Origin of the sequence: Beduini sp. (assembly GCF_047239305.1) — a bacterium.
Taxonomy (GTDB): Bacteria; Bacillota_I; Bacilli_A; order Erysipelotrichales; family Coprobacillaceae; genus Beduini.
In genome coordinates, this window is the sequence record NZ_JBKTEM010000003.1 from 346,110 (window position 1) to 391,264 (window position 45,155).

General features: G+C 34.6%; 42 protein-coding genes, 1 tRNA gene and 1 other annotated feature (1 of these 44 only partly in view). Of the genes, 41 read left to right on the plus strand and 2 right to left on the minus strand.

Annotated elements, in window-relative coordinates:
* From ACLRVU_RS08080 to ACLRVU_RS08215, 28 genes are all read left to right on the plus strand, one after another.
* A protein-coding gene (locus ACLRVU_RS08080; RefSeq protein WP_412891463.1) for a dihydroorotase crosses the window boundary here: on the plus strand, window positions 1-121 show its end. It extends 1,151 nt beyond the left edge of the window; only the last 121 of its 1,272 coding nucleotides appear in the window; the start codon falls outside the window, past its left edge; the stop codon is at window positions 119-121.
* 10 nt (window positions 122-131) lie between these two features.
* Complete coding sequence (locus ACLRVU_RS08085; RefSeq protein WP_412891464.1) at window positions 132-887, plus strand: dihydroorotate dehydrogenase electron transfer subunit; 756 nt, start codon at window positions 132-134, stop codon at window positions 885-887.
* Complete coding sequence (locus ACLRVU_RS08090; RefSeq protein WP_412891465.1) at window positions 880-1,800, plus strand: dihydroorotate dehydrogenase; 921 nt, start codon at window positions 880-882, stop codon at window positions 1,798-1,800. The genes ACLRVU_RS08085 and ACLRVU_RS08090 overlap by 8 nt, the downstream gene beginning before the upstream one ends.
* Entirely contained in the window at window positions 1,793-2,503 is a 711-nt protein-coding gene (gene pyrF / locus ACLRVU_RS08095; protein WP_412891466.1) for an orotidine-5'-phosphate decarboxylase, read from the plus strand. The genes ACLRVU_RS08090 and pyrF overlap by 8 nt, the downstream gene beginning before the upstream one ends.
* Before the next feature lie 2 nt (window positions 2,504-2,505).
* Entirely contained in the window at window positions 2,506-3,366 is an 861-nt protein-coding gene (locus ACLRVU_RS08100; RefSeq protein ID WP_412891467.1) for a hypothetical protein, read from the plus strand.
* On the plus strand, window positions 3,363-3,995 hold the full coding sequence (gene pyrE, locus ACLRVU_RS08105; RefSeq protein ID WP_147553404.1) for an orotate phosphoribosyltransferase: 633 nt from the start codon (window positions 3,363-3,365) through the stop codon (window positions 3,993-3,995). The genes ACLRVU_RS08100 and pyrE overlap by 4 nt, the downstream gene beginning before the upstream one ends.
* Window positions 3,996-4,571: 576 nt before the next feature.
* Entirely contained in the window at window positions 4,572-5,630 is a 1,059-nt protein-coding gene (locus ACLRVU_RS08110; RefSeq protein ID WP_412891468.1) for a pyridoxal-phosphate-dependent aminotransferase family protein, read from the plus strand.
* A gap of 1 nt (window position 5,631) precedes the next feature.
* Window positions 5,632-6,339 carry an NTP transferase domain-containing protein gene (locus ACLRVU_RS08115; protein WP_412891469.1) on the plus strand — a complete coding sequence of 236 codons (708 nt, stop codon included), beginning with the start codon at window positions 5,632-5,634 and terminating at the stop codon, window positions 6,337-6,339.
* 248 nt (window positions 6,340-6,587) lie between these two features.
* Window positions 6,588-7,442: a LicD family protein gene (locus ACLRVU_RS08120; RefSeq protein WP_412891470.1), complete on the plus strand. Its 855-nt coding sequence runs from the start codon at window positions 6,588-6,590 to the stop codon at window positions 7,440-7,442.
* Window positions 7,435-8,700 (plus strand): lipopolysaccharide biosynthesis protein, encoded by a 1,266-nt coding sequence (locus ACLRVU_RS08125; RefSeq protein ID WP_412891471.1) that lies wholly within the window; start codon window positions 7,435-7,437, stop codon window positions 8,698-8,700. The genes ACLRVU_RS08120 and ACLRVU_RS08125 overlap by 8 nt, the downstream gene beginning before the upstream one ends.
* A gap of 373 nt (window positions 8,701-9,073) precedes the next feature.
* Window positions 9,074-10,516 (plus strand): ABC transporter permease, encoded by a 1,443-nt coding sequence (locus ACLRVU_RS08130; protein WP_412891472.1) that lies wholly within the window; start codon window positions 9,074-9,076, stop codon window positions 10,514-10,516.
* Between the two features lie 12 nt (window positions 10,517-10,528).
* Window positions 10,529-12,490: an ATP-binding cassette domain-containing protein gene (locus ACLRVU_RS08135; protein ID WP_412891473.1), complete on the plus strand. Its 1,962-nt coding sequence runs from the start codon at window positions 10,529-10,531 to the stop codon at window positions 12,488-12,490.
* A gap of 13 nt (window positions 12,491-12,503) precedes the next feature.
* Complete coding sequence (locus tag ACLRVU_RS08140; protein ID WP_412891474.1) at window positions 12,504-14,777, plus strand: glycosyltransferase; 2,274 nt, start codon at window positions 12,504-12,506, stop codon at window positions 14,775-14,777.
* 58 nt (window positions 14,778-14,835) lie between these two features.
* A complete protein-coding gene (locus ACLRVU_RS08145; protein ID WP_412891475.1) occupies window positions 14,836-16,272 on the plus strand; it encodes a glycosyltransferase in 1,437 nt (478 codons plus the stop codon).
* Between the two features lie 90 nt (window positions 16,273-16,362).
* Window positions 16,363-17,160, plus strand: coding sequence for a glycosyltransferase (locus tag ACLRVU_RS08150; protein ID WP_412891476.1), 798 nt, complete (start codon window positions 16,363-16,365; stop codon window positions 17,158-17,160).
* 8 nt (window positions 17,161-17,168) lie between these two features.
* Window positions 17,169-17,858, plus strand: a complete 690-nt coding sequence (locus tag ACLRVU_RS08155; protein WP_412891477.1) for a glycosyltransferase family 2 protein — start codon at window positions 17,169-17,171, stop codon at window positions 17,856-17,858.
* Between the two features lie 13 nt (window positions 17,859-17,871).
* Entirely contained in the window at window positions 17,872-18,219 is a 348-nt protein-coding gene (locus tag ACLRVU_RS08160) for a DUF2304 domain-containing protein (protein ID WP_412891478.1), read from the plus strand.
* Between the two features lie 72 nt (window positions 18,220-18,291).
* Entirely contained in the window at window positions 18,292-19,170 is an 879-nt protein-coding gene (rfbA, locus tag ACLRVU_RS08165) for a glucose-1-phosphate thymidylyltransferase RfbA (protein WP_412891479.1), read from the plus strand.
* 10 nt (window positions 19,171-19,180) lie between these two features.
* Window positions 19,181-19,756: a dTDP-4-dehydrorhamnose 3,5-epimerase gene (rfbC, locus tag ACLRVU_RS08170; protein ID WP_412891480.1), complete on the plus strand. Its 576-nt coding sequence runs from the start codon at window positions 19,181-19,183 to the stop codon at window positions 19,754-19,756.
* A 3-nt stretch (window positions 19,757-19,759) separates the two neighbouring features.
* Window positions 19,760-20,779 carry a dTDP-glucose 4,6-dehydratase gene (gene rfbB, locus ACLRVU_RS08175; RefSeq protein WP_412891481.1) on the plus strand — a complete coding sequence of 340 codons (1,020 nt, stop codon included), beginning with the start codon at window positions 19,760-19,762 and terminating at the stop codon, window positions 20,777-20,779.
* Between the two features lie 43 nt (window positions 20,780-20,822).
* Window positions 20,823-21,680, plus strand: coding sequence for a dTDP-4-dehydrorhamnose reductase (gene rfbD, locus ACLRVU_RS08180; protein ID WP_412891482.1), 858 nt, complete (start codon window positions 20,823-20,825; stop codon window positions 21,678-21,680).
* Window positions 21,670-23,082, plus strand: coding sequence for a DUF2142 domain-containing protein (locus tag ACLRVU_RS08185; protein ID WP_412891483.1), 1,413 nt, complete (start codon window positions 21,670-21,672; stop codon window positions 23,080-23,082). The genes rfbD and ACLRVU_RS08185 overlap by 11 nt, the downstream gene beginning before the upstream one ends.
* Before the next feature lie 124 nt (window positions 23,083-23,206).
* Window positions 23,207-24,367 (plus strand): beta 1-4 rhamnosyltransferase Cps2T, encoded by a 1,161-nt coding sequence (gene cps2T, locus ACLRVU_RS08190; protein WP_412891484.1) that lies wholly within the window; start codon window positions 23,207-23,209, stop codon window positions 24,365-24,367.
* 2 nt (window positions 24,368-24,369) lie between these two features.
* Window positions 24,370-25,455, plus strand: a complete 1,086-nt coding sequence (locus ACLRVU_RS08195; RefSeq protein WP_412891485.1) for a glycosyltransferase family 4 protein — start codon at window positions 24,370-24,372, stop codon at window positions 25,453-25,455.
* A gap of 13 nt (window positions 25,456-25,468) precedes the next feature.
* On the plus strand, window positions 25,469-26,377 hold the full coding sequence (galU, locus tag ACLRVU_RS08200; RefSeq protein ID WP_412891486.1) for a UTP--glucose-1-phosphate uridylyltransferase GalU: 909 nt from the start codon (window positions 25,469-25,471) through the stop codon (window positions 26,375-26,377).
* Window positions 26,378-26,392: 15 nt separating this feature from the next.
* A complete protein-coding gene (locus ACLRVU_RS08205; protein ID WP_412891487.1) occupies window positions 26,393-27,967 on the plus strand; it encodes a glycosyltransferase family 2 protein in 1,575 nt (524 codons plus the stop codon).
* A 9-nt stretch (window positions 27,968-27,976) separates the two neighbouring features.
* On the plus strand, window positions 27,977-28,705 hold the full coding sequence (locus ACLRVU_RS08210; protein ID WP_412891488.1) for a glycosyltransferase: 729 nt from the start codon (window positions 27,977-27,979) through the stop codon (window positions 28,703-28,705).
* Entirely contained in the window at window positions 28,698-29,561 is an 864-nt protein-coding gene (locus tag ACLRVU_RS08215) for a glycosyltransferase family 2 protein (protein ID WP_412891489.1), read from the plus strand. Before ACLRVU_RS08210 ends, ACLRVU_RS08215 begins: the two co-directional genes overlap by 8 nt.
* A gap of 66 nt (window positions 29,562-29,627) precedes the next feature.
* On the opposite strand, the gene ACLRVU_RS08220 is transcribed toward ACLRVU_RS08215, so the two are convergent.
* Both ACLRVU_RS08220 and ACLRVU_RS08225 read right to left on the minus strand, forming a co-directional pair.
* Window positions 29,628-30,881, minus strand: coding sequence for a M28 family metallopeptidase (locus ACLRVU_RS08220; RefSeq protein ID WP_412891490.1), 1,254 nt, complete (start codon window positions 30,879-30,881; stop codon window positions 29,628-29,630).
* The gene (locus ACLRVU_RS08225) at window positions 30,878-32,056 is read right to left on the minus strand and encodes a trans-sulfuration enzyme family protein (RefSeq protein ID WP_412891491.1); all 1,179 of its coding nucleotides are present in this window, start codon (window positions 32,054-32,056) and stop codon (window positions 30,878-30,880) included. Before ACLRVU_RS08225 ends, ACLRVU_RS08220 begins: the two co-directional genes overlap by 4 nt.
* A 96-nt stretch (window positions 32,057-32,152) precedes the next feature.
* On the opposite strand from ACLRVU_RS08225, the gene ACLRVU_RS08230 reads away from it, so the two are divergent.
* The 13 genes from ACLRVU_RS08230 to ACLRVU_RS08290 all read left to right on the plus strand — a co-directional run bounded on the left by ACLRVU_RS08230 (window position 32,153) and on the right by ACLRVU_RS08290 (window position 45,092).
* Entirely contained in the window at window positions 32,153-32,419 is a 267-nt protein-coding gene (locus ACLRVU_RS08230) for a LysM peptidoglycan-binding domain-containing protein (protein ID WP_041138594.1), read from the plus strand.
* A gap of 86 nt (window positions 32,420-32,505) precedes the next feature.
* Complete coding sequence (locus ACLRVU_RS08235; RefSeq protein WP_147553380.1) at window positions 32,506-32,943, plus strand: FMN-binding protein; 438 nt, start codon at window positions 32,506-32,508, stop codon at window positions 32,941-32,943.
* A 141-nt stretch (window positions 32,944-33,084) separates the two neighbouring features.
* Window positions 33,085-33,720: a cysteine hydrolase family protein gene (locus ACLRVU_RS08240; protein WP_412891492.1), complete on the plus strand. Its 636-nt coding sequence runs from the start codon at window positions 33,085-33,087 to the stop codon at window positions 33,718-33,720.
* Entirely contained in the window at window positions 33,720-35,198 is a 1,479-nt protein-coding gene (locus ACLRVU_RS08245; RefSeq protein ID WP_412891493.1) for a nicotinate phosphoribosyltransferase, read from the plus strand. Before ACLRVU_RS08240 ends, ACLRVU_RS08245 begins: the two co-directional genes overlap by 1 nt.
* Window positions 35,198-35,596 (plus strand): hypothetical protein, encoded by a 399-nt coding sequence (locus ACLRVU_RS08250; RefSeq protein ID WP_412891494.1) that lies wholly within the window; start codon window positions 35,198-35,200, stop codon window positions 35,594-35,596. The genes ACLRVU_RS08245 and ACLRVU_RS08250 overlap by 1 nt, the downstream gene beginning before the upstream one ends.
* Before the next feature lie 20 nt (window positions 35,597-35,616).
* Window positions 35,617-37,365 (plus strand): ABC transporter ATP-binding protein, encoded by a 1,749-nt coding sequence (locus tag ACLRVU_RS08255; protein ID WP_412097125.1) that lies wholly within the window; start codon window positions 35,617-35,619, stop codon window positions 37,363-37,365.
* The gene (locus ACLRVU_RS08260) at window positions 37,365-39,383 is read left to right on the plus strand and encodes an ABC transporter ATP-binding protein (protein ID WP_412891495.1); all 2,019 of its coding nucleotides are present in this window, start codon (window positions 37,365-37,367) and stop codon (window positions 39,381-39,383) included. Before ACLRVU_RS08255 ends, ACLRVU_RS08260 begins: the two co-directional genes overlap by 1 nt.
* A gap of 33 nt (window positions 39,384-39,416) precedes the next feature.
* Window positions 39,417-39,643, plus strand: a binding site (T-box leader).
* Between the two features lie 35 nt (window positions 39,644-39,678).
* On the plus strand, window positions 39,679-40,518 hold the full coding sequence (locus tag ACLRVU_RS08265; protein ID WP_412891496.1) for a prephenate dehydrogenase: 840 nt from the start codon (window positions 39,679-39,681) through the stop codon (window positions 40,516-40,518).
* A gap of 134 nt (window positions 40,519-40,652) precedes the next feature.
* A complete protein-coding gene (locus tag ACLRVU_RS08270) occupies window positions 40,653-41,186 on the plus strand; it encodes a cupin domain-containing protein (protein ID WP_412891497.1) in 534 nt (177 codons plus the stop codon).
* Window positions 41,187-41,195: 9 nt separating this feature from the next.
* Window positions 41,196-42,239 carry a spermidine/putrescine ABC transporter ATP-binding protein gene (gene potA, locus ACLRVU_RS08275; RefSeq protein WP_412891498.1) on the plus strand — a complete coding sequence of 348 codons (1,044 nt, stop codon included), beginning with the start codon at window positions 41,196-41,198 and terminating at the stop codon, window positions 42,237-42,239.
* Entirely contained in the window at window positions 42,239-43,111 is an 873-nt protein-coding gene (locus ACLRVU_RS08280) for an ABC transporter permease (protein ID WP_147553371.1), read from the plus strand. Before potA ends, ACLRVU_RS08280 begins: the two co-directional genes overlap by 1 nt.
* Window positions 43,083-44,927 (plus strand): extracellular solute-binding protein, encoded by a 1,845-nt coding sequence (locus ACLRVU_RS08285; protein WP_412891499.1) that lies wholly within the window; start codon window positions 43,083-43,085, stop codon window positions 44,925-44,927. Before ACLRVU_RS08280 ends, ACLRVU_RS08285 begins: the two co-directional genes overlap by 29 nt.
* A 90-nt stretch (window positions 44,928-45,017) precedes the next feature.
* A tRNA-Cys gene (locus tag ACLRVU_RS08290) sits at window positions 45,018-45,092 on the plus strand.
* Window positions 45,093-45,155: the final 63 nt, after the last annotated feature.

A 45,155-nucleotide genomic window follows, 5' to 3' on the forward strand; every position in this document is an offset into this window, starting at 1 on the left:
AAAATTTATTATTAAAAAAGAAGATATTGTATCAAAAGCAAGCAATACCCCATTTATCGGATATCCATGTTATGGTAAAATAAAATATAATATGATCGAAGGAAAACTAACAGAATTTTAGGAGGAAGAAAATGGAAAAGCAAGGACTGATGACGATCGTTTCCAATACGCCACTTGCAAAAGATGTGTATGAAATGGTTCTTGAAGGTGACGTGGCTAAAAGCATTAGCGCGCCGGGACAATTCATCAACATCAAATTGGATGATGGACAAACGACATATTTAAGAAGACCGATGTCAATTCATGACTACGATGAAACTCATATTACACTGGCTTATAAAGTCGTCGGTGTAGGAACGACAAAAATGAAAGCGATGCAGCCAGGGGAACAGTTAGATGTTTTAGTAGGACTGGGAAATGGCTTTACTTTAGAACCAATTAAAAAAGCCTTGATTATAGGGGGCGGGGTAGGGGTTCCGCCGATGTATAACCTAGCTAAAAAGCTTGCTGCGCAAGGAACTGAAGTGACAACAGTACTCGGATTCAACAGTGCCTGCGATGTTTTTTATGAAGATAAATTCAAGGCTTTGGGAACAACCTATGTTGCTACGATGGATGGAAGCTATGGTGCTTTGGGAAATGTTGTGGATGTGATCAAAAAAGAAGGATTAACCTATGACCGCTACTATGCGTGTGGACCTGAAAAAATGTTGGATGCGCTTGTTTTATTTGATGATGTTAACGGGTATCTGTCATTTGAAGCCCGCATGGGATGTGGCTTTGGAGCGTGCATGGGATGCTCTTGTAAAGTCAAAACAGCGCCTTACAAACGTATTTGTGTAGAAGGACCTGTCTTAAAATCAAGTGAGGTGATGATCAATGAATAGATTAGCAATTCAATTACCGGGATTAAATCTTGAAAATCCAATTATTCCGGCTAGCGGAACGTATGGCTTTGGCTACGAATTCTCTCAGTTCTATGATATTAACTGTTTAGGGAGTATCATGATCAAGGGGACAACGATCGAACCTCGCTTCGGCAACCCATTGCCGCGAATTGCAGAAGGACGTGCAGGGATGCTGAATGCGATCGGACTGCAAAATCCCGGGGTTGACAAGGTAATGAGTGAAGAATTAGAAAAACTGCGTTTAGTGTATCATCATAAGGTGATTGCCAATGTTGCCGGCAGCAGCATGGAAGATTATGTTGCCTGTGCTGCAAAGATTTCAACACATGATATGGTGGGGGCATTGGAATTGAATATCTCTTGTCCGAATGTCAAAGCCGGCGGAATCCAGTTTGGGACAGATCCGCAAATGGCAGCTGATCTCACTAAAGCAGTCAAAGCCGTGTCAAAAGTGCCGGTTTATGTTAAGCTGTCACCCAATGTAACGGATATCGTCGCCATGGCAAAAGCGGTCGAAGCGGCTGGAGCTGATGGGATTACAATGATCAATACATTGATTGGAATGCGCTTTGATTTAAGAACCGGAAAGCCAATCATCGCTAACAAAACAGGTGGCTATTCCGGACCGGCGATCTTCCCTGTTGCATTGAAAATGATTTATCAGGTCTATCAGGCAGTGAAAATTCCTATTATTGGAATGGGCGGTGTCAGTGAGGCATGTGATGTGATTGAAATGATGAGTGCAGGAGCAAGTGCGGTCGCTGTCGGAAGTGCTAATTTAGTCGATCCATATGCATGTAAGAAAATTATTGATGAATTACCTGCCTTGATGGATGAATTAAATATTAAAGATTTAAAAGATATTATTGGAAGGAGCCATCAATATGACTGATAGCAAAGTAATTATTGCGTTGGATTTTAAAAGCAAACAGGAAGTTATTGATTTCTTGGATCGATTTAAAGATGAAAAACTTTATGTGAAAGTAGGAATGGAGCTGTTTTATGGACAGGGAATCGAAATGATCGAAGAAATAGTAAGACGCGGTCATTCTATCTTTTTAGATTTAAAGCTTCATGATATTCCTAATACAGTGAAAAGTGCGATGCGCCAATTATCAGCATTAGGTGTGGATATGGTCAATGTTCATGCCTCTGGTTCAATAGAGATGATGAAAGCCGCCATTGAAGGACTAAACGAAGGAGCACAAGGAAAAACGAGACCGTTATGCATTGCGGTGACATGCTTAACTTCTTTGGATCAAGCTGTACTGGATAATGAATTGATGATTCATGAGCCATTGGAAAAAGTAGTGCTGAAATGGGCTGAGAATGCAAAAGCGGCAGGATTGGATGGTATCGTTTGTTCACCACTGGAATCAAAAATAGTCCATGAACAATTAGGTGTGGATTTTATCACGGTCACTCCGGGAATTCGTTTGGCAAGTGACAGCGTGGATGATCAAAAACGTGTGACAACACCGAAATTAGCGCGCGAGCTGACTTCAAGCTATATTGTAGTAGGGCGTACGATTACAGGAGCAAGTGATCCTGCAGCGACGTATAAAGAAGTATTGGATCAATTTCAAGGAGCATAGTCATGGCACTGAAATTAAAGCCATTAACACAACATGTTTATTGCCTGAGTGATCCAATGGATCGTAAAAAACCATTATTAGTATGTATTGCCGGAGATGATCAGCTTTTAATGATTGATGGCGGAACTTCCATCGAGCATATGGAAACGATGCTCACAGAAATCGAGCAAAATAAGTCATTGAATGCACTTTCTAAATTAGGTGTCGTAAGTGATTGTCATTGGAATCATGTCTTTGGATTACAAGCTTGTCATTTCCCTTACATTGCTCATAAGCAGGCAAAAGATACATTGGAGAAAATGGCAGCTTGGGATTGGTCTGATGAAATGCTGGAACGCTATACTAAGGAAGAAAAACTGCTTCCTAGTGAAGTGAAAGAGATAAAACGGGAGATGCCGGATCGCAGTGAGCTGCATATTCAGGTTCCCTGCATCATGTATCGACATCAGTTGGAATTGGATTTAGGAAATTTGTCTTGCTTGCTGGAACATATTGAATCGGATCACAGTCCTGACTCTACGGTGGTTTATTTGAAAGAAGATAAGGTGCTAATCGTGGGGGACTGTATGAATTTTGGTATGCATTATACGACGCCTTGTTATTCACGACAGTTGTTTCATGTGATTGATATGCTGTTGGCGTATGATGCTGAATATTTTGTTTTCTCAACAGATAGCAAGGTACTCAATCGGAACGAATTTATTGAATATTGTGAATATTTGAAGTTGTTGGGAGCAACGGTTTCTCAGCATTATGATGATTTTGAAGCTATTGAAAATGAATTAGGAAGTATAAAAAAAGAAGACATCAAATATATTCATGCATTTATCGAAGGGTTAAAGAGAGGAAAAGGAATACTATGAAAAAATTAATTGCAAAAGATCTATTAGACATCAAAGCTGTATTTTTACAGCCCAATGATCCATTTACATGGGCATCGGGAATTAAATCTCCTATTTACTGCGACAACCGTCTAACATTGTCTTATCCAAAAGTAAGAAAAGATATTGAAGAAGGATTGGCAAAATTAGTAAAAGAACATTATCCTGAAGCGGAATGCTTGATGGGAACGGCAACTGCGGGGATTGCCCATGCTGCCTTAACGGCAGAAATTTTAGGTCTGCCTATGGGATATGTCCGCGGCGGGGCAAAAAAACACGGAAGAAACAACCAAATTGAAGGGGTTGTAAAACCGGGAATGAAAGTCGTTGTAGTTGAAGATCTTTTATCTACTGGTGGAAGTTCAATCGAATGTGTGGAAGCATTGCGAGCAGCAGGATGTGAAGTCATCGGATTAGTAGCGATCTTTACTTATGGATTACCAGCAGCAATTGAAAACTTTAAAAATGCAGATTGTAAGTTTGTGACATTAACGGATTATGATACATTGATTCCGGTAGCGGTTGAACATCACTATATCAAGGAAGAAGATATGGAAAAATTAAAAGCATGGAAAGTGGATCCAAAAGACGAAAGCTGGATGGAAAAATAATTTTAAATAAAAAGATTGAAGACAAGTGAAATGCCCCCTCTATTAGATGAATCGCTAATAAGGGGGATATGTCTTTATTTTTAAGTAGAATTATGTTGAAATACGAAAAAATGGAAAGTTAGCAGAAGATTATTTTATTTGGATTTCTCTTAGATAATTAATTTTTAAATTATTTTTTCAGAAAGATGATTGATTAAATTTTTGTATAATTTCATTAACTATAAAGTTTTCAAAATAAATAGTGGGGATTGTAATACAATTATCCTGTTACCATTGTATATGTATGTTGCAAAAATCAGATTATTAATCTTAAAATAAGTATAGCTATTGTTTTTTTGCGATTTAGCATTTCTTATTTTTTTTAAAGCTTTGAATAAAGAGTGTTCATGCAAAATTATTTGTATGATTACGATGAAATAGAATAGGAACATTTCTGTGCTTATTTTGAAACGAAACATAATCAAGTGTTTAAATAATGATACTTTTTGGTGAAATAAGCCTCATATTGTTACATATTGTTGAAAATATGTTATGTTTATGTTATAAACTTGTTATATATAAAAAAGGATGGGAAATATGAAACTTTTTACAGTGGGACCAGTAGAAATGTATCCAGAAACATTAGCATTAAGAAATTTACAGATACCTTATTTTAGAACTGATGAATTTTCAAAGTTAATGCTTGAAAATGCAGCAATGTTGAAAGAACTGATAGGAACAAATAATGATAGTAAATGTGCTTTTATTACAGGTAGTGGCAGTGCGGCTATGGAAGCGGTAGTATCCAACTGTTTTGGAAAGAGCGATAAATTGTTAATTATTAATGGTGGTTCTTTTGGTGAACGATTTGTAAAGATATGTCAAATTTATAATATATCTTATGATGAGGTAAGATTGAATTTTGGAGAAACGCTAACAAATGAAAAATTATCTTTGTTTTTTGACAATAAATACACAGCTTTATTGGTAAATATTGATGAAACAAGTACGGGTCAATTATATGATATACATTTATTACAAGATTTTTGTCAAAAGAAAAAGATGAAATTAATTGTAGATGCAATTAGTTCTTTTTTAAGTGATTTTTACGAGATGGATAAAATGAATATTGATTGTAGTATTATATCTTCACAAAAAGCATTGGCTTTAGCCCCGGGATTAAGTATGATTGTGATGAATAATACTTTTTATCATGAAAAGGTAGAAAATAGGGAGCCTGTAAATTTATATTTAAATATTAAAGAACATGTTAAGAACATGGAGCGCGGACAAACGCCTAATACACCAGCAGTTGGAATTTGTTTCGAATTACATCAGCGTTTAATGGAGATTAGAGCAATGGGAGTTGAAAATCATGTAATGATGATTCATCAAAGGGCAGAGTATTTTCGTGAAAAGGCAAGGTTGATCGGACTAAATATCCCAACATATCCACTAAGTAATACGCTAACGCCAATTATATTTGAAGAAGGTAATGCTAAGGAAATCTACAATATATTAGTAAATGAATATAATTTGATGGTTACTCCAAACGGAGGAGCATTAGCAGATACAGTTCTAAGGGTTGGACATATAGGAAACTTAAAGACAGAGGATTTTGATTTGTTATTAGATAAAATGAAGGAGTTGATTTAAAATGAAAGCAATTTTAATGGCGGCTGGAATGGGAACTCGCATTTCATCTGAGACGAATAAGCCAAAAAGTCTACTTCCGTTAGGGGAAGAAAGTCTAATTTATCATACAATTGAAATGCTTCAAAAGTATGATATAGAGGTAGTTATTGTCACAGGATACAAAGAACATCATATAGTTCACGAGATAAGTGGGTTAAATGTAAAAGAATATTATAATCCGTTTTTTAGAGTTACGAATTCTATTGCTTCTTTATGGTTAGCTAGAGAAGAACTGAAAGATGATGATATTATTTTAATGAATGCAGATGTATATTTGAGTGAAGAAATTCTGCAAGCAGTTATTGAGGAAGAGAATGAAGTAACGATGTTTGCGGATTCTAGTAGAGTAGAAGAAGGAGATTATTTCTTTAAAACTCATAATTGCTGTCTTGTTGATTATGGGAAAGAATTGAAAGAATCCGAAAGAGATTGTGAGTATATTGGTGTTGCAAAAATAAAGAAAAGTTTTTTACCAGTATTTAAAGAACAATTATCAAAATTAATTAAAGATGAAGAGTATAATTATTGGTGGGAAAATGTTCTTTATCAATTAAGTGGGAATATAAATATCGTAATAAGAGATACGAACGGCTTTTTTTGGGGCGAGGTTGATACTAGAGAAGATTATCAGCGTATTTTAAAGCATCTAAAACTAGAAAAAGTGGGATGAGAATAGTTCTTATTCCATTTTTTGTATAGCATATAAATAATAATAAGTTCGTCTTAATTGCTGATATAGCTATACAGGTGTTTATAAAAAAATATTTAATGTAAACTAACATTAAATATGGTAATATAGATTACATAAATGTAAAATATAATGTTGTATTTAGATAAAAAAACAATAGGATAAAATATATATTAATAATTATGATACTTAAATATTTTAAATTTGACAATGAAAAGGAGCTATTGATAATGATTGGAGAATATGATGAGGCTACCTTAGAAAAGGTACATAAATTAGAAATGAAAATATTAAAAGATTTCATATCTATATGTGATAAAAATGAATTACGCTATTTTGGCTTGGCTGGGACCGGGATAGGAGCTGTGCGTCATAATGGGTTTATACCTTGGGATGACGATATTGATATTGGATTGCCAAGGGAGGACTTTGATCGTTTCATTGAATTAGTGAAAATAGAATTTCCTGACACCTATGAAGTATTGAATACTTCAGAAAATGAAAATTATCCATTAATGACAACACGTTTAGTTTTGAAGGGAACTACTTTTAAAGAATTTGCATTAAAAGATGTTGATTGTAATTTTGGAATTTTTTTGGATCTATATCCTTTTGATAATGTAAGCGATGATAATAATTTATTAAAAAAACAAGCAAGATCAGCTTGGTTTTGGTCTAAATTATTGATTCTACGCAGTATCCCACATCCTGTATTAGCTTTTTCTGGGATTATAGCTACTGTAGTACAATTTATTTGTGCATTTGTTCATTATACAATGAGAATAATGCATATAAGTAAGAAAATGATTTATAAACGTTGTTTAAGAGCTTGCACATTGTATAATCATCTTCCAACAAAAAGAATTGCATTTCTTTGTGATACGAGTGCTTATACAAATATGTTTGAACTAAGTCATTTATATCCCCTGCAAAAATTACAATTTGAAGATGTACAATTAAACTTTCCAGCGGATTTAGATGGACACTTAAAAGGGCTTTTTGGGGACTATATGAAGCTACCGCCTGTTGAAAAAAGAAAAAATCATTTTCCATTTCAATTAGATTTTGGAGATTTTGATGAATAAGTTTTACAATTGGCTCTGGGCAGAACAAAATAATCTTATAGCAAAATGTTTCTTTTGGAATATGGTGGGAAGTTTTACATTAGCATTAGGAACCATGGTATTAACTATTGGTGTAAATCGGATAGCTGGTGATTATTTGGGTGGAGATTTCGCAATGTCATTAGCAGTTGGTCAATTAATGGCTACAATTGGTTATTTTGAAACAAGAACATATCAAGTCACTGATACACATAAAGTATTTCAATTTTCAGATTATTATATTACTCGTTTTGTAACAGATGTAATAATGATTTTATCTAGTGTTGGTTATATTCTTATTAAAGGGTACACTTTTGAAAAAGCAATTCTAGTATTCTTGTTGTGTATTTATAAAATGATCGATACTTTTGCAGACGTATTTGAAGGAGAATTTCAACAAAATGATCGTTTAGATATCTCAGGAAAATCATTGACACTAAGAACAGCACTTTCAATTATAACTATTTTGTTTTGTCTTTCTATTAGTCATAATTTATTTTTTAGTATGCTGGGTGGTATTATTGTAGCTTTGATTGTTGTATATTTTACAAACTATAGGATTGTAGAACATTTTGTTACGATTAAAATAGAAGTAAGTCTGCAAAGTATTTGGCGCATTATTTTAGAATGCTTGCCACTGTTTGTTAGCTCATTTATGATGACTTATATTTTAAATGCTTCAAGATATGCAGTTGAAAGTTATATGCCCTCTAATATTCAAAGTAAATATACTGCTATTTTCTTACCTGTATCGACTATTAATTTATTAATAGGCTTTATATTTAAGCCTATGTTGACTAACATGGCAAGAAAATGGAATAACGGACGTTATAGAGAATTCTTAATTGTGATTATTTATATTTTTGTAGGAATAGTAGGGGTGACAGTAATAACTCTTATAGGAGCCTACTTTTTAGGAATTCCAGTCCTTTCTTTATTATACAAAACAAGTTTAGACGGCTTTAAATTTTCACTGCTTATCTTACTAGTCGGTGGTGGGATTAATTCCGCAAATGTTATTTTGTACTATGCACTGTCCGTTATGAGAAGGCAGAAAAGCATCTTGTTTGCTTATGGGATAACTTTTATATCCTCATTGTTGATTCCTAATTACCTGACTCAGCATAATGGTGTGCAGGGTGCTGCTTATTCTTTCGTTATTATAATGGCTATATTGCTATTTGTTTCTATCTTTATTTTTACTTATTTCTTTATTAAATCCCACAAAATGAAAATGTAATGGAAAATAGGTGGTATTTTTTATTTTATTTGCTTGTAAATTTTTAAAGTTTGTATGATCCCATTTCTCATGATTAGATATAAGATTGTCAATTCATTAATTCCCACGTTTATGGTATATCATTCAAAACAATTAATAAAAGAATAAAGAAAAATAAATAATGGAATACTTTAAATAACCTTTGGTTACTGAATAGCGTTGTCATAGAATATTCAATTTGAAGATTTCATTTTAAGATTCTAAAATAGAATATAATTAATAGAGATATTGTCCAATAGGGATAAAAATATTGAAATTATACTCCCTAAATGATAGAATCTAGCTGGTACAATTGCGAGTGATTATTTTTATAATCAAAAGAAAGGAAGTTATCATGAAAGAAAATCAAAATAGATTAAGAAAGCATTGTTTATTGGTCTTAATGGTTTATATATTATTTATTGTAAGTTTTTTTGCTACGGGTCAAAAACAGTTAAAATATGATCAAGGTTCGGTAATAAACACAGGAATAAAAAATGAATCTTACCTTGAAGAATTAGAAAATGGGCAAAAAGTAGTTCAAGAAAGTATTGTGGGTGGAAAATATATAGACTATTTTGAAATCACTTTTGGTACTTTTGACAGAACAGACCTCGTAGGTAAGTTAGATATACAGTTAGTTAAAAAAGATTCAAATGAAATCCTTTATGAGACGTCATTAGAGATGAAGGATATAAAAAATGCAGTACCAATGCGTTTTGCGGTGGACAAGGAATTAGAGGTGCAAAACGGTATAGTGTCTTTAGTAATTATGGCAGAAGATACTTTGCCGGGTAAGAGCGTTACAGTAATGACTCAAAACGCCAATGTCAATGATGGAGATAACCTTTACATAAATGAAGGAATAATTAGTAATACTGGACTGTGTGCAAATATTTCGTATTTAAACAGTGCAGTTTATTATCCTGTTCTTTTACCTTTGGGAATATTTAGTATTATAGCATTAGCTATTTATTTATATTGTCTTCAGGATGCTAATTTAAAAGGAAAAAAATGTATTGGTTTAGGATTTATACAGAAAATGTATAAATATCAGTTTTTATTGGAACAGTTAGTACAAAGAGATTTTAAAACTAAATATAAGCGATCAGTTTTGGGTGTATTATGGAGTGTTTTAAATCCATTATTAACCATGGCTGTTCAGTATGCAGTATTTTCACAATTGTTTAGGTATCAAATAGCAAATTATCCAGTTTATTTATTAACTGGGACGGTTATTTTCAATTGTTTTACTGATGCAACAAATCAAGGTATTTATTCTATCATTAATAATGCTTCATTAATCACAAAAGTATATGTTCCTAAGAATATTTATCCGATTTCTAAAGTTTTATCTTCTTTTGTAAACCTATTATTTTCATTTATTCCATTGCTTTTACTGGCTTGGTTTACTGGTTTACTGCCAAGTGCTTCATATTTAATGATTCCTTATGGAATTTTATGTTTAATTATTGGTGCTATCGGTTTGGCATACATACTATCAGCTTTAATGGTTTTCTTTAGGGATGTACAGTTTTTGTGGAGTTTATTTACATTGATGTGGATGTATGCAACCCCTATTTTTTACCCTATTGATATACTACCTAATTTTATGAGAATATTGATGAAGTTTAATCCAATGTATTATTTTGTTGAATTTTTTAGAACTATATTAATTGATCGCATTACACCTGAACCTCTTTCATTTGTGGTTATGGCTGTTTCAGCAGTTTTCTTTTTAATCATAGGAAATGCGGTATTTAAAAAGCTGGAAAATAAATTTGCGTTGTACATTTAAGGAGGATGAAACATGGCATTAAATAAAAAAGAAAATGAAATTACATCCCAAAGTGAAATTGATTTATCAAACAAAAAAATGAAGGATGTTTTATTTATCAATGGATGTACGTTACCTCAAACAACAAGATATCGTATCGAGAATCAACGTGAACAGCTATCTTATGAAAACATTACTTCTGAGGCTGTATTTTTTGACAAATTAAGTCTTGATTTAGTAAAAGGATTTAAAATGTTCATTTTTTATCGCTGTCCGTTTACAGAATCAGTGAGTGGTTTTATTAAAATAGCAAAAAAAATGAATAAAACTGTGCTATATGATATTGATGAATTAGTAATAGATAAAGAATATACAAATTCAATTAAATATTTAAATACAATGAGCGAAGAGGAACGAGCTCTTTATGATGATGGTGTTATAAGAAATATGGAGACGTTAAAGCTTTGCGATGGGGCAATCACAGTAACCGAAACCTTAGCAAAAGAGTTGAAAAAGGTGGTAAATGAAGTATATGTCAATCGAAATGTTGCTTCTGATAAATTAGTAAAACTCTCTAAATTAGAAAATTATTATCAAGATGGATTAATTAAAAGTGATCCTCAATATTTGGCAGATGAACAGAAGGGAATATTAGAAAAGGTAAAGACCGAAATGGCTGAACGAATCGGGAAAATTCGTTTAGGTTATTTTAGTGGAAGCATCACTCATAATGATGATATTCAAATGATTACACCGACACTTATTAGATTAATGAATGAATATGATAATATGGAGTTATATTTTGTTGGAGAAATTACAGTTCCTCAGGAATTTGAAGTATTTAAGGACAGAATTAAAGTATATGAATTTATGGATTGGGAAAAGCTTCCGGCAATGATTGCATCTGTAGATATCAGTCTTGCCCCGCTGGAGGATACTCTTTATAATCAAGCTAAATCGGAGGTCAGATGGATTGAATCTTCATTGGTTAAAGTTCCTGTTATAGCAAGTAATATAGGAGCCTATAAAAGAATGATTGAGGATCATGAAACCGGGATCTTATGCGATAAATTAGAAGATTGGTATGATGCGATTAAAGAATTAGTCGAAAACGATATTTTAAGACAAAAAATTTCTGAAAATGCATGTTTAGCAGTGTCACAAAAATGTGTCACGTATTCAAATTCTAGAAATTTTTGCAAGTATATAAAAGAGAACTATTTAAGTAAATCTTTAAGTCAGGACATTGAAACAATTGAGGATATTAATGCCCAAAAAATTATAGATGTACGTAATGTTGGAATTCGTTTTACTATGTCTAGTGATAAAATTCTAAGCTTAAAAGAATGGGTCACAGCATTGCTTTCAAATAAGGTGAAAATGAATGAGTATTGGGCTTTGAAAGATGTTTCTTTTACGGTAGCTAAAGGAGATGTCTTGGGAATTGTTGGACGTAATGGAGCTGGGAAAAGCACATTGCTTAAAATTATTTCCGGTATTGTTGGTTCTACTAAAGGATCTGTTACAGTTAATGGCAATATTGTACCCATGTTAGAGTTAGGATCAGGATTTGATTTTGATTTGACAGGAAGGGAAAATGTATTTTTAAATGGAGCCATATTAGGTTATTCGAAGAACTTTTTGAAGGAAAGGTTTGATGATATTCATGAATTCTCTGAATTAGGAGATTTTATTGATATGCCTATTCGTAACTATTCATCGGGAATGCTCATGCGTTTAGCTTTTTCAATTGCAACGGTAGTTGAACCAGAAATCTTGATTGTTGATGAGATTTTAGCGGTTGGGGATGAAAATTTTCAAAGAAAAAGTAAAAAACGTATGCTTGAATTGATGAGTGGTGGAACTACAGTATTGTTTGTGTCTCATAGTATGGATCAAATACGTGAAATGTGCAATAAGGTTGTCTGGATTGAAAAGGGTGTTGTTAAAATGTTTGGCGATACTGAAACAGTCTGTGATGCCTATTCTATCTAAGGGGGGGATTCAAGTGATTTTGAGAATACAGAAATTATTTGGCAAAGTAAAACATTCTTTGGCTAAAGATGGGATGTACAAAACGATTAAGCGAAGTCTAAAGTTTTTAAAAAAGAAAATTATTGGAAGTACTGGGGAAGAGTTGCCAAGTCCTGAAATAAGTTACATGGATGTTTTATTTATTAACGGATGTACTTTACCACATCCGACACGTTATCGCGTAACACATCAAAGAGAACAGCTCAAAGCAGGAAATATCCTCTCGAATGAAGTTTTTTATGAGGAATTGACAATAGAATTAGTTAAAAATTATCGTACTTTTATTTTCTATCGTTGTCCATACACTGATTTAATTGGAAGATTTATTCAACAGGCTAAAAAATTAAATAAAACTGTACTATTTGATATAGATGATTTAGTAATCGATACTAAATATACAGATCTTATTAAATATGTGAAAACGATGTCACTTCAAGATCAAGCATTGTATAATGATGGTGTTGAGCGAATGAAAAAAACATTAATGCTTTGTGATGGGGCAATAACGACTACAGAGAGACTGGCAGAAGAATTAAAAAATTATGTGCCAGAGGTATATATTAATAGAAATACAGCTTCTTCAAAGATGATTCAATTATCTCAACTTGAAAATTATTATAAAGAAGATTTTATCCATTCTAAAGTAGAGTCACTCAGTTCTTCTCAAAAGAGAGTTTTAAATAAAGTTAAAAGAGAATTAGCGGAACGTGAAAATAAAGTGCGTTTAGGCTATTTTAGTGGAAGCATTACACATAACGATGATGTTTTAATGATTTTACCTGTTATAGAAAAAATACTAAGAGAGTATCCACAAACTGAACTGCATATTGTGGGCGAATTAGATATTCCCGCTTCTTTAATGGAATTTAAAGATAGAATTAAAGCAAGAGGATTTGTTGATTGGCAGCAGCTGCCCCATTTAATTAGTTCTGTGGATATTAATTTAGCTCCATTGGAGGATACTATTTTTAATGAAGCAAAATCAGAAATTAAATGGATAGAGGCCAGTTTAGTTAAGGTGCCTACTGTAGCTAGTAATATAGGAGCTTTTAAAAAGATGATTAAAGATCAGGTTACTGGCTATCTATGTGGTGATAATGAATCGTGGTATACAGCTTTAAAAGCTTTGATTGAAGATAAACATCTACGATATGCAATCGGGAAAAAAGCCTATGAAGATGTTATTGAAAATTGTACGACAGTTTATAATGGGTATTCATTTGCTAAATATATTATTACTCATCGTAAGCCAAATTTAATGTTTGTTATGCCCTCTGTTCAAATTAGTGGAGGTGTATTGGTAATTTTGAAACATGCAGCGATCTTGCAATCTGCTGGTGTGGATGTTACATTGATTACTCAAGGTCAAGAAACCGGTTATGTGGAAAAAGATGGAGCTGTTTTACCTGTCTTATCAGATAAGAATAATCTTTATTATGGAACGTTTGATAAAGCGGTTGCAACTTTATGGTCAACATTGACTTTTGTTACACAATATGAACATGTAAAAGAAAGATTTTATTTTGTTCAAAATTTTGAAACAGATTTTTATGAGTGGGGACATATTTTTAAAATTCAAGCGAACCAAACCTATAATCCATCAGTAGATGTAAAATTCATTACTATATCGGCATGGTGTAAGGATTGGTTGGAGAAAAAATATGAGCGTCAATCAGCTTTTGCACCTAATGGATTAGATTTAACCTTATTTCAGCCGCACAGACGTAAATTGGACGGAAAAGTAAAGATTTTAATTGAAGGAAACAGCGAAGATTATTATAAAAATGTAGATGAAAGCTTTAAGATTGTTGATTTGTTAAATAAAGAAAAGTATGAAATTTGGTATCTTTCATATCAGGGGACCCCGAAAAAAGGATATTATGTCGATCGCTTTATGCACAAAGTTCCATATGAAGAAGTAGCTAAAATCTATGGGCAATGTGATATCTTGTTGAAAACGAGTATATTGGAAAGCTTTTCTTATCCGCCATTAGAAATGATGGGAACGGGTGGTTTTGTTGTTGTGGCTCCTAATGGTGGAAATATTGAATATTTAATTGATCGTAAGAATTGTTTATTCTATTCTCATGATGATCTGTCGACTGCTGTGGCTGCTATTGAAGAGATTCGAACAGATCCTAAATTGCAGGAACAATTATACAATGGTGGGGTAGAGACAGCAAAAATGCGTGATTGGAATAATATTGAAGAGGATGTTTTAGCATTGTATAATATAAGTAGACATTAAAGTAATCTGGTATATACTATAAATGTATATACAGATTGCTTTTTATTAGGAGAAGATTATGTTAAAAAAAATAATAAAGATTTTTTGGTTTCGTTATCATTCTATTTCTAAAAAAATAACTCAATATTATTATAACAGACAGATGCATCATCATTTTATTCATTCATCTAAAATTAAAGGCCCTATAAAATTTGATATCGTTGTACCGTTATTTAACACAAAAGAAAATTATTTTTGTCAAATGATTGATTCTGTACTGAATCAATCTTATCAAAATTGGAAACTTATCTTAGTGGATGCCAGTGACCATTTTGATTTGAGTAAATTGATAATGAGAAAATACGATGCTGATCCGCGTATTACTTATTTAAAATTAGATAATAATTTAGGTATTGCGGGGAATACCAATGCAGCCTTTTCAAAGGTAACAGGGGATTATTGTGTCTTATTGGATCACGATGATTTTTTAGAATTAACTGCATTAAATGAAGTATATGAATTAATCAAAACGAATAAAACTATTGATTTAATTTACACAGATGAAGATAAGTATGATGACCGGGCAAAAAAGTATTTTGATCCTTATTACAAAAGTGAACCGGATTTATATAAATTAAGAAATAACAACTATGTATGTCATATGTTGGTTATGAGTCAATCTTTATTGAAAATAGTTTCTGGAGAAAATAGTCAATATGATGGAGCACAAGATCATGATTTGATTTTAAGATGTTTTGAAAACGCCAAAAATATTCAGCATATATCTTCTATATTATATCATTGGCGGGTTCATGAGGGCTCAACCTCTGCTCGCCCAGACAGCAAAACATATGCTTATGAGGCTGGAGTAAAAGCAATATCAGATCATCTGGAGCGTTGTCATATATATGCAAGTGTTAACCAAATGTCTTATCCAGGCTATTATGAAGTAATCTATCAACAGCAAGAATGCCCTGATATTCTAATTCATTCAGTTTCTGATAAAAATGATTTCAAATCATTTCAAAGTATAATGAAGAGACAAGCGGGAAATGTTTATTTTATGTATGAAAACGGAGAGATAAGAGATGAAAGGAATGAAGAAATAAACAATAATTCACTTCTTAATGCTGAATTTCTTTGTATTATAAATGCAAAATATCTAAAATTATCCAATTGCTGCATAGAAAAGTTAGTAGGAGCTTGTTCGCAGGAGCAAGTGGCATCTGTAAGTGGACTTGTAGTTGGGAGATTTGGCGTGGTGAAAAGTTTTGGACCAATTAAAACACATTATGATTCAGAAATCTTACCTTTTGGGAATAATATTGTTACACAGGTTGTACTTTTATTAAATTTAAACATGTGTTGTATAAAGACAAAGAGAATAAAGAATATCAATATATTGATTGAAAGTATTAATCGAAAAAAATGGATATTAAATAGGAAAGAATTGAATATTTTATCTGATTTAATTATGTTATGTAATCCATTATGCAAAGGATATTTTAAATATTAGAATTCATCAGTTAAAGAAAACTTGTGTAATAACTTAAAGAATGTTAAAATATACGAGTATTTTATTGAAAATAAATTAGGAGGAGAATGAGTGGGTCGGAAAAAACATACGTTTGCTATATGCGCATATAAAGAAAGTGAATACTTAGAGGAATGTATCTGTTCTTTAATTAATCAGTCTGAAGAGAGCCAAACAATTATTGTAACCTCTACTCCAAATGATTTTATTACTTCTTTGGCAAAGAAATATGATCTCCCTCTGTTTGTTAATAAAGGAAAAAGTGGTATAACTGAAGATTGGAATTTCGCTTATAAATCGGCTACCACTAATTATGTTACTATTGCACATCAAGATGATTTATATTTTTCAAAATATGCTTTTGAGGCAATTCATTACTTAAATAAATATCCGAATACATTGATTTATTTTACAGATTATGCCGAGGTTAGAAATGGAGCATATATTTATAATAATTCGTTATTACGTATTAAAAAACTGATGTTGTCTCCTTTGAAAATTAAATTTTTAGGTAACAGTAAATTTGTTCGTCGCCGTATTTTATCTTTAGGCTGTCCTATTTGTTGTCCTTCTGTCACATTTGTTAAGGCAAATCTCCCAGAAGAGGTTTTTGTTTCTGGATTTAGATCAGATGAAGATTGGGAAGCATGGGAAAAACTATCGCGTCTTTCTGGTCGATTTGGATATAATCCACAACCGCTTATGGGACATAGGATTCATGAAGGATCTGAGACAAGCGCCATCATAAATGATAATGTTCGAAATAAAGAAGATTTACAGATGTTTAGAAAATTTTGGCCAAAGCCAATTGCTCAATTTATAGCTAATTTATATGCTAAGAGTGAAAAGTCAAATGATCTTAATGAGTAGGTGATAGAATGAAAAAATTAATAATAATTCCAGCATATAACGAAAGTGAAAGCATTGTTGAAACGGTAAGAGATATTGTTGAAAATGCAATTGATTTTGATTATGTGATTGTTAATGATTGCTCTACTGACAATACGAGGGCATTATGCGAAGAAAATCATTTTAATGTCATTAATTTGCCGATAAATCTAGGAATTGGCGGAGCAGTGCAGACAGGATATAAATATGCGAAAGAGAATAATTATGATCTTGCTGTTCAAGTGGATGGAGACGGACAGCACGATCCTAAATTTTTGGAACAAATGTCTCAATATTTGATTGATGAAAATCTTGATATGGTAATTGGATCACGGTTTATCAAAAAAGTTGGGTTTCAATCTTCTTTAATGCGCAGAGTAGGAATTAAATATTTTTCTTGGGTTATTCGACTTTTGACTGGGAAAACTATTACCGATCCAACATCTGGTCTGAGGATTATTAATAAAGAAATTATTAATCTTTTTTGTCAGGAGTACCCAAGAGACTATCCGGAGCCGGAAAGTATTGTGGTTTTGCTTAAATTACATAAGAAAATCGGAGAACTGCCTGTTGTTATGCGTGAACGCGCAGGAGGCACATCTTCCATTTCCCCAATTAAATCAATCTATTATATGATAAAAGTATCATTAGCTATTTTTATTGAAGCTATAAGAAAATAGTAGGAGGTCACCTATGAATTTAAAGTTGCAAATCATTATTGCGATCTTGATCTTTCTAATCTTAATTTTTATAATCAATATGATTAGAAAAGGACAGTTAGTTTTAAAATATGCTTTAACTTGGATGTTAGTCGGATTAGGAATATTAATTTTGGATATATTTCCGAATTTAATATCCTATATCGCTGAATTAATGGGAGTTGGACTACCTATTAATATCCTTTTTTTCTTTGGTTTTTGCTTCGCTTTATTATTAATTTTTGTATTGACGGTAACTGTTTCAAAAATGTCTGTTCAAATTAAAGATCTAGCCCAGCAATTAGCATTGCATAAAAAGTCTAATGATGATGAAAGACTATGATTTGAAGATTTTTCAATTTAAAAATAGATGTTGTTTATGATAATATAGTAAGAGAAAAGGAGAATTTATATTATGAAAGGAATTGTTTTAGCAGGAGGTAGCGGAACCCGATTATATCCGCTGACAAAAGTAACCAGTAAACAGTTATTGCCGATATATGATAAGCCTATGATTTATTACCCTCTTTCAGTTTTGATGAATGCTGGTATCAAAGATATTTTAATTATTTCTACACCAGAGGACACACCGAGATTTGAAGCTTTATTAGGAGATGGAAGACAGTATGGCATTAATCTTCAATATAAAGTTCAACCGTCACCAGATGGATTAGCTCAAGCTTTTGTTTTAGGTGAAAGTTTTATTGGAGAAGACAGTGTGGCTATGATTTTAGGAGATAATATTTTTTATGGACATGGTCTAGACAAACGTTTAAAGTCAGTAGCAGCTAGAAGCAGTGGAGCTACAGTATTTGGATATTATGTTGATGATCCAGAAAGATTTGGTGTTGTAGAGTTTGACGATGAAGGAAAGGCTATTTCAATTGAGGAAAAACCAGTTCTTCCAAAATCGAATTATGCTGTAACTGGACTTTATTTTTATGATAATAAAGTTGTAGAATATGCGAAATCTATTCAACCTTCTGCAAGAGGGGAATTGGAAATTACAGATTTGAATAAAATTTATCTTGAAAAAGGTAAGTTGGATGTTATGCTGTTAGGACAAGGGTTTACGTGGTTAGACACAGGAACGCACGAATCTTTAGTAGAGGCAACTAATTTTGTCAAAACAGTTGAAACACATCAAAATCGAAAAATTGCTTGTTTAGAAGAGATTGCCTTTAAAAATGGGTGGATGAGTAAAGATAAATTAGTTGAAGCTTATGAAATGTTTAAAAAGAATCAATATGGTAAATATTTAAAAGATATTATTGATGGAAAGTTCATAGATTAAGAGGTACGATATGAAAGTAGTTGAAACTAAAATACCAGGTGTATTAATTATTGAACCGGATGTTCATGGAGATCATCGTGGTTATTTCATGGAAACTTACAGTAAGCAGAAATATGAGGAAATAGGAATTACTAATGAATTTGTGCAAGATAATATGTCTTTTTCGGCCAATAGAGGGACGTTAAGAGGTCTTCATTTTCAAAATTCGCCTATGGCTCAAGCAAAATTGGTAAGTTGTACAAAAGGGACAGTCATTGATGTGGCTGTTGATATTCGTAAAGGGAGTCCAACTTACAGACAATGGGTGAGTGTGGAGCTAAGTGCTGAAAATAAGAGACAATTCTTTATCCCTCAAGGATTTGCCCACGGTTTTTTAACATTGACGGATGATGTTGAATTTCGATATAAAGTGGATAATTTTTATTCTAAAGAACATGATCGCGGTATTCGATATAATGATCCTTCAGTCAATGTGGATTGGGGAACTTTATTAAATGGAATCAAGCCAATTTTATCTGAAAAAGATGAACAGGGACCGTTGTTAGATGAAAGTGATTGTAATTTTGAATATAAAGGAGATAAATAATCAATGAAAATATTAGTTACTGGTGGAGCTGGATTTATTGGTGGTAATTTTGTACATTATATGGTAAATAAGTATCCCGAGGATAAGATAGTTAATTTAGATTTGTTGACATATGCTGGAAATTTAGAAACATGTAAACCAGTTGAGGGGAAATCTAATTATAAATTTATTAAAGGTGATATTGCAGATCGTGAGTTTATTTTTAAACTGTTTGAAGAAGAGAAGTTTGATATTGTCGTTAATTTTGCTGCGGAAAGTCATGTAGATAGGAGTATCACTAATCCGGATATATTCGTTAAAACAAATGTATTAGGGACTACAACTTTAATGGATGCGGCTAAAAAATTTGGCGTTAAAAGATACCATCAGGTTTCTACCGATGAAGTCTATGGAGATTTGCCTTTAGATCGCCCTGATTTATTCTTCACGGAAGACACCCCTTTACACACATCAAGTCCATACAGTTCTTCTAAGGCAAGTGCAGATTTATTTGTATTGGCATATTACCGTACATTTGGATTACCGATTACGATCAGTAGATGTTCTAATAACTATGGACCTTATCATTTTCCAGAAAAATTAATTCCATTAATGATTTCAAGAGCATTGGCGGATGAGTCGTTACCCGTTTATGGAAATGGTGAAAATGTAAGAGATTGGCTACATGTGGAAGATCATTGTGCAGCAATTGATTTAATTATCAGAAATGGTCGTGTTGGAGAAGTATATAATGTAGGCGGACATAACGAAAGAACTAATTTAGAAGTTGTTCAAACTATTTTAAGAGCATTAAATAAACCAGAGTCTTTGATCGAATATGTAACAGACCGTCCTGGTCACGATAGACGCTATGCAATTGATCCAACAAAGTTGGAAACTGAATTAGGATGGAAACCAAAATATAATTTTGATACTGGAATACAGCAAACAATAGAATGGTACTTAAATAATAAAGAATGGTGGCAAAATATTTTAAGCGGAGAATATCAGCAATATTTTGAAAAACAATACGGAAAAAAATAAGAAATCCCATCGTATGATGGGTTTTCTTTAGAAAGGATATATCATGAAAATACTGGTCACAGGAGTTAATGGTCAATTAGGGTACGATGTTGTAGAAGAATGTAAAAAGAGAGGGGTTCAGGCAATTGGTGTTGATGTTGAAGAAATGGATATTACTAAAGCAGATATTGTAAAGAAAGTAATAACAGAAAGTCAAGTTGATGCTGTAGTTCATTGTGCTGCGTGGACAGCAGTGGATAAGGCAGAAGATGAGATAGAACTTTGTAAAAAAGTAAATGTTGATGGAACTCGTAATATTGCTCAAGTTTGTAAAGATTTGGATATAAAAATGATGTATTTTTCAACCGATTATGTTTTTAATGGAGAGGGAATACGTCCTTGGAAAGAATACGATATAAGACACCCTTTAAATATTTATGGAAAAACAAAATGTGAGGGAGAATTGATTGTTCAAGAATTACTTCAGAATTATTTCATCATTCGAATTGCCTGGGTTTTTGGAACAAATGGAAATAATTTTATTAAAACGATGTTACGTCTCGGAAAAGAAAATGGTGCTGTTAAGGTAGTTGATGATCAAATTGGCTCTCCTACGTATACTTATGATTTAGCAAAATTGGTTGTGGATATGATCCAAACAGATAAATATGGAATTTATCATGCAACAAATGAAGGGTTTTGCAGTTGGTATCAATTTGCATGTGAAATATTTAAACAAGCTGGATTAGAAGTAGAAGTTACACCAGTGTCTTCGCAAGAATTTATCACTAAAGCAAAAAGACCTGCAAATAGCCGCATGGAGAAGAATGAATTAGATAAAAACGGGTTTTATAGATTACCAACGTGGCAAGATGCCTTAAGAAGATATTTAATCCGTATTGGAGAGTATTATGAAAGTTAAAAGCATAAGTCGCCAATTTGTCTTTTTGTCATTAATTTTCGGATTCATCCTGATGGTAGTGATTCCACCGTTTCAATCTCCTGATGAAGATAGCCATTTTAAAAAAGCTTACGTTATTTCTAGAGGTGATTTTTATCCTAGTGTAAACGGAGAGAGTACAGGTTATTATTTACCTGATAAAATGATTAACTATATAAATGAAAAGTTGACTTATATTGGTGATTTAGATAAGAAACAAACTTATGAGGAAGTATTGAATCAAGAACGAGATACATCTGGTTTTTTAAATTATACATTTCAGGGATTTTCAACAGACTCTGTTATTCCGTTAGGACATTTTATTCCAGCAGTGGGTATTTTTGCAGGGAAGACGTTAGGATATGTTTTTGGTCTAGAGCATTTTAGTACGGTTTATATGCTCTACTTTGCTAGATTGGGTTGTTTGATCTTCTATATTACAATCGTTGCCCTTGCTATTCGACTATCACCGGCATTTAAAAAGTCATTTATGTTGATAGGACTTTTACCTATGAGTATGGCTTTAGCGGCCACTGTGTCCTATGATGGATTATTAATATCTTTAGCAATGTTGGCTGTTTCATTGACTTTACGGCTGTTTTTAAAAGAGGATGAGCAGTTGAATTGGAAATATCTTGCTGTTTTTTCAATTATGGGAGTTGTATTTTTAAATATTAAAATGGTTTATAGTTTTGTAATGGTGCCATTAATTTGCTTACCATTAAAAAAATCATTGGATATGAAAAAGAGTGTAAAATTTATTCTATTGATGGCTGGTATTATTCTAGCAGGAACATTTATTATTAAATATCCAGTTCCAAGTGTCAGCAATATAGAAAGTGGACCAAGTCTAACCTCCCAGCAAATAAGTTTTATGCTGAGTAACCCTGGTAAGATGTTAAGTGTTCTTTATAATGAAATGTTTGTTAATCGTTTCTTTTATTTATCAGGAATGATAGGAATATTTGGATTATTAGATACGTATTTACCTGTATTTGCATATATAAGTATATTATTATTAATGTTATTGATGATATTTTTAGATGCAAACAGCTTCACGGGAAAACTTAATATATATTTTAAAGGGATCAATATCTTCTCTTTATGTGTAGGCGTTTTTGGTATTTTTATTGCCTTTTATATTCTATGGACACCAATGATGCCGGGGTACGGAATAGGAGCAGAATCCATTTCTGGAGTGCAAGGACGTTATTTTATTCCATTATTAGTTTTACTGCCTGTTATTTTTCAAAGCAATCGTATAGCCAATAATCAATATATACAAAAATATAAAGATGTTTGTTTAAATAATGCATATTTATTACCAATTATAGCCTTATCTGTTTCTGTTATTACTATTTTCTTAAGATTTTGGACTATATAACTGATAGAGGAGCTACTTATGAGTAGCTTTTTTCTTAGTACTGGGTTCATAGATTTCTAATTTAAACTAATGCATATATAATGGAAAAATGATATAATAAGAAAAAATGTTGAAGGAGACTATCATGAAACATGTTTTTATTATTGGATGCAAAGGATTGCCTGCTCGTTATGGTGGGTTTGAAACGTTCACCGATTGTCTAGTCACAAAGAAGCAATCTGAACAGATAAAATATCATGTTGCCTGCATGGGAGATGACAATGAGGAATTTGATTACCATGGAGCACGTTGTTTTAAAGTGAAGATGCCCTCATTAGGTCCCGCAAAAGTTATTTATTATGACAGAGAAGCAATTCGCCGCACGTTGCAATATATTCGGCAAAATCACATCAGCGATGCGGTTATCTATATGTTGGGGTGTACAGCCGGTCCGTTTTTACATAAAGCATATCGCCAGTTTAAAGAGCTTGGTGTAAAATTCTATATTAATCCAGATGGTCACGAATGGAAGCGAGATAAATGGATCTGGCCCATTAAAAAATATTTGAAATACTCAGAACGTGTATTAATCAAATATTGTGATCGTGTTATCAGTGATTCGATCGGAATTGAAAACTACGTATTAAAAGAATATGCTGCTTATCAGCCTAAATCGACGTTTATCGCCTATGGGGCTGATTTACCAGAAGAAACATATGCGATGGATTATTTGGATCAGCTTTATGACTGGTATAAACAGCATGATATCGTCAATCATCAGTATTATTTGATCGTTGGGCGCTTTGTACCCGAAAACAATTATGAAACAATGATCAGAGAATTTATGAAAAGCCATACTAATAAAAAACTCGTCATTATCACGAACGTAGAGCAAAATAAATTTTATGAGCATCTTAAAAAGAAGACGCATTTTGATCAAGATTCACGAATTGATTTTGTTGGGACCGTTTACGATTCTAAACTTTTATATCTAATAAGAAAAAATGCTTTTGCTTATCTCCATGGCCATGAAGTAGGCGGAACCAATCCATCTTTGCTTGAATCTTTGGCAACTACTGATTTAAATTTATTGTTAGATGTCGATTTTAATAATAGTGTTGGTTTAGACAGCGCTAAATATTTTAATAAGCAGATAGGAAATCTTGCTTCACTGATCGATGAGGTAGAACAAATGAAACCAGATGAATTTGAAGAATTAGGAAAAAAAGCAAAGCAAAGAATTCAGAAAGCTTATAATTGGCCTCGTATTATACAACAGTACGAAGATTTATTTAAAGGAGAGTAAGCATGGCAAGAATATTAGTGCTCACCAATATGTATCCATCTAAAAAATATCCTCATTATGGTGTGTTTGTTTTAAATACAGTCGAGATATTAAAACAAGATGGACATCAAGTCAAAGTTATCAGTAAGCCTAAGAATGACTCTAAAATCATGCGACTGATGAATTACATATTCTTTTATATGCAGGGGATACTAAGCAGTCTGTTTGGTCATTATGATTATGTTTATGGACATTATATTTCGCATATCTCCTACATGGTTAAAATCATTCATCAATTGAAACCTAAGATGAAAATTGTATTGAATGCCCATGGAAATGATGTTGTCATTGAAGAAGATTGGATGTATAAAAACAAACAGCGTTCAGCTATGGTACTGCCTTTAGCGAATAAAATTGTTGTTCCATCAGAGTACTTTAAAAAAGTGATGATCGAGCAATATCAAATAGAAGAAGATAAGATTATACTCTATCCTTCAGGTGGTGTGGATTTATCTGTAATTCATAAAAAAGACCCAGCAGAGGCAAAAAAGGCTTTGAAGCTTGATAGTGACACAAGCTATTTAGGCTATGTAAGTCGTATTGAAGCTCATAAAGGCTGGGAAATATTTGTGAAAATGGCTCAACTATTGAAAGAACAGGGAGATTCAAGAAAGTTTATCATGGTCGGAACGGGAGAGCAGGAAAAAGAATTGACACAGTTAATCACCGCCTGTAACCTAGAAAAAGAGATTATTCGCATCCCTTTTATTTCACAAGCAGAACTTACGAATGTTTATAGTGCATTGGATTATTTTGTTTTTCCAACCTATCGTAAAAGTGAAAGCTTGGGCTTAGTAGGGTTGGAAGCCATGGCTTGTGAAGCTATCGTCATCGCAGCAAATAATTACGGACCGACCAGTTATATTGAGGATGGACAAAATGGATATTTCTTTGAATCAAGAAATGTGTTAGACTTAGTATGTAAGATAAACATGATCGATGCATTGAGTGTTGAAGAAAAACAAAAGATTCAGCAGGCAGCTTTTGCTACCGCGAAGGCTTATGAGACGAATGCTACAGCACCAATCATCAGACAAGTATTTAAATAATAAGGAGACTTCTATGAGTAGAAAAGTAAAAAATGAAAAAATTCGTATTCGTAAAGCTGTTATTCCGGCGGCTGGTTTAGGGACACGTTTCTTGCCGGCAACCAAAGCTTTGCCTAAAGAAATGCTGCCGATCGTTGATATTCCTACTATTCAATACATAGTCGAAGAAGCGGTTGAAAGCGGCATTGAAGAAATTCTGATCATTACCAATAGTACAAAACATGTCATGGAAAATCATTTTGATAAAAACTATGAATTGGAAGAAAGATTAAAGGCCTCTGGGAAAATGAGACAATTGGAACAGATTGATGAGATTGCTCATTTAGCGAATATCTTCTATATCCGCCAGAAAGAACCTAAAGGATTAGGAGATGCGATCTTATGTGCCAAATCATTTATTGGCGATGAACCTTTTGCCGTATTATTAGGAGACGATGTGGTCGTTAATGAAGGTGGGAAACCTGCTTTAAAGCAATTGATCGATCAATATGAAGAAACACGTGCTTCCATTGTTGGGGTACAGACGGTAGATAAAAAAGATGTCAGCAAATATGGGATTGTTGCCCCATCTCAATCTCACCCAGCAACAGGCAGATTAGTGAAGCTATCAGACATGGTAGAAAAACCGGCTACGGATAAAGCACCAAGCCAAATGGCTGTTTTAGGACGCTATGTTTTAAATCCGGAAGTGTTTGAATTACTGGAAACACAAGAAAGAGGAGCCGGTAATGAAATTCAGCTGACCGATGCGATTAAGCGATTAATGGATCGTCAGGCAGTCTATGCCTATGATTTTGAAGGGATTCGCTATGATGTTGGCGATAAATTCGGATTCATCAAGGCAACGATTGATTTTTCATTAAAACGTGAAGATTTAAAAGATAAAGTACAGGAATATATTAATACATTAGTAACAAAATAGTTAAAGGAGATCACCATGGATAAAATGAATAAAGGAATGAAGCTAATCAAAGAACTAAAAATCAAACGATTGCTTCGCAGCCTCAATATTTATCTGTTTGGTGATTTCTTTTTATATCAGGGCTGGCTGAGAAAAAATTTGAATCATCCTGATTACAAGATTGCCTTAACTGATAAAGTGATGATTTATATTTGTGATACCAATCATAAATTATTATCACGTACATTAAATTCAATAAAAAAACAAACCTATTCTCACTATGAAGTAAAGGTGATTCTGCCTTCTGATTTGTCACAGCTTATGATAACAGCGGATTACTGTCTTTTCTTAGAAGCAGGAGACCGTTTGACAAAGAACTGCCTTTGTGAACTGATGCGTAATATCAAAGATCAGGACGCGGTATATAGTGATCATGATCTTTATGGGCGAATAAGTTTTTCCAGACCTAAATTTAAGCCGGATTTCAGTATTGATCTGTTAAGGAGCTATCCTTACATTCATCATGCGATTCTTTTTACTAAAGAAGCAATCAGTAAAGTAGATACAAACTGTTTTAATGCTTTTATGTATGAACAAATGCTGAATCTATTTACAGATAAAAGATTAGTAGGACACATTCCCAATGTTTTATTTCATTTTCGAAGAGAAATGCTGATTACGAAAGCCCTTGGCGATGTATTACTAAAACATTATCAAAAACTAGGGTTAGCAGTAAAAATTGATCAAAGCAGTTTTTATTTTCAGAGTGAATATATTCCCAAGGTTGAGCTGGTCTCTATCATTATTCCTAATAAAGACCATACCGATGATTTAAAAAAATGCATTGATACGATCTTTAAATATACTGATCCTAATTTATTTGAAATTATTATTGTAGAAAATAACAGTGAAACAAAAGAAATCTTTGATTATTATGAAGAGTTGAATAAAATAAAGAATATTCGAGTGGTTCGTTGGGAAAGCATCTTTAATTATTCCGCAATTAATAATTTTGGGGCAACCTTTGCGAATGGCGATTATCTTTTATTTTTAAATAATGATGTTGAGATAATGAATAAAGACTGGCTGTTAAGAATGCTGGGAGTTATTCAGCGAGAAGAAGTTGGAATCGTTGGTGCCAAATTGCTTTATGGCGATCACAAGGTCCAGCATGGTGGGGTTGTGATTGGGACATGGGGATTAGCCGCGCATATGTTCTTAGGACAAGATGAAAACTATCAAGGCTATATGTATCGAGCGGCAGTAAAGCAGGATTTAAGTGCAGTCACTGCAGCATGTTTAATGACAAAAAAAGACTTGTTTTTTGAACTTGGGGGACTCGAAGAGGATCTCAAAGTGGCATTCAATGACATTGATTACTGTTTAAGGGTAAGAACGAAAGATAAGCTTGTTGTTTTTGATCCCGAAGTGGTCTTGATTCATCATGAATCCCTGTCACGGGGAAGTGATGAAGTTTCTATTGAGAAAAAGCAGCGTTTTGATTCAGAGGTTGCCTTTATGAAAGAGAGATGGGAAAGTTTTTTAATAGATGGAGATCCTTATTATAATGTCAATCTGACATTAGACAGAACCGATTATATGATAAAGTAGGTGAAACGTATGATAAGTATTATTTGCATTTGCAACAATCGAAAAGTATATAATGAGTATTTGGCTAAATCTTTATCCAAACAACATTCCTGCAGCTATGAAATATTGAGAATTGATAATCAAGGCAACCGCTATCCCAATGCAGTGAGTGCGTTCAATTCAGTGATCAAGCAAGCAAAAGGCGAGTATTTAATGTTTGTTCATCAGGATATTGCTTTAGAAGATGATTATTTTCTAAATAAAGTAGAATCCTATTTTAAAGACCATCCTCAAACCGGGATAGCGGGGATCGCAGGAGTGAGAGATCGTAAGATTTACAGTAATATCGAACATTCAATACCGCGAGTTCGTGTCAGTGAAGATGTTTTATCGAGCGCGGTGTCTGTCAATAGTTTAGATGAATGCTTATTTATAATCCCTAGAAAATATCTGTTGGAGTATCCTTTTGATGAACAGGTATGTGACCATTGGCATCTGTATACAGTCGAATACTGCTATCGGATGAAAAAGTTAAATAAAGAGGTGGTGGTACTGCCGCTGAAAGCCTATCATTTATCGCAGGGAGATTTCATGAATGAAGGATATTACGAAACTTTATTAAAGGTGGCAAATAAGTATCATAAGGATTTCGATCGGCTTGAAACCACCATTCGTTCATGGTCCACTCATCCGTTCATGCTGAAATTAAATATACACTATTTGCGCTATAAAAAGGCAAGGATGAAAAAACATGGATAAGATTGGGATCATTTTGTTAAACTATAATGCTTATGAGGATACGAAGGAATGCATCGAGAGCTTAAAGGCGATCACTTATCCCGACTATGAAATCTTTGTTGTTGATAATGATTCCCAAGATGACAGTGCAGATCGACTTAAACAGATTAAGGATATTCACTTTATTGAAAGCGGCAGAAACGGCGGCTTTGGGTATGGAAATAATATCGGTATTAAAGCAGCTATAAAACAAGGCTGTCACAAAATTTTATTGCTCAATAATGATACAACTGTAGAACCGGACTTTTTATCAATCTTAAATCAGGATTTAGAAGATTCAAGGATTGGAATGATTGCCCCTAAGATTTTAAATTATTACGATCATAATAAAATCTGGGCATTAGGCGGAGAAATAAACTGGCCGTTGTTTGTGGCCTATAATTCTTTGTGTGATCAAGAGGATCATCATCAAGTAATAAAGAAGAAGGTTGATTTTATCAGTGGCTGCTGTATGCTGATCCGCAGTGAAATATTTGAAGAAATAGGATATCTGCCAGAAGACTATTTTATGTATTTTGAAGATTTAGACTTTTGCCTGCAAGTCAGCAGTAAATATGAGTTATGGGTAGACAGTCAGGCTGTAATCTATCATAAAGTATCTGCTGCCAGCGGGGAGAATTCTCCTTTTCAATTAGAGTGGGTCAATCGCAGTCAGTTTAAGTTTATGAAACGTTATGGTCCTCAAAGACCGAGGTACACTCAATATCGTCGTCAGTTGTATCTTCGTAAATGGACACGAATCGCTTCTTATTTAATGAAGTTCGATTATTCAAGAGCGCATGCAATTTATAAAGGAATAAAAAAATCGAGTAAATGAAAAGGACACTCCTATGCATTCAAACATTCTGTCTGCAAAGAAGTGTCACAAGTTCTTCTCGATTTTTTATTTTTCTTCTGTTTTAATATCTAAATACTGGTGGATATCCTTTACCATGTTCTCAGGCATTTTTCTGACAATCGGATTGATTTTTGCTTTATCAATACGATCGGCAAAAACTAAAACAAACTCGGTTGTGTGTGCTAAGCTGTCACTGCTTAGCCAATCGATTAAATCATAACGGCAGTGAATGAATGCACCACCTTCTGTACCAAAACGGGCAAAGCTGACTGCAGGTACGCCGGCGTTGGCAAATGGTGTAGAATCACTTGAATATACCTGCTGTTTAACGTTCATTGAAAAATTAATTTCTTTCGCTAAATGTTCGATATAATGACATAATGATTCATCAGAAGTCACCATCGCTAAATCTCTTCCCAACACACATCCGGCAACATCGACATTAATCGTTAAAATAGATCGGTCTAAAGTATCGGCATATTTTTGAATATAATATTTTGATCCTTCCAACCCCACTTCTTCACTGCCAAACCATAAGAAATTCATTGTACGTTTCGGTGGATTTTCTTTGAAATGTCTTAATATTTCCATAATGATGACAGATCCTGCTCCATTATCATACACTCCGGTTGAAAATGGTACACTATCATAATGTCCGCAGAAATTAATTTCTTCATCAGGATATTCACTTCCCAAAATACTGACCATTACGTTATGACTGGTCCATTCTTTTTCTGTTTGGATCAGTTTTACTTTTACGTTACCCGCTTTTTTCAAGACCATTTCCTGGGCATCACGAGCTAAAATATTGAACCCCGGAAGACAACCGTATTTTTTAACGCTTTCACGTAACTTTCTTTCTTCAAGATCACTCTCTTCTAAGGAATCTTTAATTGTTCCTTGGAAAGTGACAAAAGCTAATGCTCCTGATTTCACGATTTTTTCAAAATTCTTAATACCCGGACGGGTATTCATTAAAATAACTTTTCCTTTTACATCATGTAAATCAATATCATTTAAATCTTCTACATATTTGAACTCAGCAACAGTTTCTTCTAAATTTCCACTGCAAGTAAACCCAGTCACACGATATCTTTTTTGGTACGGTTCTACGACTTCTAAGACCGCTTCTTCGACGATGTCATTTCTGACAGGAAAGGCATCTAATTTTCCTTCCAGTCCAATTTCCTTAATCTCATCAAGCAAGATTTGTGCGGCTTTTAATTCTTCTGCACTTCCACTGGTACGAATAAAGCCAATCTTTTTTAATAATTCAAATTCTCTGTTTCCGTTAATCATTCTGTTTCCTCCATTTTCTCTAGCGCTTGTTTTAAATCCTCAATTAATAGTTCACTGCCCTCTAATCCACAATGAATACGAATAATGCCTCTGCCACATCCACAGCTTTGGGCTTCTTCTTCAGTTTTCATCAGCATGGGAGTACATACTAGACTTTCAAAACCACCCCAAGAAACCCCGATTTTAAAGAGAGTTAAATGATCGACAAAAGAAACGATCTTTTCTGTTTTCTTCGTCTTTAACTCAAAAGACATCAGACCGGTGCTGCCACTTTGCTGAGATTGAATCAATTCATACTGCGGGTGACTTTTTAATCCCGGATAATATACCTTGGATACAAACGGATGACCTTCCAGGAATTTTGCTACACTTAATGCGGTTTTGGCGTGTGCTTCAACACGGACAGAAAGAGTTCGCATTCCGCGAATCATCAGGTAAGCTGCCTGTGGATCTAGGATACCACCCATTTGTTCTCTTAAAGTATGAATGCTTTTATAAAGTGCTTCATCGTTAGTGACAATCAGTCCGGCAATAATATCACTATGCCCACCTAAGTATTTGCTGGCGGTATGCATTACGATGTCTACGCCCATTTCAAGTGGCTTTTGAAAGAGTGGGGTACAGTAAGAGTTATCAATGTAGGTCGTTATTCCCATTTCTTTTGCAGCCTTTGTGATGGCTCGGATATCCTGTACACTAAAAACCAACGATACCGGACTTTCTAAAATAACGAGATCCGTTTTATCAGTGATTGCCTTTAAAACGTCTTCTGTACAGCTTCCATCAACGTAAGTGACACTCATTTCCATTTTAGGCACTAAATAAGTGTCAATAAAACTCGTCAGTACACTGTATGCATTTTTAACACAGACAATATGACTGTGAGATTTTAAAACAGCCATAATGGCGGTCGTTGCTGCTGCCATGCCGGAAGCAAAAGCTATGCCGTAATTGCCGTTTTCAAGAGCCGCTGCTTTCTTTTCGGCAATGATGGTGGTAGGATTGTCCACGCGTCCATAAAAAAATTGTCCAGGTTTCCTGGTTTCTACTTTGTAGTATTGACTGATGTCGTCAAAAAAGTGAAGCGAACTCATATAGACAGGCGGATTGACCGCATTTAAGTATTCTTCATGATCTTCGCCATAATGACCGGTGATCCAGCGTTCATCCTTCATTTTTAATTCTCCTTTATTCATTTTCTTCATTATAGTACATTTGCCCTGACAAAAACAATCCTTCCAGCATAATTTAAAAGTAGGGAGGCGAAGTAAATGTACAATGATGAAATGTACGATATGTATCAACGTAAAGCAGTGAATAAAGTGGGTGAGATCTATTTGTATGTAGTAGAAAAGGGAGATAACCTTTGGCAGATCGCTAAACAATTGAACTCTACTGTAGAATGGATCAGAGCGATAAATAACTTAGATCAAAACGGAACGATCTACCCACAGCAGCAGTTGTTAGTGCCGGTAATGGATAAACGTCCAAGACCGCCATATCGTGAAATGCCAAATCAATATGATTTATACTTTTAAATACTAAGTTCGCTTAGTATTTTTTTATTTTTTTAGTATAATCTTTTTGTAACGCTACACACTAATTGTAAAAGGAGCGAAGAAAAATGAAAAAATTACTTTTGATATTGCCATTAGTGCTTTTATGCGGATGTAAATCTGTCAAAGAAGGCGCTGATGATATGGCGGATACCATGAATAAATATAATGATGGCATCTATACAACCACTGTACAAGGATACGGCGGGCCATTTGAGATCAGCATGACGTATAAAGATGATAAAATTATGGACGTAACTGTGGGTGAAAATAACGAAACACCATCCATCGGCGGAGTTGCCGCAGAACAGATTTCAAAAAATGTCGTTGAACAAAATACAGTAGAGCTGGATACTATTTCTGGAGCAACTGTGACATCAACAGCAATGTATGACGGCTTAAAAGTAATTGAAAGAAGAGCCAATAAGGAGACTGCTGATGAAGGCGGAAACTTAAATAACGGTCAGTCTTCTAACAGTGAAGGTCAGCCTACTCAACAAGACTAGTAAAAACTAGTTTTGTTTTTTTATGCGGATTTATTCATAAAGGGCTCAAAATCATTAAAAAAACACAAAATGAGTGATATTTTATAGAATTTTCTTATAAAAAAGAATACAATATAAAATGAGTATATTGGGGGTGCTATAATGGCAAGAATACAATCATCCATCTTTGAAGCATTGCCTTGGATGGATCAAGATAATTTAAATCAAACGAGCTCTTTAATTGTGATTGTGGATATGATTAAAGGGTTTATGGAAGCTGGAAATATGGCAGATCCAAAGATCGCAGAGACGATTCCCGCTCATTTGCAATTGTTTAAAGCGTTGCCTTTAGCGGATCATCTTTACTTTGTGGATGCACATTTAAAGGGCTGTCAGGAGTTTCTGTCTTTTCCTGAACATTGTTTAAAAGGCAGTCAGGAGAGCGAAATCGCAGATGAATTAAAAGAGGATAGTCTGCATTCAAAGATTATCTATAAGAATTCTACAAATGGATTTTTAGCTCCGGACTTTATTAATCATTTAGAGGAGTATATGCGTTATGAGCGTTTCATCATTACCGGCTGCTGCAGTGATATTTGTGTGTTGCAGTTTACGCTAAGTCTGCAGACTTATATTCATGAACATGATTTAAATAAGCAGGTTTATGTGGTAATGGATGCCATTGACACTTACCATATTGAAGGTATTCATGATGCCAAAAGATTTAATGAAGTGAGTTATCAGTTACTTAATGCAGCAGGAGTTCGCTTCGTAAAAATGAAAGAAGGAACAAAATAATGAATCAGATACAAGCTTGTGAAAAAAGAAATCTAACATTAGTCATGGATCTTTATGAATTAACCATGGCTTATAATTACTATAAGAATGGATTAAAAGATCGAATTGTTTACTTTGATATGTATTATCGTAAAAATCCGGATGAAGGCGGATATGTCATCTTTGCCGGTCTTGAACAGGTGATTGAATGTATCCAAGATTTACATTTCAGTAAAGGTGATATTGATTATTTAAGAAGCCTTCATTTATTTGATGAAGAATTTCTAAGCTATTTAAATGCTTTACATTTTACCGGAAATCTTTATTCGGTCAAAGAAGGAACACCGGTTTTTCCTAATGAACCGTTGATGACAATTGAAGCCAAGATCATTGAAGCTCAATTGATTGAAACAGTGTTATTGGTAACGGTGAATCACCAGTCTTTAATTGCGACTAAGGCACATCGCATCGTCATGGAGGCAAAGGGAAGACCGATTATGGAATTCGGTGCCCGTCGTGCCCAAGGTTATGACGGTGCCACTTATGGGGCTCGTGCGGCCTATATTGGCGGTGTTGCGGGAACAGCGACGGTTTCTGCCGGAGAAGCGTTTGGAATCCCTGTAGTGGGAACCATGGCACATTCGTTTGTTCAGCTGTTTGATACAGAGTATGAGGCGTTTGCGACTTATGCCAGAACTTATCCGGATAACTGTGTCCTTTTAGTGGATACATACGATGTTTTAAAACTAGGTGTGCCAAATGCGATTAAAGTGGCACAAGAAGTGCTGATTCCAATGGGAAAACGTTTAGCAGGCATTCGCATTGACAGCGGTGATATTGCTTATTTGTCTAAAAAAGCAAGAATGATGCTTGATGTTGCCGGACTGCATGACTGTAAAATTACAGCTTCGAACTCTTTAGATGAATATATTATCCGTTCTCTACTAAATCAAGGAGCGCAGATCGATTCATTTGGGGTAGGTGAAAACCTGATCGTATCTAAAAGTGCGCCGGTGTTTGGCGGAGTGTATAAGCTAGTCGCAACAACCAAAGAAGATGGGGAGATTGTCCCTAAGATCAAGATTTCCGAAAATACAGATAAGATTACCAATCCGGGATATAAGAAAGTTTACCGTTTATTTGATAAAGAAACCAATAAGGCGATTGCAGACTTGATTGCCTCTTATGATGAGATTATCAATCCGCTCGAGGATATTACGATCTATCATCAGTCGAATATATGGAAAAACAAGACAATTGAGGCAGGAACTTATGAGTATGAAGAATTACAGGTGCCTATTTTTAAAGACGGTCAGTTAGTCTATCCATTACCAACCATTAATGAAATTCGTCAGTATGCAGCAATGCAGGCAGAAAAGATGTGGGATGAAATCTTCCGTTTGGAATATCCTCATATCTATTATGTTGATTTAACTAAGAAATTATTAGATCAAAAGATTGAACTGTTAGAAAAAAATAAATATAAAGGAAAGAAATAATGAGTAGATTTAAAAGACAAATGGAACGTGGGGGAATGTCTGATTATGAGAAACAGACAGCCGCTGCAGCTAAAAAGAAAAAAAGTGTAAATATGCAGGAACTAAAAAAATATGCTTCTTTATCTTGGGTGACACTAACCCCAGTGAGTGTATTAAAAATGTTTGCTGCCTATATGATTGTGGCTTTACTGATTGAATCACAGCTAAGTGCTTTATATGGTGCGATGGCAGCTACAATTCTGTCACACGGACTGATCACCAGTCTGCTGGTAGTCCTATTATTAAATGGAAGTGACGGGAAAAAAGCAAATATAAAGGAGTTGTTTGTACGATATATCATCATGGGACTGATCTTCGGATTAGGAACCGCGATTACTTCGACCTTTATATTCAAATAAAATGAATGGGGAGGGGAATTATGTTTAATATATATAAGAAATTAAGTTGGTTTTTTAAAGAAGAGAAGTGGCGCTATGCTGCATTTGCGATATGCAATATTGCCGCTACATTTTTAATGACATTGCCCCCTAAATATTTAGGAAATGCTTTGGATTCCATAGGAACCGGGCAAATCACTGAGAGTTATTTTTATGCCTTGATATTCAAGATGTCAATTGTTGCCATCCTCTTATATGGAGCTTTCAATTTAAGATCACGCTTGATGTTCAATGGGAGTTATAAGCTCCAATACATATTAAGAAATCAGTTGATGGATTATTTGGAGAGAATGGATGCTCATTATTATAACGATCATGAAACCGGAGATCTGATGGCAGTCGCAACACAGGATGTCAACAATATCTGTATGGCAACTTCTCAGATCTTAAACCAGCTGTTAACTTCAGCATTTACGATTCTGTTTGTGGTATCACAGATGATAATTGGAGTTGATTTGAAACTAACAATCGCGGCAATATTGCCTTTGCCATTTGCGATTGTGCTGGTTTATTTCATGTCAAAAAAGATTCGCCGTTTGTTCATTGCTTCACGTGATGCTTATGGGGAGTTCAACAATACCACGTTGGAATCTGTAGCGGGAGTGCAGGTTATCCGAGCTTTTGTGCAAGAAAAAAATGATATTGAAAAATTAAAACGTTCTGCCGATGTGGCACGTGATAAAGAAAAAATAGCGTTAAAGCTTGATTCAGCCTTTGGACCTTTATTCAGGATTGTTTTTTCTGTATCTTTGATGATTGCGATCGGATTTGGGGTATTTTTAGTATTTAATCGTGAAATTTCAGCGGGAGAACTGGTTTCTTTTAATCTCTATCTATCGATGTTAAGAATGCCGATGATGGGAATCGGTCAGGTTTTAAACCGTTTGCAGCGTGCTCAGGCTTCTTATGATCGTTTTGAAGAAACGACCATGGTGGATGTACGCATTGAACAACCTAAGAATCCAATGACATTAAAACACATTGATTCAATTGAGTTTAATCACTATTCATTCCGCTATCCAAGCAGTGAATTTGACAGCTTGAAAGATATTTCTTTTAAGATTGAAAAGGGGCAGACGATTGGAATTATCGGTAAAACCGGAAGTGGAAAATCGACTTTAATTCAGCAGCTGCTACGCTACTATAAAAAAGGAAAAGGTGAGTTCAAAATCAATGATTATTCAGTCGATCTTTATAATTTCATTGATATTCGTCAGCACTTTGGCTATGTTCCGCAGGAGCATGTCTTATTTTCTAAAACTGTTCGAGAGAATATTAAATTAGGACATGTGGGTGAAGTCAGCGATGAAAAAATGATGGAAGCGATCCGTCTGGCTGACTTTGAAAAAGATATTCAATATTTGCGTGATGGCTTAGATACGCTTTGCGGTGAGGATGGAACGATGCTCTCCGGCGGACAGAAACAGCGTTTATCTATTGCTCGTGCTTTTATCGCTGATCCGGAGATTTTAATTTTAGATGATTCTTTGTCAGCTGTGGATGGAAACACCGAAGCCAATATCATCGGAAATCTGAAGACAGCCCGTAAAGAAAAAACGAATATCATCATTGCGCATCGTCTTTCTGCCATCAAGCATGCCGATCAGATTATCGTATTGGATAACGGAGAGATTATCGAACATGGTAATCACGAGCAGCTGCTGGCTGAAAAAGGCTGGTATTATGAGCAGTTTACCAACCAGTCTTTAGCGGATGGAGGTGAAGCATAATGAAAGTGTTAAAACGTGCATTTAGCTATGCCTTTCATGTGAAGTTTTTAATTGTTTCCACTATCGTGCTTGTTTCTATCTTGATGGTTGTCGATATCTTGCCGACACGACTTACTCAGCAGCTTTTAGATGATTATGTATCAGGAATTGAAAAACCTTGGTACAAAGTCGATTCGAAAGCAGAAAATGGGGTAGAAGTAAATGACAGCTTCTACGTCCAGCAAAACCTTTATAAAGGAGACGCTAACATCATTGAAGAGGCATGTGTCATCGAAGTCAACAAAACACTTTATATGATTGATGGGGTCGGTCAAATTGAAAGCGGAATGCGTCAGATAGATGGGAATACTGTCACCATCGCTACTACCGATCAGACATATACCTACCAGACGACAGTCTTATCAGGAAATCAGTCACGATTGCTTTATGGTCCGCTGGTAAAACCGGTCATCTTTTTATTGGTGATGCTGGGAGCTATGTATTTCTTAAACTCTATTTTAGTTTATGTCACCAATTATCTTTATTCTTTATTAGCTTTAAAGTTATCCAATTTAATGCGTTACGATATGTTTGAAAAATTGCAGCGTCTGCCAATTAACTATTTTCAAAATGAGGCAGATGGACGAATTGTTTCAAAGATCACCAATGATACAGAGACCATTAAATATTTATATAACGTTGTCATTACGATGGTCATTGAAGGATTGTTTAAATTTATAATTATTTATTTTGCGATGTATGTCTTAAATCCTCAATTTGCGATCATGGTATTGTTTATTCTGCCGTTGATTGTTGTTTGGATCTTGGCATATCGTTATTATACAAATAAATATGCAACTCAGATTCGTGCGCTCAATTCACAGATCAATGCCACGTTGAATGAAAATATCAAAGGAATGAAAGTGATTCAGGCTTTTAATCAGGAAAAATTTATTTATGATGAATTTGATGATCTGAATAAATCTTATTTTGATTATCGTGTCAAGCAGACCAGTTTAAATGTCAATGTCGGAGGACCAGTCTTTGGTTTATTTAGACGTGTCACTCAGATCATGGTCATTTGCTTCTTTGGATATAAAGCGGTTTACACCGGTGAATTTGCGACTTACGGGGTCATGTATGCCTTTGTTACCTATTTGGGGAATTTATTGGATCCAATCGATCTCATCATGGAAAGCATTGAAATGCTTGAAGATGCAATGGTATCCGGAACCCGTGTCTTTGAGTTTTTGGATTTACCGGAAGAAACTGTGGCTTATGATGATGAAATCCCGCCGTTTAATGGGGAAGTGGAATTCTCACATCTTGATTTTAAATATAATGAGACAGCGCCCTATGTTTTAAAAGATATTAATTTTAAAGCAGAGGCTCATCAAACGGTAGCGTTTGTAGGACATACCGGAAGTGGAAAAACAACGACAATGTCATTGTTAATGCGTTTTTATGATTACAGTGAAGGGTCCATCAAAATTGATGGGCGTGAACTGAACACAATGTCAAAGCAGGCATTTAGAAAACATGTAGGAATGGTACTTCAGGATCCGATCTTATTTAAAGGAACGATCAAAAGCAATATTTCACTAAATGATGAACAGGTGACGGATCAAATGGTACTGGATGCCATGCATGCGATCGGTGCTGATGAGATCTTAAATAAATATGAACATGGCATCGATACTCCAATTGCAAACTTAGGAGAAAACTTATCTACCGGAGAAAGACAGCTGTTGTCGTTTGCCAGAGCCATGCTTTATGATCCTTCCATCTTAATCTTAGATGAAGCAACAGCCAATATTGATACTCAGACTGAGCAGATGATACAGCGTGCATTGGCAGTCGCCAGTGAGAACCGTACGACGTTTATCGTTGCCCATCGTTTAAGTACAATCAAGCATGCCGATCAGATCATTGTCTTAGATGGTGGGAAAATTATTGAAATGGGAACGCATGATGAACTGATTGCTTTAGGCGGAAAATATTATCAGATGTATCTATCTCAATCGAATGTCGCAAGTTAAAATTGACAAATCGAGCAAACATGCTAAGATATAATAAATATGAAGAAGTGAACAAGTAGCTTTTTGTACATTGCACAGAGACGTTATGGCAGGTGGAAATAACGAATAAGCAAAGAGTGAATACATCATGGAGTAGAACGTTGAATTAAGTAGGCGTTGCCGGGCATGCCCGTTAAAGCGTGAGTCAAAGACTCAAAGAGACTGGTTTTGTGAAAGATCAGTGAATAAAGGTGGTAACACGAATTGCTTTCGTCCTTTAAGGATGAAAGCTTTTTTATTTGAAGGAGGAATAAATATGATCATTACCGTTGTTGGACTAGGAGTTGTAGGAGGAAGTTATGTCAAAGCACTGCATGGATTAGGCTACGATGTCTATGGAATAGATACAAACTTGCAGACCTTAAACAAAGCAAAAGAAGAAGGCTATATTTTAGAGGGATATCATGATGGAAAAGAAATCATCCCTAAGAGCGATCTTACGATTATCTCACTATATCCTTCTTTAATTGAAGCATTCATAGAAGAAAATCAATTCAAGCCCGGCAGTCTGATTACCGATGCGGTAGGGGTGAAATCTTATTTTGTTGAAAAGATGGCAGCTAAATTACCTGACAATGTTGAATTTTTGAGCGGACATCCGATGGCCGGCAGAGAAAAAAAAGGGTATCAGTATTCAAGCAGTGATGTGTTTAAAGGGGCAAACTATATTATTACCCCCCATTCTGGCAATAGTGAAGAAGCGATCGTCATATTAAAAAAATTAGTTCATCAGATGGGATTCAAAAATGTTAAAGTCGTTTCACCTGCTCAGCATGATGAAATTATCGCCTTTACTTCTCAATTGCCTCATGCTTTGGCAGTCGCTTTAATTAATTCTGATCAGCAGAAATTTGATACCGGAAAATTTATTGGTGATTCCTATCGTGATCTAACCCGTATTGCCAATATCAATGAGGAGCTTTGGACCGAACTTTTCTTTAAAAACAAAGACAATCTTTTAAACTGTATCGACCACTTTGAAGAGGAGCTGATGAAGCTGAAAAAAGCTATTTTAGAAGAAGATGAAAAGATGATCAAAGAGCTGTTTATTCAATCCAGTGTTCGTCGTGAGCACTTAGAGAAAAAAGAAGATTAACTCAAAGCTGTCCTTTGAGTTTTTTTATTGGGAAAATGTGTTAAACCAGTTGCATTTTGTCATAATTTTTATATAATAGTTATGTTTCGTAAAAATATACAAAAAGTTTTATAATACTAAACAGGAGGACGTATATGGATATCGGTGAAAAAATCAAACGGTTGCGAGTCAGCAATCAATTAACTTTAGAAGAATTAGCGAATCGAAGTGAATTAACGAAAGGCTTTTTATCACAGGTTGAAAGGAATTTGACGTCTCCTTCTATTTCCACACTTGAAGATATACTGGAAGCACTGGGAACGAATTTGCGTGATTTTTTTGATGAAAAGCAAGAAGAACAGATTGTCTTTTCCAATAAGGACTTTTTTATCAATGAGCAGGACTTACATACGATTTCCTATATTGTCCCCAATGCTCAGAAAAATCAAATGGAGCCTATTTTAATTGAAATGCAAAACGGAGCACAAACAAGTCAGATTGAACCGCATGAGGGAGAAGAGTTTGGCTATGTGCTGACGGGACGTATTACCTTGCATTACGGTCATCAGGAGTTATTAATTAAAGCAGGACAGACATTTTATATAAAAGGGGATAAACCTCATTATATTTCTAATCAGCATCAGCATGTGGCTAAAGTGATATGGATATCAACGCCACCATCATTCTAGGAGGGTTATATGAAAAAATTAATACAATTAAAGAATCTAACTAAAGAATATGGCGGACAAGTCGTATTAAAAGGAATAAACCTGGATATTCATGAAAATGAATTCCTAACATTATTAGGACCCAGTGGCTGCGGAAAAACAACCACTCTTCGTATTATCGGTGGGTTTGAGGAAAAAAGCGGGGGCGATGTTTTATTTGACGATGTAGATATTTCATCATTGCCGCCATATAAAAGAGAAATCAACACCGTATTTCAAAAATATGCCTTGTTTCCTCATATGAACGTATATCAAAATATAGCGTTTGGGTTAAATCTTAAAAAGATCGATCATTCGATTGTTGAGCAGAAAGTGACGAAGACTTTAAAATTAGTGGGATTATCAGGCTTTGAAAAAAGAGCGATTGATCAGCTTTCAGGAGGACAGCAGCAGCGTGTTGCTATTGCGCGAGCGCTTATCAATGAACCTAAGGTCTTATTACTGGATGAACCTTTAGGGGCATTAGATTTAAAACTGCGAAAAGAAATGCAGCTGGAATTAAAGAAGATACAAAAAGAAGTAGGGATCACGTTCATCTACGTTACTCATGATCAAGAAGAAGCCCTAACCATGTCAGATACGATTGTTATCATGAATGATGGCATGATTCAGCAAATTGGTTCGCCGACGGATATCTACAATGAACCGGAAAACCGTTTTGTTGCACAGTTTATTGGGGATTCTAATATCGTTGAAGGAATCATGATGAAGGATTATCTTGTGAAATTTGACGGACAAGAGTTTGACTGCGTTGATTATGGTTTTGATGATAATGAAGAGGTTGACGTTGTTTTACGTCCGGAAGATTTAGATATCGTTGAATTAGGACAGGGGAAAATGTCAGGTGAAGTGGAAACCATTATCTTTAAAGGGGTTCATTATGAGATTACGGTACGCTGTGAAAACCGACATTATTTAATTCATACAACAGATTATGTAGAAGTAGGTAAAAAAGTTGATTTAAATTTTTATCCTGAAGACATCCATGTGATGTATAAGATGGGGACTTATTAATGAAGCAATATAAAAAGTTAGTCATTCCTTATATTGGCTGGCTTCTGCTTTTTACTCTTTTACCTATGCTGATGATTGCCCTTTATGCCTTTACGGATGGAACCGGTGAGGGCGGTGCGATGATGTTTTCTTTTACACTAAGCAATTTCACAAAATTCTTTGATCCGGTTTTTGTGAAAGTATTATTTAAATCTTTTGTTTTAGGTGTTATTACAACGGTAATTTGCTTAGCCTTAGGCTACCCGGTGGCATATCTCATTTCTAAATGTAAAGAAAGAACACAGACTCTTCTGATTTTATTGATCACAATTCCCACTTGGATCAATATGCTGATCAGAACTTATGCATGGATCAGTATTTTAGGAAGCAACGGTATCATTAATAATATGCTGAGTGCAGTCGGGTTGCCACCGGCAACCTTGCTGTATACCGATTTTGCGGTAGTGTTAGGGATGGTCTATAACTTTTTACCATTCATGATTCTGCCTATTCATACTGCTTTGACAAAGATGGATCCTTCTTTAAATGAAGCAGCAATGGATCTAGGAGCAACGCCTTTGCAGACTTTCTGGAAGGTGACCTTCCGTTTATCATTAAGCGGTGTATTAACTGGAATTACGATGGTGTTTTTACCTTCGATTTCAACCTTTATGATTCCTAAATTACTTGGCGGCGGTCAATATGCATTGATCGGAAACTTCATTGAACAGCAGTTCATCCAGATCGGAGATTGGAGTTTTGGTAGTGCCGTATCTATGATTCTTGCAGTCATTGTTATTTTAATGATGGCAGGGGTAAGTAAAATAGAAAAATATACAGGACAAGATCAGGAGGAGACACATAGTGATAAAAAATCGAAAATTCTCAACTAGTCTATTTGTTGGCTTATGTCTTCTTTTCCAATATTTACCAATCATTGTCATGGTTGTCTTTTCTTTCAACTCAGCGAAGTCTTTATCTAATTTCAAGGGCTTCTCATTTTACTGGTATGAAGAACTGTTTAAAAACAACGAATTAATGTCCGCTGTTTTTGTATCGGTATCGATTGCAATCATTGCAACATTAGTATCGACTGTCTTAGGGACTATCACAGCAATTGGCTTATCAAAGTCAAAGAAGATTGTTCGTCAGATCGTTCTGCAGTTGAATCAATTACCTATTTTGAATCCGGAAATTGTAACGGCGATTTCCTTAATGCTGTTTTTTGCTGCATTTAAAGTAGATAAAGGCTATATGACAATGCTTTTTGCTCATATTGCGTTTTGTACACCATTTGTTATCACCAATGTGCTGCCTAAGGTAAGACGTTTAGATCCCAACTTATCTGATGCGGCAATGGATTTAGGGGCAACGCCTTTTCAAGCCTTGACAAAAGTTATTTTACCGCAGATTAAACCAGCGATCTTTACAGGCGCTTTATTAGCCTTTACAATGTCATTTGATGATTTTATCATTTCTTATTTTGTTACCGGTAATGGGGTTCAAAATATTTCCATTGCGGTCTACAATATGTCAAAGCGTATTAACCCAAGCATCAATGCGTTATCCGCGATAGTTGTATTTGTTATTTTGGGGGTATTGGCTTTATCTTATATTGTACCCGCTATCGTGAAAAAGAAGACATCGAGTAAACTGCGTAAACGTACAGCACGTATTGTTATTGCGTTAAGCTGTCTTGCATTAGTTGTCGGAGTTGCGGTACGAGAAAGCAGCAAACCGGTACTGCGTGTTTTCAACTGGGGAGAATATGTGGATAAGTCAGTGATTAAATCTTTTGAAAAAGAATATAACTGTAAGGTTGTTTATGAAACATTTGATTCAAACGAGTCTATGTACACCAAATATACAGGGGGAAATAAATACGATATTTTGGTTCCGTCTGATTATATGATTGAACGTCTAATTAAAGAAGAACGTATTCAGAAGCTGGATTGGTCATTAATTACCAATAAAGACAGCTTGGATACGTCGATCATGAATCAGCCGTTTGATCCGAATAACGAATATTGGGCACCGTATTTCTATGGAAATGTCGGAATCGTCTATGACAAAACAAAAGTAGATGAAGCAGACTTAGCACAAGGCTTCGAGATTTTACGCAATCAGAAATATAAAGGCAATATCTATATGTATGATTCCGTTCGTGATTCATTTACAGTCGCTTTAAAGGCCCTGGGGTATTCGATGAATAGTGAGAATGACCAGGAAATCCAAGAAGCTTATCAATGGCTGGCAAATCAGAAAGAAACTATGTCTCCCGTTTATGGCGGTGACGAAATCATCGACAGCATGAAAAACAATGAAAAAGCGATGGCAATTATGTATTCCGGTGATGCAGCGGCGATTATGGCTGAAAACGAAAATATGGATTTCTATTTGCCAAAAGAAGGTACAAATGTCTGGTTTGATGGCTTTGTGATTACGAATGAATGTCAGGAAGTGACATTAGCACATGAATTCATCAATTATATGATTTCGGATGAAAATGCCTTATTAAATACCTTGGAGGTCGGCTATCTGACAAGCAATAAACATGCTTCTGCGATAGCGAAGGAAGAAGATTTTGAAGGAAACAATGCTTATGGAATTCGCACGGATCTGACTGGAAACGATGAAGTTTTCACTTATCAGGATAATGCGTTAAAAGAAAAATATGCGATTCTATGGACTAAAATTATTTCACAATAAAATGGGCTCAAATTTGAGCTCATTTTTTTAACTTTTTTATTGCATTTTATAAAGGCTTAGTATATAATAAAAAGGCAGTCAACAAGAGATGGTTCCATAGCCAAGTTGGTAAGGCAGAAGACTGCAACTCTTCGACCGTCGGTTCAAGTCCGGCTGGAACCTCCATTTTTATTGCCCAGGTGGCGAAATTGGTAGACGCACAGGACTTAAAATCCTGCGGACCTTAAA

Bases quoted from the DNA above. Each gene is read 5' to 3' on its own strand.
- ACLRVU_RS08085 (WP_412891464.1), top strand. From the start codon at position 132: ATGGAAAAGCAAGGACTGATGACGATCGTTTCCAATACGCCACTTGCA.
- ACLRVU_RS08090 (WP_412891465.1), top strand. From the start codon at position 880: ATGAATAGATTAGCAATTCAATTACCGGGATTAAATCTTGAAAATCCA.
- pyrF (WP_412891466.1), top strand. From the start codon at position 1,793: ATGACTGATAGCAAAGTAATTATTGCGTTGGATTTTAAAAGCAAACAG.
- ACLRVU_RS08100 (WP_412891467.1), top strand. From the start codon at position 2,506: ATGGCACTGAAATTAAAGCCATTAACACAACATGTTTATTGCCTGAGT.
- pyrE (WP_147553404.1), top strand. From the start codon at position 3,363: ATGAAAAAATTAATTGCAAAAGATCTATTAGACATCAAAGCTGTATTT.
- ACLRVU_RS08110 (WP_412891468.1), top strand. From the start codon at position 4,572: ATGAAACTTTTTACAGTGGGACCAGTAGAAATGTATCCAGAAACATTA.
- ACLRVU_RS08115 (WP_412891469.1), top strand. From the start codon at position 5,632: ATGAAAGCAATTTTAATGGCGGCTGGAATGGGAACTCGCATTTCATCT.
- ACLRVU_RS08120 (WP_412891470.1), top strand. From the start codon at position 6,588: ATGATTGGAGAATATGATGAGGCTACCTTAGAAAAGGTACATAAATTA.
- ACLRVU_RS08125 (WP_412891471.1), top strand. From the start codon at position 7,435: ATGAATAAGTTTTACAATTGGCTCTGGGCAGAACAAAATAATCTTATA.
- ACLRVU_RS08130 (WP_412891472.1), top strand. From the start codon at position 9,074: ATGAAAGAAAATCAAAATAGATTAAGAAAGCATTGTTTATTGGTCTTA.
- ACLRVU_RS08135 (WP_412891473.1), top strand. From the start codon at position 10,529: ATGGCATTAAATAAAAAAGAAAATGAAATTACATCCCAAAGTGAAATT.
- ACLRVU_RS08145 (WP_412891475.1), top strand. From the start codon at position 14,836: ATGTTAAAAAAAATAATAAAGATTTTTTGGTTTCGTTATCATTCTATT.
- ACLRVU_RS08155 (WP_412891477.1), top strand. From the start codon at position 17,169: ATGAAAAAATTAATAATAATTCCAGCATATAACGAAAGTGAAAGCATT.
- ACLRVU_RS08160 (WP_412891478.1), top strand. From the start codon at position 17,872: ATGAATTTAAAGTTGCAAATCATTATTGCGATCTTGATCTTTCTAATC.
- rfbA (WP_412891479.1), top strand. From the start codon at position 18,292: ATGAAAGGAATTGTTTTAGCAGGAGGTAGCGGAACCCGATTATATCCG.
- rfbC (WP_412891480.1), top strand. From the start codon at position 19,181: ATGAAAGTAGTTGAAACTAAAATACCAGGTGTATTAATTATTGAACCG.
- rfbB (WP_412891481.1), top strand. From the start codon at position 19,760: ATGAAAATATTAGTTACTGGTGGAGCTGGATTTATTGGTGGTAATTTT.
- rfbD (WP_412891482.1), top strand. From the start codon at position 20,823: ATGAAAATACTGGTCACAGGAGTTAATGGTCAATTAGGGTACGATGTT.
- ACLRVU_RS08185 (WP_412891483.1), top strand. From the start codon at position 21,670: ATGAAAGTTAAAAGCATAAGTCGCCAATTTGTCTTTTTGTCATTAATT.
- cps2T (WP_412891484.1), top strand. From the start codon at position 23,207: ATGAAACATGTTTTTATTATTGGATGCAAAGGATTGCCTGCTCGTTAT.
- ACLRVU_RS08195 (WP_412891485.1), top strand. From the start codon at position 24,370: ATGGCAAGAATATTAGTGCTCACCAATATGTATCCATCTAAAAAATAT.
- galU (WP_412891486.1), top strand. From the start codon at position 25,469: ATGAGTAGAAAAGTAAAAAATGAAAAAATTCGTATTCGTAAAGCTGTT.
- ACLRVU_RS08205 (WP_412891487.1), top strand. From the start codon at position 26,393: ATGGATAAAATGAATAAAGGAATGAAGCTAATCAAAGAACTAAAAATC.
- ACLRVU_RS08210 (WP_412891488.1), top strand. From the start codon at position 27,977: ATGATAAGTATTATTTGCATTTGCAACAATCGAAAAGTATATAATGAG.
- ACLRVU_RS08215 (WP_412891489.1), top strand. From the start codon at position 28,698: ATGGATAAGATTGGGATCATTTTGTTAAACTATAATGCTTATGAGGAT.
- ACLRVU_RS08220 (WP_412891490.1), bottom strand. From the start codon at position 30,881: ATGATTAACGGAAACAGAGAATTTGAATTATTAAAAAAGATTGGCTTT.
- ACLRVU_RS08225 (WP_412891491.1), bottom strand. From the start codon at position 32,056: ATGAAGGATGAACGCTGGATCACCGGTCATTATGGCGAAGATCATGAA.
- ACLRVU_RS08230 (WP_041138594.1), top strand. From the start codon at position 32,153: ATGTACAATGATGAAATGTACGATATGTATCAACGTAAAGCAGTGAAT.
- ACLRVU_RS08235 (WP_147553380.1), top strand. From the start codon at position 32,506: ATGAAAAAATTACTTTTGATATTGCCATTAGTGCTTTTATGCGGATGT.
- ACLRVU_RS08240 (WP_412891492.1), top strand. From the start codon at position 33,085: ATGGCAAGAATACAATCATCCATCTTTGAAGCATTGCCTTGGATGGAT.
- ACLRVU_RS08245 (WP_412891493.1), top strand. From the start codon at position 33,720: ATGAATCAGATACAAGCTTGTGAAAAAAGAAATCTAACATTAGTCATG.
- ACLRVU_RS08250 (WP_412891494.1), top strand. From the start codon at position 35,198: ATGAGTAGATTTAAAAGACAAATGGAACGTGGGGGAATGTCTGATTAT.
- ACLRVU_RS08255 (WP_412097125.1), top strand. From the start codon at position 35,617: ATGTTTAATATATATAAGAAATTAAGTTGGTTTTTTAAAGAAGAGAAG.
- ACLRVU_RS08260 (WP_412891495.1), top strand. From the start codon at position 37,365: ATGAAAGTGTTAAAACGTGCATTTAGCTATGCCTTTCATGTGAAGTTT.
- ACLRVU_RS08265 (WP_412891496.1), top strand. From the start codon at position 39,679: ATGATCATTACCGTTGTTGGACTAGGAGTTGTAGGAGGAAGTTATGTC.
- ACLRVU_RS08270 (WP_412891497.1), top strand. From the start codon at position 40,653: ATGGATATCGGTGAAAAAATCAAACGGTTGCGAGTCAGCAATCAATTA.
- potA (WP_412891498.1), top strand. From the start codon at position 41,196: ATGAAAAAATTAATACAATTAAAGAATCTAACTAAAGAATATGGCGGA.
- ACLRVU_RS08280 (WP_147553371.1), top strand. From the start codon at position 42,239: ATGAAGCAATATAAAAAGTTAGTCATTCCTTATATTGGCTGGCTTCTG.